Source organism: Methanosphaera sp. BMS (assembly GCF_003268005.1).
Taxonomy (GTDB): Archaea; Methanobacteriota; Methanobacteria; order Methanobacteriales; family Methanobacteriaceae; genus Methanosphaera.
Genome location: NZ_CP014213.1, coordinates 1,441,782 through 1,499,452 on the forward strand (window position 1 = coordinate 1,441,782; position 57,671 = coordinate 1,499,452).

The 57,671-nt window shown below is 33.6% G+C and carries 51 protein-coding genes and 1 pseudogene (2 of these 52 cut by a window edge); 17 read left to right on the forward strand and 35 right to left on the reverse strand.

Annotated features, from left to right (window positions below; genetic code table 11):
* On the reverse strand, positions 1–1,020 hold the start of the coding sequence (locus tag AW729_RS04960; protein WP_112124068.1) for an Ig-like domain repeat protein. Its footprint begins 4,185 nt before the window's first position; only the first 1,020 of its 5,205 coding nucleotides appear in the window; its start codon is at positions 1,018–1,020; its stop codon lies beyond the left edge, outside the window.
* Between the two features lie 377 nt (positions 1,021–1,397).
* On the reverse strand, positions 1,398–6,134 hold the full coding sequence (locus tag AW729_RS04965; RefSeq protein WP_112124069.1) for an Ig-like domain repeat protein: 4,737 nt from the start codon (positions 6,132–6,134) through the stop codon (positions 1,398–1,400).
* A 291-nt stretch (positions 6,135–6,425) separates the two neighbouring features.
* Here AW729_RS04965 and AW729_RS04970 point away from each other — a divergent pair, with 291 nt between their 5' ends.
* On the forward strand, positions 6,426–8,111 hold the full coding sequence (locus tag AW729_RS04970; RefSeq protein ID WP_112124070.1) for an ATP-binding cassette domain-containing protein: 1,686 nt from the start codon (positions 6,426–6,428) through the stop codon (positions 8,109–8,111).
* 5 nt (positions 8,112–8,116) lie between these two features.
* Positions 8,117–8,506: a universal stress protein gene (locus tag AW729_RS04975; RefSeq protein WP_112124071.1), complete on the forward strand. Its 390-nt coding sequence runs from the start codon at positions 8,117–8,119 to the stop codon at positions 8,504–8,506.
* 11 nt (positions 8,507–8,517) lie between these two features.
* Here the strand turns inward: AW729_RS04975 and AW729_RS04980 are convergent, their stop codons facing one another.
* Positions 8,518–9,579, reverse strand: a complete 1,062-nt coding sequence (locus tag AW729_RS04980; protein ID WP_112124072.1) for an adenosylcobinamide amidohydrolase — start codon at positions 9,577–9,579, stop codon at positions 8,518–8,520.
* 370 nt (positions 9,580–9,949) lie between these two features.
* Here AW729_RS04980 and AW729_RS04985 point away from each other — a divergent pair, with 370 nt between their 5' ends.
* The 3 genes from AW729_RS04985 to AW729_RS04995 are packed head-to-tail and all read left to right on the forward strand — an operon-like array spanning position 9,950 to position 11,922.
* Positions 9,950–10,489, forward strand: a complete 540-nt coding sequence (locus AW729_RS04985; protein WP_112124073.1) for a nicotinamide-nucleotide adenylyltransferase — start codon at positions 9,950–9,952, stop codon at positions 10,487–10,489.
* Between the two features lie 12 nt (positions 10,490–10,501).
* A complete protein-coding gene (locus AW729_RS04990) occupies positions 10,502–11,683 on the forward strand; it encodes an HD domain-containing protein (RefSeq protein ID WP_112124074.1) in 1,182 nt (393 codons plus the stop codon).
* Positions 11,680–11,922: a pseudomurein-binding protein gene (locus AW729_RS04995; RefSeq protein WP_112124075.1), complete on the forward strand. Its 243-nt coding sequence runs from the start codon at positions 11,680–11,682 to the stop codon at positions 11,920–11,922. Before AW729_RS04990 ends, AW729_RS04995 begins: the two co-directional genes overlap by 4 nt.
* A gap of 435 nt (positions 11,923–12,357) precedes the next feature.
* Here the strand turns inward: AW729_RS04995 and guaB are convergent, their stop codons facing one another.
* From guaB to speB, 7 genes are all read right to left on the reverse strand, one after another.
* On the reverse strand, positions 12,358–13,851 hold the full coding sequence (guaB, locus tag AW729_RS05000) for an IMP dehydrogenase (RefSeq protein ID WP_112124076.1): 1,494 nt from the start codon (positions 13,849–13,851) through the stop codon (positions 12,358–12,360).
* 75 nt (positions 13,852–13,926) lie between these two features.
* A complete protein-coding gene (locus tag AW729_RS05005; protein WP_112124077.1) occupies positions 13,927–14,631 on the reverse strand; it encodes a (5-formylfuran-3-yl)methyl phosphate synthase in 705 nt (234 codons plus the stop codon).
* 111 nt (positions 14,632–14,742) lie between these two features.
* A complete protein-coding gene (locus tag AW729_RS11410) occupies positions 14,743–14,892 on the reverse strand; it encodes a hypothetical protein (protein ID WP_204355169.1) in 150 nt (49 codons plus the stop codon).
* Positions 14,893–14,908: 16 nt separating this feature from the next.
* A complete protein-coding gene (locus tag AW729_RS05010; RefSeq protein WP_112124078.1) occupies positions 14,909–16,462 on the reverse strand; it encodes a phenylalanine--tRNA ligase subunit alpha in 1,554 nt (517 codons plus the stop codon).
* Between the two features lie 29 nt (positions 16,463–16,491).
* A complete protein-coding gene (locus tag AW729_RS05015) occupies positions 16,492–17,421 on the reverse strand; it encodes a triphosphoribosyl-dephospho-CoA synthase (RefSeq protein WP_162685803.1) in 930 nt (309 codons plus the stop codon).
* 272 nt (positions 17,422–17,693) lie between these two features.
* Positions 17,694–18,659, reverse strand: a complete 966-nt coding sequence (gene hemB, locus AW729_RS05020) for a porphobilinogen synthase (protein WP_112124080.1) — start codon at positions 18,657–18,659, stop codon at positions 17,694–17,696.
* A gap of 50 nt (positions 18,660–18,709) precedes the next feature.
* On the reverse strand, positions 18,710–19,594 hold the full coding sequence (gene speB, locus AW729_RS05025; protein WP_112124081.1) for an agmatinase: 885 nt from the start codon (positions 19,592–19,594) through the stop codon (positions 18,710–18,712).
* Positions 19,595–19,952: 358 nt separating this feature from the next.
* Here speB and AW729_RS11510 point away from each other — a divergent pair, with 358 nt between their 5' ends.
* Positions 19,953–20,585, forward strand: coding sequence for a transposase (locus tag AW729_RS11510; protein ID WP_236951199.1), 633 nt, complete (start codon positions 19,953–19,955; stop codon positions 20,583–20,585).
* Between the two features lie 15 nt (positions 20,586–20,600).
* Entirely contained in the window at positions 20,601–21,449 is an 849-nt protein-coding gene (locus AW729_RS11515) for a transposase (protein ID WP_236951200.1), read from the forward strand.
* A 164-nt stretch (positions 21,450–21,613) separates the two neighbouring features.
* Here AW729_RS11515 and AW729_RS05035 read toward each other — a convergent pair whose 3' ends face one another.
* The 5 genes from AW729_RS05035 to rnz form a co-directional block, all read right to left on the reverse strand.
* Positions 21,614–26,212, reverse strand: coding sequence for a right-handed parallel beta-helix repeat-containing protein (locus AW729_RS05035; protein WP_112124082.1), 4,599 nt, complete (start codon positions 26,210–26,212; stop codon positions 21,614–21,616).
* Positions 26,213–26,458: 246 nt separating this feature from the next.
* Positions 26,459–28,069: a replication factor C large subunit gene (locus AW729_RS05040; protein ID WP_112124083.1), complete on the reverse strand. Its 1,611-nt coding sequence runs from the start codon at positions 28,067–28,069 to the stop codon at positions 26,459–26,461.
* A 15-nt stretch (positions 28,070–28,084) separates the two neighbouring features.
* Positions 28,085–29,044 carry a replication factor C small subunit gene (locus tag AW729_RS05045; protein ID WP_112124084.1) on the reverse strand — a complete coding sequence of 320 codons (960 nt, stop codon included), beginning with the start codon at positions 29,042–29,044 and terminating at the stop codon, positions 28,085–28,087.
* A 21-nt stretch (positions 29,045–29,065) separates the two neighbouring features.
* Entirely contained in the window at positions 29,066–29,689 is a 624-nt protein-coding gene (locus AW729_RS11520; RefSeq protein WP_112124085.1) for an SHOCT domain-containing protein, read from the reverse strand.
* 19 nt (positions 29,690–29,708) lie between these two features.
* Positions 29,709–30,644 (reverse strand): ribonuclease Z, encoded by a 936-nt coding sequence (rnz, locus tag AW729_RS05055; RefSeq protein ID WP_112124086.1) that lies wholly within the window; start codon positions 30,642–30,644, stop codon positions 29,709–29,711.
* Positions 30,645–30,877: 233 nt separating this feature from the next.
* Here rnz and nadC point away from each other — a divergent pair, with 233 nt between their 5' ends.
* From nadC to AW729_RS05070, 3 genes are all read left to right on the forward strand, one after another.
* Positions 30,878–31,720 carry a carboxylating nicotinate-nucleotide diphosphorylase gene (gene nadC, locus AW729_RS05060; RefSeq protein ID WP_112124087.1) on the forward strand — a complete coding sequence of 281 codons (843 nt, stop codon included), beginning with the start codon at positions 30,878–30,880 and terminating at the stop codon, positions 31,718–31,720.
* A 360-nt stretch (positions 31,721–32,080) separates the two neighbouring features.
* Entirely contained in the window at positions 32,081–32,509 is a 429-nt protein-coding gene (locus tag AW729_RS05065) for a hypothetical protein (protein WP_112125238.1), read from the forward strand.
* Between the two features lie 594 nt (positions 32,510–33,103).
* Positions 33,104–34,039, forward strand: a complete 936-nt coding sequence (locus AW729_RS05070) for a TDT family transporter (protein ID WP_112124088.1) — start codon at positions 33,104–33,106, stop codon at positions 34,037–34,039.
* Positions 34,040–34,069: 30 nt separating this feature from the next.
* On the opposite strand, the gene AW729_RS05075 is transcribed toward AW729_RS05070, so the two are convergent.
* From AW729_RS05075 to AW729_RS05125, 11 genes are all read right to left on the reverse strand, one after another.
* Positions 34,070–34,576, reverse strand: a complete 507-nt coding sequence (locus tag AW729_RS05075) for a nitroreductase family protein (protein WP_112124089.1) — start codon at positions 34,574–34,576, stop codon at positions 34,070–34,072.
* Position 34,577: 1 nt separating this feature from the next.
* The gene (locus AW729_RS05080; protein WP_112124090.1) at positions 34,578–35,186 is read right to left on the reverse strand and encodes a ZPR1 zinc finger domain-containing protein; all 609 of its coding nucleotides are present in this window, start codon (positions 35,184–35,186) and stop codon (positions 34,578–34,580) included.
* Positions 35,186–36,157 carry a 3H domain-containing protein gene (locus AW729_RS05085; RefSeq protein WP_112124091.1) on the reverse strand — a complete coding sequence of 324 codons (972 nt, stop codon included), beginning with the start codon at positions 36,155–36,157 and terminating at the stop codon, positions 35,186–35,188. The genes AW729_RS05080 and AW729_RS05085 overlap by 1 nt, the downstream gene beginning before the upstream one ends.
* 173 nt (positions 36,158–36,330) lie before the next feature.
* Positions 36,331–37,008 (reverse strand): Hsp20/alpha crystallin family protein, encoded by a 678-nt coding sequence (locus AW729_RS05090; RefSeq protein ID WP_112124092.1) that lies wholly within the window; start codon positions 37,006–37,008, stop codon positions 36,331–36,333.
* A 396-nt stretch (positions 37,009–37,404) separates the two neighbouring features.
* Positions 37,405–38,445, reverse strand: a complete 1,041-nt coding sequence (locus tag AW729_RS05095) for a GTPase (protein WP_112124093.1) — start codon at positions 38,443–38,445, stop codon at positions 37,405–37,407.
* A 35-nt stretch (positions 38,446–38,480) separates the two neighbouring features.
* Positions 38,481–39,050 (reverse strand): TIGR00296 family protein, encoded by a 570-nt coding sequence (locus AW729_RS05100; RefSeq protein WP_112124094.1) that lies wholly within the window; start codon positions 39,048–39,050, stop codon positions 38,481–38,483.
* Position 39,051: 1 nt separating this feature from the next.
* Positions 39,052–40,425 carry a TldD/PmbA family protein gene (locus tag AW729_RS05105; RefSeq protein ID WP_112124095.1) on the reverse strand — a complete coding sequence of 458 codons (1,374 nt, stop codon included), beginning with the start codon at positions 40,423–40,425 and terminating at the stop codon, positions 39,052–39,054.
* Positions 40,426–40,697: 272 nt separating this feature from the next.
* Positions 40,698–41,534, reverse strand: a complete 837-nt coding sequence (locus tag AW729_RS05110; protein ID WP_112124096.1) for an ATP-binding cassette domain-containing protein — start codon at positions 41,532–41,534, stop codon at positions 40,698–40,700.
* A 52-nt stretch (positions 41,535–41,586) separates the two neighbouring features.
* Positions 41,587–42,384: a cobalt ECF transporter T component CbiQ gene (cbiQ, locus tag AW729_RS05115; protein ID WP_112124097.1), complete on the reverse strand. Its 798-nt coding sequence runs from the start codon at positions 42,382–42,384 to the stop codon at positions 41,587–41,589.
* 40 nt (positions 42,385–42,424) lie between these two features.
* Positions 42,425–42,721, reverse strand: a complete 297-nt coding sequence (locus AW729_RS05120) for an energy-coupling factor ABC transporter substrate-binding protein (protein WP_394339554.1) — start codon at positions 42,719–42,721, stop codon at positions 42,425–42,427.
* 1 nt (position 42,722) lies between these two features.
* A complete protein-coding gene (locus AW729_RS05125; protein ID WP_112124098.1) occupies positions 42,723–43,397 on the reverse strand; it encodes an energy-coupling factor ABC transporter permease in 675 nt (224 codons plus the stop codon).
* A gap of 567 nt (positions 43,398–43,964) precedes the next feature.
* Between AW729_RS05125 and pyrF the strand changes: the two genes are divergently transcribed.
* Complete coding sequence (gene pyrF, locus AW729_RS05130) at positions 43,965–44,615, forward strand: orotidine-5'-phosphate decarboxylase (RefSeq protein WP_112124099.1); 651 nt, start codon at positions 43,965–43,967, stop codon at positions 44,613–44,615.
* On the opposite strand, the gene AW729_RS11250 is transcribed toward pyrF, so the two are convergent.
* From AW729_RS11250 to AW729_RS11710, 4 genes and pseudogenes are all read right to left on the reverse strand, one after another.
* On the reverse strand, positions 44,583–45,131 hold the full coding sequence (locus AW729_RS11250; RefSeq protein WP_162685804.1) for a hypothetical protein: 549 nt from the start codon (positions 45,129–45,131) through the stop codon (positions 44,583–44,585). The two genes, pyrF and AW729_RS11250, sit on opposite strands and share 33 nt — an antisense overlap.
* 83 nt (positions 45,132–45,214) lie before the next feature.
* Entirely contained in the window at positions 45,215–46,135 is a 921-nt protein-coding gene (locus AW729_RS05140) for a deoxyhypusine synthase (RefSeq protein WP_112124101.1), read from the reverse strand.
* A gap of 88 nt (positions 46,136–46,223) precedes the next feature.
* Positions 46,224–46,901, reverse strand: a complete 678-nt coding sequence (locus AW729_RS05145; protein WP_335645342.1) for a CBS domain-containing protein — start codon at positions 46,899–46,901, stop codon at positions 46,224–46,226.
* 27 nt (positions 46,902–46,928) lie between these two features.
* Positions 46,929–47,146: pseudogene (locus AW729_RS11710) on the reverse strand (hypothetical protein); the annotation flags it as partial.
* A 271-nt stretch (positions 47,147–47,417) separates the two neighbouring features.
* On the opposite strand from AW729_RS11710, the gene atwA reads away from it, so the two are divergent.
* Positions 47,418–49,019 (forward strand): methyl coenzyme M reductase system, component A2, encoded by a 1,602-nt coding sequence (atwA, locus tag AW729_RS05150; protein ID WP_112124102.1) that lies wholly within the window; start codon positions 47,418–47,420, stop codon positions 49,017–49,019.
* A gap of 251 nt (positions 49,020–49,270) precedes the next feature.
* Here the strand turns inward: atwA and AW729_RS05155 are convergent, their stop codons facing one another.
* From AW729_RS05155 to hisA, 5 genes are all read right to left on the reverse strand, one after another.
* Positions 49,271–49,519 carry a hypothetical protein gene (locus AW729_RS05155; RefSeq protein WP_112124103.1) on the reverse strand — a complete coding sequence of 83 codons (249 nt, stop codon included), beginning with the start codon at positions 49,517–49,519 and terminating at the stop codon, positions 49,271–49,273.
* A 258-nt stretch (positions 49,520–49,777) separates the two neighbouring features.
* Positions 49,778–50,827 carry a 5-amino-6-(D-ribitylamino)uracil--L-tyrosine 4-hydroxyphenyl transferase CofH gene (cofH, locus tag AW729_RS05160; protein WP_112124104.1) on the reverse strand — a complete coding sequence of 350 codons (1,050 nt, stop codon included), beginning with the start codon at positions 50,825–50,827 and terminating at the stop codon, positions 49,778–49,780.
* A gap of 163 nt (positions 50,828–50,990) precedes the next feature.
* Entirely contained in the window at positions 50,991–51,263 is a 273-nt protein-coding gene (locus AW729_RS05165; protein ID WP_204355170.1) for a hypothetical protein, read from the reverse strand.
* Between the two features lie 121 nt (positions 51,264–51,384).
* The gene (locus tag AW729_RS05170) at positions 51,385–51,831 is read right to left on the reverse strand and encodes an adenylyltransferase/cytidyltransferase family protein (RefSeq protein ID WP_112124105.1); all 447 of its coding nucleotides are present in this window, start codon (positions 51,829–51,831) and stop codon (positions 51,385–51,387) included.
* Positions 51,832–51,899: 68 nt separating this feature from the next.
* Positions 51,900–52,613 (reverse strand): 1-(5-phosphoribosyl)-5-[(5-phosphoribosylamino)methylideneamino]imidazole-4-carboxamide isomerase, encoded by a 714-nt coding sequence (gene hisA / locus AW729_RS05175; protein ID WP_112124106.1) that lies wholly within the window; start codon positions 52,611–52,613, stop codon positions 51,900–51,902.
* A 149-nt stretch (positions 52,614–52,762) separates the two neighbouring features.
* Here hisA and truA point away from each other — a divergent pair, with 149 nt between their 5' ends.
* From truA to AW729_RS05200, 5 genes are all read left to right on the forward strand, one after another.
* Positions 52,763–53,584 carry a tRNA pseudouridine(38-40) synthase TruA gene (truA, locus tag AW729_RS05180; RefSeq protein WP_162685805.1) on the forward strand — a complete coding sequence of 274 codons (822 nt, stop codon included), beginning with the start codon at positions 52,763–52,765 and terminating at the stop codon, positions 53,582–53,584.
* A 1-nt stretch (position 53,585) separates the two neighbouring features.
* The gene (gene wecB / locus AW729_RS05185; protein WP_112124108.1) at positions 53,586–54,899 is read left to right on the forward strand and encodes a non-hydrolyzing UDP-N-acetylglucosamine 2-epimerase; all 1,314 of its coding nucleotides are present in this window, start codon (positions 53,586–53,588) and stop codon (positions 54,897–54,899) included.
* Between the two features lie 127 nt (positions 54,900–55,026).
* The gene (locus tag AW729_RS05190; protein ID WP_112124109.1) at positions 55,027–56,319 is read left to right on the forward strand and encodes a nucleotide sugar dehydrogenase; all 1,293 of its coding nucleotides are present in this window, start codon (positions 55,027–55,029) and stop codon (positions 56,317–56,319) included.
* 21 nt (positions 56,320–56,340) lie between these two features.
* Positions 56,341–57,333 carry an ATP-grasp domain-containing protein gene (locus AW729_RS05195; protein WP_112124110.1) on the forward strand — a complete coding sequence of 331 codons (993 nt, stop codon included), beginning with the start codon at positions 56,341–56,343 and terminating at the stop codon, positions 57,331–57,333.
* Positions 57,323–57,671 carry the beginning of a hydantoinase/oxoprolinase family protein gene (locus tag AW729_RS05200; protein WP_112124111.1) on the forward strand. It continues 710 nt past the right edge of the window, so the window shows 349 of its 1,059 coding nt (coding positions 1–349); it begins with the start codon at positions 57,323–57,325; its stop codon lies off the right edge, out of view. The genes AW729_RS05195 and AW729_RS05200 overlap by 11 nt, the downstream gene beginning before the upstream one ends.

The window sequence follows — 57,671 nt, forward strand, 5'->3', positions numbered from 1 at the left end:
TTGTGTAATACCTGTACCGTTGTAGTAGATCTTATTGTTTGATACAATATTCTCCTTACCACAGATTACAATTCCCCAACGAATGGAAGATGGGTTTGCTGGTCCATATATTGTATTGTTGTCTATTAAATTGTGGGAATTTAATGTATTTGATGAGGTTATATTTTCATTTACACCCTCAACGTTATATGTTGTCAGATATATTAAATTACCCACCTCTCCAATACCTCTTACAATATTGTTTCGGATAGTACAGTGACTTGCCCATGCCAATACAAAGGTACTACTTCCACCATTGTTTTCGGTTGTGAACGTGGAGTTTTCAATGATGATATAGGATGAGTTGTCCCTGATTGAAGTTTGACCCACACCACTACCTACTCTCTGATTTTGTACTTGTGTAGAAATATTGTTTATTGTAACATGATTGGCATTTTTAACATAAAGCTGTGTATTATAAAGGAATATACCGCTGATATTTGAGTATGATCCCCCTTTAGTAACCATGAAACATGGAATCTCATCATCACCAAACATGGATTGAGCGGTTGTATTTAAATAAATACGGCTGTTAGCTTTGGAAGCTGTTATATTTACCGGTTTATCAATTACAAGGGTTTTACCAGGCCTGTCAATATTGCCCTGGAAATCCAATGTATCACCGGCAGAAACACTGCTTTTTAAACCAAGACTGTCTTCACTGTAATCGAAATAGCTGTCAATTGTACTATTAGTAATTACTATTGTTTTCGGAGCAGTTTTAATGTTCTGCCCATCTTTTACTATTTTATCATTTGCATTGACATCATTTTCAAAATTATCAGACACACTTGCTGTTTTCAAATTGGATTCTTCTTTAACAATCGTTTGAATGTTAACAGAATCTCCCCCAGCATTTTGTGAAATATCCGAAGATGATGTTACATCATCAACGGATGCACCTGCAGCTGATACTGCAGATACGCCGATAATCAAGAAAATAATAGCCATTACAAATAAGAATGCTTTCTTATTTGACATTTTATTATTAACTCCATTTTGATTATATTATAATATATTCAATAAATAACGAATGAAATAATTATTTCTTGAATGATAATATTTATATCAAAAATAGAATATATAATTTACACATTACAAATAATAATAATTAATATTAAAATCAGAAGTTAAAGTACAAATGATTAATCAAATAAAGGTTATTTTAAAAATAATAGCATCAAACTTTATAAAAAATAACTATTTTTACAATATTTATCGATGATTTTAAAGAATTTATGTATTTGCTTGAAATAAATCATTTACCAGGAAATTATCCCCTAATCAGAAGAGAACCTGAAAAAAATAAGGACCAATTCCTTTTGAAAAAAAAGTAATTAAGGAGGTAATTAACCATTTTAGTTAATTACTGTTAATGTTGTATTTGTCTGAGCTTTATCAAAGGTTGGTGAAGTAAATACTGCCTGCAATTGATATGTATTAGCTTTTAATGAGCCTAAATCATAGTTTTCGATTGTAGCTATGCCATTAATTACTTTGGCATAAATCACTTTGCCGTTTTCATCTTTTAATGTTTTACCGTTGAGTTTAAATACAACTTTACCTCCATTTACTGGGTTGTTGTCGCTATCCACAATGTTTGCCTTGATTGTGACGGTTGATCCTACTGTTACTTCAGGTATGTCATCAATAGTCATTGTAACTTGTTTTTTACCCACGGATACTTCTTCGTCTACAGTAACCTTATCATAGTTAGAACTACCCATGTATTGAGCTGTTATAGTAACGTTCTTATCTGCCAGAGCATTATCAACCAAATAATCTACACTAGCAACACCATCAACTACTTTAGCATATATTACTTTGCCGTTTTCATCTTTGACTGTTTTACCGTTTACTTTAAAGACAACTTTTCCGACATTCAGGTTGTTTCCTTCATTATCAACCAGTCTGGCTGTAAGTGTGGTTGTTTTTCCCGGTGTGAGTGTCACTTCATCCAAGGTAAGGGTTACTTCTTTTTTAGCAAAGGTTATGTTAAATAGACATTCACTATTAGTGAAGTATTTATTGTTTGTGAAGCTTGCCGTTACTTCCAGGTCCGTTGGCTTATTGTATTTTACATCAAAGCTTGCCTGTCCATCGACAACATCCACCGTTGCCAATGTATTACCGGCACTATCTGTAAATGTTACTGTTCCACGAGGAATGCTGTTGTTTTTGGCATCCGTTACAAATGCAGTTACTGTAACTGTTTGACCAATTGTAGCTGTTACATCATCCACGATTATACTGGATTGTACTGGTGCGGTTGCATTTGGTGAGTTTTTAGTATTTGTACCTTTTGTACTTACAGCATCATTTCCTGCAACGTCATAGGCCAATATGTAGTTGTTTTGTACGGATGTTGTTGCATTTGAGTATACTACAGGTACTTCCCCATTTTCTGCATTGACGATTATATTATTGTTTTGTACGTTTGCACCTTTAGAACCGATTATGCTTATGGCATTTATTGGGTTTGAACTTGTTAAAGTCATATTGTTGTCACTGATATAAGCTGATGTGGTATCGTTTTTGAAGTATTCTAATACACTAACTGTATCTCCTTCGGATATAATATTGTTGTATCTGAAGTTATAGCTTGATATTGTACAATTGTCATATCTTGCCGTTATTGACTCAGCAGCCTTTTGAGTTATGCTATTATTATAAAGACGTGCACTTGCTTTGGATGCGTTTACTATTATTGCAGTGTCTAATGCTGAAACATCTATAGTATTTCCATTAATGTTTAAAGATTGAGTTCTGTTTAATCCATTGAAATTTACTACAATCACATTATTTCCAGTCATTGTAATATCGGAAGCAGCTATTTCAAGGGATATAGGTGTAGCGTTGCTTGAACTGAAAGCTACTATATCACTGCCAGTTACATTGATTGTGGAATTTGCGAATTTGACTGTTCTTTTGGTTTTGTCAGCCAGTTTATCATCAAATACCATTTTATCAGTATTGTTGAAGTTTACTCCGATTACGTTTATAGTAGTCTGTATTGTGGAAGGAGTTTCCGGATTTAAATCAGATAATTTGATTGTACCCTCATATATCGTGTAATCACCAGTATTTGTAAGGTTTACTGATACGGTTTTATCAAATGTTAAGTCCTTGTTATGTAAATCTCCTGCCAAACCTAAAACTGTTGCATCAGAGATGTAGTTTCCATTTTCATCAAACAATGTGGAATATGTATCATCCGTAAGTAATGCTATAGTTGGCGTGTTGTTTTCAATTACTGCTTCAAGATTAGATGTTACTGCTGCATTTCCACCAACAACGTTGTTTGCATTTATGTAATTTCCAACTACTGTTGCATCCGTTACATCTGTTAGGCTTATTCCTTTACCTGCTTGTGATGTCATGTTTGAGTTTGTTATTGTTACATTGCTTGAATTTGAAATGGTCATGAATTCTGATGCTTCATCTTCATTGATTACTGATATTTTTAATGCGTTGATAAATATATTTTCAGGAGTGTTTCCCAGATAATCGCTATGAATGTCAACTGCCTTTACAACTCCACCGGTAAGGGTGTATGTTGCATTTGCTAATTCCACGCCACTTGCTCCATCAACATATATTCCGAATACTTCCGGTGCATTGGTATCCTGAATGTATAACTTGGAGAAGTTGGTATTGGTTGTTTTACCGGTTGCCATTGCTGTTATGTAAGCCCCATATGCTTGATTATCAGCGTATGAAGTGACATATCCTGCCATTTGATTGTCTTGACCGTCCCCTATTTGAAGTGCGTATGCACAGTTGGTTGAATTTACAATGTAATATGTCAGTGTACTATATGTATCTTTAGCACGTGCCATGTTTAATCCATAGACGTAACTTCCACCGGTTACATTGATTCTGGTATTTCTTAATTCATTACCGACAACATATTCACCTACTGCTTTAGACTGGATATCCACTCCATCAACGGTAGGACTAAATGCACCTTCTGCAACTTTTGATCCGTAAACGAATATTTTGGAGTTGTTTATGAAGTTATCTGATGATCTTATGAATACTGCTACTGTTGGAACATAACCCATGGCATAATTTTCATACCATTCAACGTCACCTGCTGCTGCGGTCATGTTTATTGTACAGTTAGTTATCGTGTTTAAGTCTTTTTCGATTTTGATTGCCTGCAATTCCTTATCAGTATCTACTGTTATTGAGGTATTTTTTAGTATGTTATCCTCACTATCCAATAATATTACGTATCCTTTGTCATTTTTGGTATTGTTGATTTTAATATTTTGCAGGTAGATAACTGCGTCATTTTGACTTGTGATTGTAGCGTTGATTAATTTGGAGTTGGCCTCTGATGTTAACAGTACATGTATATTGTCAAATACAAAGTCCTTATTAATCAAGTCACCGGAAAATACTATTTTAGTACCGTTAGCTACAACATCACTTTTTAGAACTGCATTTTCATCGAAGTATTCATTGTAGTTTTCATCGGTTATGGTTAATGAAGAGACTATTGGAAGGTTTCCTTGAAGTGTTGTTGCTGTTGTTGCCCCGGTAACAGAATTGTCACCATATACCGCTCCGGCATATAAGGTGTTGTTTATGATTTTTGCATTACGTGCAGCGGTATTGAGTATTGCAATTGTCGTGTCACTTCTACTTGAAATTGTATTGTCTATAACTGTAGCGTTTGCACCGTTTATTCTTAGAACATTGTTCATCGTATTGTTTCTTACAATTGTATTGTTTGTTATGTATAATGCATATCCATATTTTTTATTAGGTACGTCGATAGTATTATTTTCAATTATAATACTATAGTTTCCAACTGAGTGTATTCCAAATGCAGGTTTTGTTGTTGAGGTCATTGATGTAAACAGTGTTGATTCTTGAATGTCTATAAATTGATTGTTGGTATAGTTTTGAGATATGATTGATCCACGAGTACCATTTACTATGTAAATACCAGTACTATGATTGAAAGTACAATTATTCACGGAAATATTTGCTTTTCCAACGTTTATATCACATTGCTGGTTATTTATAAAGTTACAGTTTTCCACTTCAGTTAGTGATCCCTCTGAATCGTACTGATTGTATATATCGGCAGTACCAGTATTTACATATATCGTTGGACCGTTTTTATAAGTACTTGTACCATCATATCCTATTCCACCTTCAAATGTTGAATTAGACAGATATAATATCTTATCATTAGTTACGGCACCCCATCTAGCATAATTGTTTAATACATAGATGTTGTTTATGTATGCCGTACCGTTGTTATAAACTGCTGATCCAAAGTTACCCGTACTTACTGATTTTGTCTGATTTTCAAAGGTACAGTTTTCCACATACAATACTCCAGTAGGTTGATTTCTTATACCTGCACCAATACCTGCATGATTCTGATAGAAGTAAATGTTTGAAGCGTTTAATGTACCATGGTTGCTTATTGTAGCACCAACACATTTTTGCATTGAATCTCCACCGCCTGTATCATTAACCCATGCATTTTGTACTTTGAAATCCTTAATTGTGATAAGTCCATTACCTTCGGTAATGTTCATTATCATATTACCGCTTCCTATCCAGAAAGACCAGATATCACTACTTCCCCAATGATATGGTTCGGTATTGATAACGTATTCTGCTTCACCGTCAATGATGGTTTTATCTACCCCATCACCGATGAGGTTTATGAAGTACTGACCATTGACTGTTAGGTTTGTGTTTCCTTCTCCTTTGTAAGTTCCTTCAAGGATATGTATATTATATACGTTTTCAGAGTCAGCTTTTGATATTGCGGTATTTATTGTTTTAAATGGACTTGTCTGTGATCCATCATTTTCGTCATTACCGTTTGAATCTGAAACATAATAATCCACACTTGTTTCAGGAGCTTGTTTTAAATTCTTTTTGATTTCCATGTTCTTATTATTATCAATCGATATATCATCCATTTGATTATCTTCAACCTGGATTGAAGATGATGCATCACTAACGGTATCATCATTGATATCATCAGCAGATACTGCGGTGATACCCAACAATAATATCATTAATGTAGCAAATAAGAACATTCTTTTAACATTCATATTCATTTTATTTTCTCCGACATAATTTTCAAATTAATATAGTATTAACTTAAACAATATACAATCATTATAAAGCAATATTTATATTATATAAAGTAAAGTTAATATGAGTATATTTGTAAAAATAAATATATATTTTTTAATATAATAAAAAAATTCAATAATAATACTAAAAAGAATCTTTGATGAAAAATACTTTTTTAAAGTTATTTGCTCATCATCAGAAACAGTAATTAAAAATAATTAGAATCATATACAAATAATATAATAGCGAATAATAAACAAACAGGTTATAAAATGATTAAAGTTGAAAATCTAACGAAAATTTACAAATTAAAAAACAACAACAAAATCAAGGCATTGGATAATGTTTCATTTGAAATAAAAGATAATGAACGATTTGGAATCATGGGAATCAGTGGTTCCGGTAAATCAACGCTCATGAGAATATTAAGAGGGGTTGAAGACTTTGATGAAGGAAAAATCATAATTGATGATATGGAAATAACACCTAAGAACTATTCATCATACAAAAATGATTTAAGGGAAAAAACATCAATTCACCTTCAAAGATCATTCGGATTATGGTCAAAAACAGCACTGGAAAATGTTATTCACAAATTGCATGGACTGAAAATAGGTGATGAATCCAATGTAATAATAGATGAGGTAAAGGAAGAATACATGGATGAGGCACTGGACATATTGGATACTGTTGGCCTTAAAGAGAAGGCAAACCATTTTGCACCGGTTCTTAGTGGTGGAGAAAAACAAAGACTTGTACTTGCAAGACAATTAGCAAAAAAACCTGAAATACTACTGTTAGATGAACCAGCTACAATGAGCAGCCCTAAGAAAAAATTCGAAGTACTTGATACGATTAAAAAAATCAATGAAAAATACGGTACAACTGTCATAATGGTAAGTCATCAACCTGAAATACAAGAATATGTCTCAGAACGCATAATGCTTATATATAACGGTAAGGTAGAAAAGATTGACACCCCTGAAAAAATAATAGAGGAATTTACCAAAAATGAGGAAGAGATATATCCAATTGCTGATATGGATCGCAGCCAACCAATCATAAAAGTGACGGATTTACATAAAGACTTCTACCTTTATAAGGGAGGACATGTACTTACAATAGATAATGTATCATTCAGTGTAAATAAGGGAGAAATATTATCAATCATAGGCCCTACCGGCAGTGGAAAGACTGAAATATTAAAGATGATTGCAGGATTTGAATTAGAGGATAGCGGCTCAATTGAAATATTGACCAATGACCAATGGATTAACATGGCCGATTATGGTGAAAACCGTATGCAGATTAGAAAAAATATGGGATTTATGCACCAGGAATTTGCCCTTACCCCTCATACACCTATACTCGAACAGATAGGAACACACCTTTCACCCAAAACAGACAAAACCTATGAAAATGCCATTGCCAAGGCCAAAGAAATTGGGTTATCCGATGAATCATTGGATGTAATATATCAATTGACTGATTTATCAAGAACAGAGGCAATCACCAAGCTTGAAAAGGTTAACCTTGGACCGGAAATACTGAACATACTCTTCCCACCACTTAATAATGATGATGTGATTGACTATACAATACCAGTATTTGAAGCATTGGATCTGCCACTTCCACTTCTTAACAGACAGTTTATCGAATTGTCCGGTGGTCAGAAAGTGAGAGTAGCCATTGCAACAGTATTGGCCTCAAAACCTGATATACTGATACTGGATGAACCGTTTGGTGACCTTGATCCGATAACGTTGAGAATTGTTGCAAATTCGCTTAAAAAGATTAATGAACAATTCAATACGACAATCATCTTGGTAAGTCATACCATGGACTTTGTCAAAGAGGTATCCACAAGATCCATTTATATCAACAAGGGAAAACTAGTGGCAGATGGAGATGTTGATGAAGTTGTCGATAAGTTTATAGAAGATGAAAATAAAGAGTGATTAGAATGTATGAAAGAATATTGGTATTGACCGATGGGTCTGATAATGCAAAAAATGCTGGAATTGAAGCTGTTAAACTGGCAAAAAAACTCGATGCAAGTGTTGTGATAACATATATCTTTGATCAGAGATTAGCAACAATTGCCAATCAGGAAGAGGAGGGACAAAAATTCATAAATGCGATTAAGGATTACGCGATAGAAGAAAATATTGGTGCCGAGGACTTGCTGATATATGGCAGCCGTAAGAATGATGTGATGATTATTGCAAGAAAAAGTGATGTTGATTTAATTGTCATGGCAAGACACGGCAATACAAAAAATAAAAGTACCTTGATGGGTGAATTTACTGAATTTGTAGTTAAAAACATCCCACTACCAGTATTACTCATATAAAATAAATCGGATTAATCATCCAACAGATATTCATTTACAGAATCTATCACATAATCAATTATTTGATTGATGGATTCAAACTCCACTATTTTTTTATCAAGACTTAAAAATGAATTTGTCAATACGATTATGGATTTACTGATATCTTTTAAGGTCAATAACCCCGTCTGGTATTCATCCACCAAATTGAGCATGCAGCTTATCCATGAAACATAATATTCATCCTTGTTAAATTGGTAGAATAAACTTGCATATTCAACTAAACTGACACAATTTAATTTATCATAAAAGTCGTCAAATGTTATGTTGAATCTTGAAAGTCTGCTTAGTACTGTTTTTTGATAATCAGGACACATCCCCGTTTGCAGGTATAATGCCTCAAGGACCGCTTCTCTTACAGATTTGCCAATTAGTTCTCCAAGCTTGGAATGTTTACCTGCATTTTCAAGGTGATTGTCGCTTGAGGTGTTTGATATTACACATACCCCATCTGTACCTGTTCCTGTAGCGATATGTGTGGAAAAATTACTTTGAATTTTTAAGTCCTCTAGAACACTGGTTTTTGCCTCTGTTATGGTTATGAGTGCTGTTGTTAAAGTACCTGCCTCCATATTAGCATCGATGAATGTTATTATGTTTATTGTACCTGTAATTGGCTGGTATTTGTTATTGTATTCATAGAATGATGCATTATCTCCTGCTTTTACGGCATTTTTATCTGCCCCGGCTGTTACTATGGTAGTTACGCTTAATTCTTTATAGTTTTTAGTAATTATTGAATAGAAATCCATGTTTGCGGATGTTATGAGTCCGGTTGATTTGTCAGGATCTAATCCCAGCTCATTAAATCGTTTTATTTGAAAGTTTTTACTGGTTAATTCTTCAATAATCGGATAATCGCTTTGTGTTAATGATTGATTAACTACATTCTGCATGTTTTCCTGATAACCAGCATTATGCCATGATGAAATTAATAGATTATTGTCAACATTCAATTTTAATACGATTGCATTATCTATAAGAGATATATTGAACTTTTCATTATTATACAATCTTCTAGAATAATTTGACATAATAAACACCAGGTAAAAATAAAAAAAATAGAGTATAATAGTCCTTAGCGGAGTCGAACCGCTGTCACAAGATCCAGAGTCTCGTAGGATTGCCACTACCCTAAAGGACTATGTTAATCGATATATATAATACTATGATAATCATAATATTTATACTTAATCCATGTTATTGGGACCATAATAGAAAATGAATGGAAAATTATCCAACTGGGAATTTAACTATCATTTAGTTAATCATTATTAAGAATTGTTTTAATTTAAAGACATCATAAAGGATATATGAAAAAAAATGATTAAAACTATAAATACTACTAAATACAATATCTAACAATTAATTAAGAAAAGATTTAATTGCAAATGTGAAAAAAAGATGAATATCAAAAGAGGCTTATTAATTGGGCGGATACAACCATTACATAATGGTCATATGAGTGTTATTCAGGACACTTTAAATGAGGTGGATGAGCTAATAATAGGAATCGGCAGTGCAGATCAAAGCCATACCAACTCTAATCCATTTACCAGTGGAGAAAGGGTTTTAATGCTCTCCAAAGCACTAAGAGAATATAAAGTGGACCCTTCTAGATATTATATTATACCACTTGAGGATATTGCATGCAACTCCTTATGGGTAGGTCATGTAAAGATGCTAACACCACCTTTTGAAAAAGTCTATTCGGGTAACAGTCTAGTCAAACAATTATTTAGAGAAAACAAAATTGAAGTAGTTCAACCACCATTATTCAATAGGGAAGAATACTCCGGAACGGAGGTAAGAAAAAGAATTTTGAATAATGAAAACTGGGAAGATCTTGTTCCCCAATCCGTCATAGAAGTAATCAATGAGATTGATGGTGTTGAACGTATGCAAAACTTAAATAAAAAGGAAGTTAGTGAACTAATAAAATAAGGGATGTTTAAAATGGGATTTATCAGAGATTCTATCCATGGGGATCTGCATTTAACCGATTTTGAGTTGAAGTTAGTAGATACAGTGGAGATGCAACGGTTAAGACGAATAAAACAATTGGGTTTTACCAGCCTAGTATATCCAGGTGCAAACCATACTAGATTTGAACATTCAATAGGTACTTTATCCTTGGCAGACAAGCTAGCCACCAGACTAGAGTTAGAGGAAGATGTGGTGGAATTACTAAGGGTATGTGCATTACTCCATGATATCGGACATGCACCCTTTTCACATGTATCCGAAAGAGCATTGAGTCATAAGCATGAGACGATTACCAAGGAAATAATTAAAAATTCACCAATAACTGACATTATCACCGAAAGATTCAACGCCAATTACATCACAAAAATCATTGATGGACAGACAAAATACGGTAAGATTATCTCAGGCGACCTTGACGTGGATCGTATGGATTACCTGGCCAGAGATTCCTATTATACAGGTGTTGCATATGGAGTTATAGATACGGAACGTTTATTATACAGCCTGAAATATGATGATAATGATGATTTGATAATCACACAGAAAGGTGTTCAAGCAGCCGAATCAACCCTCCTTGCAAGATACTTCATGTATCCTACAGTGTATCAGCACCATACAACCAGAATCGTCAATAGCATGTTTAGAGTATGCCTGAAACGTATGTTGGAAGACAATGTTGTCCAAGAAAGAGAGCTGAGATATCTTGATGATGGAGATTTAATAAACATTGCCAGAAACACCAAAGGACTTCCTGAAAAAACCATGAAAAACCTTGATACGAGACATTTGTACAAAAAAACAGACACCATTAATCTGGCAGACATAGATGATCCTGAAAAAATATTCCAGATGGATAAAAAAGTCTTGAAAGATGCTGAAGAGGATATTGCATACAAATTAGACATTAACACGGATGAAGTAATAATTGATTTACCTGAATCATTATCATATAAGGAAATGTGTATCCAAGTAGAAACAGACAGCGGACTTAAATCACTGACAGAAGTATCAACAGTGATAAATTCACTTAAAAAAGCCCAGTACAACTATGCTGACTTAGCATTATACTTATCCAAGGAAAACAAGGAAAAAGCATTACGTAATAATATTAAGATAGAAGATTATTTGAGCATCCCAAGTGATAAAAAATGAAACGAGTGATTAAAAAAGAACTTACAGAAAAGGAATATTCCAAGTTTATTAAAGAATTATTGGCCATTAATGAAAAAAAGGGCCATCTACCAGAATACATTGAATTTGATGATTGCAGGATTTTTAAGATTGAATATATTGAAACCATTGAAAATGTTAATAAGTTCATACTGGAAAACGGCAGACATCCTGAAAACATCATCATATACCAGCAAAAACATAACAGGCACATTTCATGATTGTTCCTCTTTAAAAATTAAATGACACTACTTTAATTTTGAAAAAAGCATCCCCTATTTTTCCATCCATATCACCTTTTAAATTTATGATAATTTTTTGAATAATGAAAGCCAATGCACCCCGTTAAATATATTTTTAATTAATTTTTTCCAATTTTACTTCCAAAACACAACAAATACATGTAATCATAGCATTTATGATTTATGGTTAAATTTAACCACTTTTTTCAAGGCAATCGTTAATTTTTAGTATCGGAATTAATGACTGCATATTTATTCCAACATGGAAAAATAAGCTTGAAAATACTGTTTTAAAAAGTTTTCTTCAAATATACCATAAAAAAGAGTAAAAATATTAATTTAAAATTAATAAACAGTAAAAAACAGGAAGACAATATAATATTTATAGATAAAAAAGAGGGGATTTAAAGAAGTTTAACTTCTTGGATGGTAGTTAGGGCTTTCATTGGTAATTGTTATGTCATGAGGATGACTTTCACTCATACCATTTGGTGTTATGTGTACCAATTCAGCTTTTTCATGCATTTCTTTAATGGATTTTGCTCCCACATAACCCATGGATGATTTTAAACCACCCATTAATTGGAATACTATTTGTTCTGCCGGTCCTTTGTATGGGACTACTCCTTCTATTCCTTCAGGTACCAGTTTTGTAGAGTTCATGTTGCTTCCGGATGTTTGGAAATACCTATCCTTACCTGCACCGACTCCACCGGTCATTGCACCTAATGATCCCATTCCACGGTATTGTTTGTATTTACGGCCGTTTCTAATGGTCATTTCACCGGGAGATTCTGTTGTACCTGCTAGTATACTTCCCACCATTACCGCATTTGCACCTACTGCCAATGCTTTTGCAACATCACCAGAGTATCTTAAACCACCGTCAGCTATTACCGGTACACCATAGTCTTCTGCTACATCTGCAACACTTGAAACTGCACTTAGTTGAGGTACTCCTACACCTGCTACAATTCTGGTAGTACATATTGAACCTGGACCAATACCTACTTTAATTCCATCAATTTCCGCTTTTAATATATCTTCTGCAGCTTTTCTTGTAGCGATGTTACCTAATAATAGATCTGATTCTATGTTTTTGTTCATTTCTTTGGCAGATTTTATTATATCTGTTTTATGTCCATGAGCACTGTCTATTGCTATAATATCCACACCCGCATCACTTAATGCCATTGCCCTATCTGTGTCGAATGGTCCACATGCCGCTGCAACTATGTATCGTCCGTTTTTATCCCTTACTGCATTTGGATATTTTTTTCTTTCAAGAATGTCCTTCATTGTGACTATGCCCACTAACTTTTTATCGTCACTGACAACAGGCAATCTTTCAACCTTATTTTCATAAGCCAAATCCAGTGCTGTTTCAGTATCGGTGTCCTCGGAGATTGTTACAACATTATGTGTCATGGCCTCGGATACTTTTTTATCTGCGGCTTTTCCCCTGAGTGGTTTTATGTCCCTACGACTGATTATACCAACAACTATATCTTCATCAGTAACGACAGGAAGCCCACTGACTCCTTCTATATCCATTATTTCCTGTGCTTGTGCTACTGTTTCATCAGGAGATATTGTAATTACTTCCTTAACTGTTAATTCATTTGCATATTTTACTTTACGTACTTCCTGTACTTCCTGTTCGATGGTCATGTTTCTGTGGATTACACCTAATCCACCCTGTCGTGCTAATGCCACAGCCATTTGTGATTCTGTTACAGTATCCATTGCTGAGCTTACAACTGGTATGTTTAAATTGTAATTTGTTGATACTTTTGTACCTAATGTCACATCTTTAGGTTCTATACTTGATAAACCAGGTTTTATTAAAAAATCATCAAATGTAAAAGTATCTTCTGCTTTAGTTAATTTATCTGTATATTTACTCATTATTTCCCCTCCATTTGAATATCAAATTATTCTATGAATTAAATATATTATTATTATTTTTATTAAAACAAATAATTAAATGTTATCTTTTAATTGTTTTACTAATTGACTATCAATATGACCTGTATTTCTATCCCCACCGGAACATACGCATCCACGTACACCCATTATGTCACAATCCAATTGTTTAAGTAAATTTATATGGTCTTGATTCACACTTCCGGCTAGTGCTACCTTAAGGTCATAGTCATGGGCTTTATCCACAAAACTCGTTAGTTCATCCGTGGACTGATAATCAGTTAATGTATTACCGTTTTTATTGTATGTGTCAAGCATTGCCACGTCACAATTTGAATCTCTTGCTACTTCTATAATTTCTTGTGAGGATACTGAGTTTATATTATAGTAATCGGCATATCCACAGGCCACCACTGTTATGCTGTTATCATATTCTTTAACGCTTTTTACTACTGCATCCATTACTTCTTTTGCTTGATTGTAATTATGGGTCCCATATAATCCTACCTTTATATAATCCGAACCTGAAACTGCACATCCTAAGGCAGCCAAAGATACCGTTCCTGGTTTGTAATCAACATCACCTACTGTTGTACTGATTACTTTGGATTTGTTAACGTATTGACTGATTTGTCTAATAACCCATGGAAAATTTGCACCTAATGAACCTTCCTTTGGATTTTTTATATCAAGTATGTCAGCATCACCCATTAAAGCTTCTTTGGCTTCATTTAAATTAATTGCACTAACCAATAATTCCATTTAATCACCTTGAAAATAAATAATAATAATCATCCATCATTAAAAAAAAATAAATCTTAAGTTTAAAAAAATAAAATAGAATAAAAAAAAATGGTATTAATTAGAAATAAATCATAATACCTTCAATTCTTTAAGCAATATATCTCTTTCTTTTTTTAGGCTTTCTATTTTCTCTTTGTTTTCATCCTTATTTTCTTTTTCAAGTATACTTATTGTATTTGTTATTGCTTCTAAATTTAATTCTAATGAATTTATAACCATCATAATCTCCTCCAGTTTAGAATGATTTGATATTTTTTGTTACAGGTAACTTTCTTAACCATCCAATATCACTCTGGTATAACATACGTATATCCTCGATACCATAACGCATCATTGCTAATCTTTCTATTCCAAGACCAAAAGCGGCTACTTGTGTTTTGATTCCGAGAGGTTCCAATACTTCCGGCCTGAACATTCCAGATCCTCCAAGTTCCATCCAGCTTTTCTTTTCAGGAACATATATCTCTGATTCTATTGACAGATAAGTGTATGGGAAGTATGCTGGTCTGAAACGTACCTTAAATCCTAATTTTCTATAGAATTCCTTGAGGATTCCAAGTAAGTTTTTAAAGCTCATATCATCTCCGGCAACTATTCCTTCTACCTGATGGAATTCAGGCAAGTGTTTATAATTTATGGTTTCACGTCTAAATACTCTTCCCACGGAGAACATCTTGAGCGGAGGCTGATTTTCTGACAGATATCTTACAGACAAACCGGTTGTATGAGTTCTTAATACCATTTGTCTAGCCACATCTTCATTCCATTTGTATTTCCAACCATCAGAACCAGTATTTCCACCATGTTCATGTTCAGCCCTTGTTTTATCAACCAATTCCTGTGATGGTAATGTGGCTGTTTTAGGGTTTGAAACGTAGAATGTATCCTGCATTTCGCGTGCCGCATGATCTTGTGGCTGGAACAACATGTCAAAGTTCCAGAATGCTGACTCCAGGATGTTACCTTTTGCTTCGTCAAATCCCATGTCGATGAATATATCCCTGATTTCTTCAATGGTTTGCTGTAGTGGGTGTATTTTTCCAGGATAATTGTTCGGAGTGGATGTGTTAATATCATAACCACGATAGTGGAGATTTTTCCATTCACCTGTTTTCAGTTGTTGATGTGTAAGCTGTGTTGCTTCATTTTGAAAGGTAAACCCTTTTTCAAGTATTTTTTTACCTGTATCAGCTAATTTAAACTTGAATTCCTGTTCTGTTTTAATATTAAATAATTCTTTTCTTCGTTGAAATTGTTTTTTTGCATTATCGAAGCTTTTTGGAATGTTTTCACTGAGAACTTCTTTTTTATCATGAAGGAATTTTAAGAACTTGACTTGATCTAATTCATCAATATTGACATTTTTTCCTTCATCAGTTATGATTAATTTACCATTATTCATTCTTGCCCATTTATTACGCATTAAGGTACCTATTGAAAACTTCATCTGAGCTTGACTGACACCGGCTTTTTGAATAACCTCATCCATTGTTGCCTCATCTTTTCCTTCCTTAGAAAACTCCTGTAATGCTCTGAGAATTCTATGTTCCGGCAATCCATTTACGGCATAGTCCTCACCTTCTTCAGATAATCCAATCGTGTCAATGGATTTTTTAGCCACGGTAATAATACCCTTACTTTCAAGCATACCTGCAGCACTAGTTACTGCCTTTACCGGCATGTCCTCTGTTTCAGCTATTTCTTCCGGACTTGAATCATCCTTTTTTTCAATACCGTCTAGAAATTTCTTTTCATACAAATGTAATTCGTTAATTATTTTATCTATCATTAATCTATTTTCCCCCTTAATATCATTATTTATAAACCGCTTTGTGAATATTTATCAACCAAACTTACAAATATGGAAGCTGCCGTAAAATCCGCAGTTGTTCCAGGATTATATTTATTTTCATGCAAGTATTCATCGAATTTATTTAATGCATCCAGTCTTTGGCTTGTTTGAATATCTGTAGATTCAAGTATTTCCTGAGCCTTTTGTGATATATCCTCAGCTATTTCATCACCGTATTTTCTTGAAATCAAGGTATCCTTTGTGGTTGATAATATCCTCAAATAGCATTCTATTGCAGAATCATTTAATGGATATTCACAGGATAATTCCGAATATAATGGAAAGCCTATGTTGAATATGACCGGTAATTTATTTGTTAATTCATAGGATATCATATCATATTTAGATGACATTTGAAGCAAATCATAGAGATTGATGTTATTATTTATCAGTTCATCTATAGTATTTGAATTATTGACATCATACTTTGATGTTTTATTTTCCATGCCCCCCGCCTTTGATAATACTATTGCCTTAACGAATGCTATTGCATCATCCACTACGGTATTTCTCATTATAAGATCCACAGTGCCGGGCAGGTATTTTATTGAAGCATCATCATCCATAGTAGCACATGCAGCTGCTATAGGCATAAACAATAAGGATATTCCAAGATTAGTATTGGTACTAACCAACCTGTTTGTATCTTCTATTGCTCCCAAAATATTGTCTCCAACTTTTATATTACTTAATAAGTTAGGATAATAGTTGATTGCCTTGGCGGCTACTTGTTCCAAGTGTCCTCTTATGCATACGCTACTTACCAAGAAGTCCTCATAGGACATGTTATCAAAGTCATGTGTCCTGTGAACGTTACCCGGTTTCGGATAAGCACTAACTTCAAACAATGTTGCCATTTCACCTAATTTTCCTATGTCCTGAGAATTCAGATTCATACAATTATCATATCCTCCACGCATATTTTAAAGTTTAAAAAAATATGTAATTAACCATAATTTATTATAATATAATTTATGTAATTAATAGATTATTAATATTGGGTTATTTTTTGATGAAAAATAATGAAAAGGATATTCAGTTTATCGACTAAAAAAACAAATTGAATCATGGAAAATAATTGCTAAAAAAAGCGATTGAATCAAATAGTTAAAGTGATTTAAAATGATTTTGAATAAAAATAAGAAATGAAAAAAATGGGAAAAATTAATTATTCAATCCCCATTAATTGTGGAACGAAATAACTGATAATCATATCTGCTCCGGCTCTTTTTATTGAAAGCAGTGTTTCATCAAGCAAATCCTCTGTGATATATCCTTTTTCAATACCGGCCGTTATCATCGAATACTCACCGCTTACCTGATAAGCAATTGTCGGCATTTTAAATTGCTGTTTTACTTCACGTAAAACATCAAGATATGCAAGTGCAGGTTTTACGATGATTGCATCGGCTCCTTCATCAATATCCATAGCAACTTCAAGTATTGCCTCATTGAAGTTGGCAGGATCCATCTGATATGAACGTCTGTCACCAAAACTAGGAGCAGAATCAGCAGCTTCCCTGAATGGTGCATAGTAAGTTGATGCATACTTGGCAGCATAGGAGAATATCGGAACGTTCAAATAATCATTAGCATCCAATCCATCACGAATAGCCATCACACGACCATCCATCATGTCACTAGGTGCTACTACATCCACACCGGCATCGGCATAGCTTACTGCTATTTTTGATAGATAATCCAGTGTTTCATCATTTTGAACATATTCATCGCGTATGATACCACAGTGTCCATGACTTGTGTATTCACACATACATACATCCCCCATGACTACAAGGTTTGTCTGTTGTTTTAATGCCCTTATTGTTTGTTGGATGATTCCATCCTTATCATATGCACTGCTTGCTACTTCATCCTTATGTGCAGGTATTCCAAATAGCAGCACACTTGTCAATCCATTGTCTTCAAGTAATCCTGCAAAATCCACCGCATCATCAACGGAGTACCGGTACTGGCCAGGCATGGTACTTATTTCTTCAGGATTACCGTTTTCTGCCTCTTCCTTGATATATAACGGATATATTAAATCACTCATATCAACACTTGTTTCTTGAAACATTGCCCTTATTCTTGCGTCGGTTCTCATTCTTCTCATTCTTCTTATTGGAAACATACTTACCACCATATAAATTTTAGATTATTGTAAATTGAATTAATTAATATTTATTTTTGTAATGATAAAAAGTCATATATTACCTTAGCCGCATTTACGCTTGTCACATCACCTATTTCATTAGATGCAACCTCAACCACGTCCAATCCACGAACATCCTTATTTGATAAGGCATAAATTATATCCTCCAGCATCATAGGCGTTAACCCACATGGTGCAGGTGTGCCAACTGATGGGGCATAGGCAGGATCCAATACGTCAATATCAACTGTAATATAAACAGGCGAGTTTATATCCTTTAATTTATCAAACAAGCCTTTTGGGTCTTGACGTAATTGATGACTGCTAAAGTAAGTGATATTATCATGTGCTTTTACATATTCATATTCTTCATATTCTGCAGATCTTATACCGATTTGTATTATTTCCTTAGGATTTAATTCATGTACACGACGGAGTACACTTGCATGGGAGTATTTTTCACCAAGATACTCATCCCTCATGTCAAAATGTGCATCCAAATGAACAACCACCATGTTACTGAAAGCTTCCGGGTCATTATCATGTAATGATTTTAAAATACTGTAAGTTACTGTATGTTCTCCACCAATGGTTATGGGAGTTAAGTTCTTATCGAGCAATTCATTAACCGTATCATATATCATATTTCCGGTTTCCTGATAATTTCCTGGAATTACCTGAACATCCCCTATATCATAACTGACAGTTGTAACGGATGTATCAAAACGTAGATTATATTGTTCAAAATTATATGAAGCTTCCCTTACTGCTTTTGGACCGTAACGAGCACCTGATTTGTAGCTGGTTGTACTGTCAAATCCCACGCCCATTATTGAGTATCCTTTTTCGTATTCTTCATCGTTAAATTCTTCGGAAAAAGCAAATTTCATCATATTATCTGCATAAAAAAACATAATAAAATACCACTTGAATATTTTCTTGATAATTATATTTATATCATTATTCATTAAAAAGATTGTTTGAGAAATGGTACATAGTAATTATTTATATTATTACAATTAAGGGGAATTCGCCAAAATTAATTTTACACTGGAAGTGGTACAACTTCAAATTTTTTAAATTCAATTATTTTTAGAATTACATTATTTTTAAGAGTTATATCTATATGTAAAGATATACTTTTAATCATTTTTCATATGGAGATTATTTTTATTCTTATTTTTGTTAATAATCATTAATTAATTAGTAAAGTTTATATAGTAGATTATACATAATTATTATTATAAATTGAATTAAATGGATTGTTTATTTATGGTTATGAAAAATATGGATAAGAAACAAACTAAAATGATTATTAGAACTAATGATTACAATGTTCCAAGTGATCATATTTCTCGTTTTGTTGTTGATTTTATTGAAGATGCTTATGAAAAATTAGACATTAAAGTAAATGAAAATAATAAAGGTAGACCCTCTTATAACCTTTGTTCAATGATTAAATTACTTATTTGGGCTAAATTAGAACATATGGATAGTGCTAGAATTATTGAAGAGATGGCAAAGTACCATGATATATTTAAGTTTGTTTGTGATGGAAGTACTCCTTCAGAACGAACAATACAAAGATATCGGGATGAATACGGAGAATATTATGAGTTATTTCTACAAATGACACTGAAAAAAGCATCAGAAGAAAAATATACAGAATTTAATCACGTTGCTATCGATGGAACCGTGAAAAAAGCATGTAATTCCAACCATAACACAATCTCAAAAAAAGAAACCCAAATATTACTTCAATATTATAAAGGAGTTCAAATTGATGAAAATAAACTGGAAAACCTTCATAAACCTGCTAAAAAATTATATGAAAATCCAAATCTAAATAATGAAGAAAAATTAGAAATATTATACGACATAGAAACAGAATTCACACTCACCTGACAAGATAAAATACCAATGAACGATAAACAAGCACGTAAAATGAAAGGAAAAAAAGGAAACTTCTTAATAGCATATAATATACAATCAGCAGTTGATTATGATACAAAATTAATTTGTGCAATAAATGTCACACAAAGTCCAACAGACCATTACCAACTACCAGCAATAGCCGATAAAGCAATAAAAAATATAAAAAAAATACCAGAACATATGAGTGCAGATACCATCTATTTAAATCCCACAAGCTTATCATACTTTAAAAATAAGAATATTGATGGACTAATACCAACAAGAAAACAATCCAAAGAAATAATAGGAAAATTAAACAAAAACCCATTTCATAAAGATCATTTCGAATATATCGGAGAAAAAGATGTATTTAAATGTCCAGCAGGACACTATTTAACATTTTACAATCAATACACAATACCAGACAAAGATCCAGAAAAACCAGCAAAAATAAAACGATTATACAACAATTACACAGCATGCAAAAACTGCAAATATCAAAAAGACTGCATATCACAAAAACAAACACACAGAACCATCACAGAAAACGGCAATAGATTACAAATAGAAATGTACTTCAAAATGGAAAAAGAAGAATATCAAGAAGAATACAGTAAAAGACCATGTGTAGAAGGACCATTCGGAACATTCAAAGAATTCTATCACATAGAACAAGAAGTTGTAATAGGAAAAACAAAAACAGAAGAAAGAATCTACTTGGATGCATTAGCATATAACATAAAAAGATTATACAACTTAAAATACAATAAAAACAATCAAAAAGAAGATATAATGAATTTTTGTGAAAATATATCCGTTAAACACCAATTAACACTTGATGTAAATATATTTTAAAAGAAATCAAAAAATCATTTTTGGCGGACCCCCTTAAGAAGTATAAAAATTTCTACCATGATAGATAAAAAAAGGATATTGATAAAAATTTTTTTCCATATGAATAAAAAAAGAGAAAACAGGGGGAAGTTAATGAAAATTATGTTATCCATACGCTTCCAATATCAGTTAACAGTCAAGACTTTGGTATCTTCAAGTCTACCATAGTCGGAAGATATGTATGTAGCCGTGATGTTATATGTACCAGCTTTCATATTTTCAGGTAGCGTATATTCTACACTTACCTGTCCATTTACCACTTTGGCATAGATTACTTTACCGTTTGAGTCTTTTACTGTTTTACCATTTACCTTGAATACGACTTTACCAGTATTTACAGGTACTGCAGCATTTATTGTAGCAGTTAATGTAACTGTTTGGTTAACTGTTGTTGTTACATCCTCGGTAGTTATTGTTGGTTCGGCTGATTCTGTTGTTACCGTGATTTTTTCTTTGTCACTTGATAACTTGCCTACATCAGCTGAACCTGAGTATACTGCCTGTATGCTTGAGTTTTCTTTTAACCAACTTTCCGGTACTTCATAATCTTCAATTGTAGCTACACCATTTACGACTTTTGCATAGATGATTTTACCTTGGCCGTTTTTAAGTGTTTTGCCGTTTACCTTGAAGTATACTTTTCCATTGGATAGGCTGCTTGCCACTTCGTCACCATAGTATATGCTTGCCCGAATGGTTGCAGAACTTCCTACTGTAAATTCGGTCGTGTCCACTTTTATGGTGTATTCCTTGGCCGGCACTTCATCTGGTATGTTGTTTTCTATTACGTTTGTATCGTCATTTGAGTATACTGCATCATTTCCTGCAGCGGTTTTCGTTAGGAGGTAGTTGTCAGTTACTATGTTGTTTTTGCTTCCGGTTATGTTTATGGTATTAGTTAGATCTGATGGGTTGTCCACTGTTATGTTGTTGTATGTGATTGTGTTTGAATCGGAGTTACCCGTTAATTTTATACCTGTTGTTTCTGCCAGGATATTGTCCAGTTCTACTGGCATACCATCCATTTTTCCTGTTAATGTCATGTTGTTGTATGAGATGATGTTGTTTTTGCTTATGTATGTTCCTATTGCCATTACATAATTGTTGTTGGCGTTGAAGTTATTGTATGTTATTTCATTGTTTTGCGTACTCCATAATTCAATTAGGTATACGCTGCTTGAATCTGCTGTTATGTTATTGTATTTTATTACATTGCCTGTTACTTCTGCCATGTAGTTTGTTGATACATATATACCATAGGTTACATCTTCTGCTTTTACATAGATGTTGTTGTTTGTCACATTGTTTCTTCTTGCTCCCTGGATTAATTCCACTGCATTTGCATAGTATGTACCGTAGGATGTTATGTTGTTTGAGTCTATGAGGTTGTCGTTTGCATTATCTGATACTGCTATAGCGTATGTGTACATTTTAGCTTCTGTTATAATGTTGTTGTTTAATATCCGGTTATTGTCACATGGATTGTTATCACTACCGCTTATCTGTATGGATTCAATTGTACCATAGGCTGATGATGTTCCAGTAGCATTTGTTGTGATGTTGTTATCCTGTACCAATACGTTTTCTGACTCTTTTATGACAATTGATGATGTTATAACACCTTTATCGCCGTAGAAGTCTATATCGGAACATGGACCGATTGTTGTAATGTCACTTGATAATATGTTAACATCATGTGAGTTTACAACTTTTATTGCATGTGTTGAATCCTCGGTATTGAATTGTGATAATGTGATGTTTTCTATCGTTATGTTAAATGTGTCCACTACCTTTATGATTGACTCGGATGTTTGGTTGTTGTTCATTATGACATTTGTTAATTTTGAGTTGTCACTGTTTTGTGCAAATTCAATTGTACAGTTTTCAAATACTGCCTGATTGGTATATGTTGTAAGAGTTACAGGCATATTGATGAAAATGTCACGGTTTTTGAATACAGAGTCAAATTTAAGTACAGAATTTGGCGTGATGAAGTCCTTAAGCATTCCTTCATCATCGAAGTACTCGGTGTAGTTTCCATCATTCAATATGATTTCCATAGCTTCAGGCATAGCTGCCGTAGCGGTTATTGTATTTACCGCTTCATTTTGAATTACATTAATTGTGAATTCTTCGGATTTTACTGTATAAGTGTTTATTGCTTGTCCATCAACCACTTCTACAACATCATCTGCAAATTTACCTTTTTGGGATTCGTATTCAACAGTAAATCCACCTGGTAGTGTGTTTGCATAGTCGCTTATTACTCCTTGAGTGTTGTTTAGTTTGTTGAATGTTGTCGTTAGTTCTATGAGGTCATTGTAGTTTATGTTTGTCAGATCACCTGTCGTAGTAGTCATTATAATCCAATTGTCAACTATTACTTCTGCCGCCGTTTCTTTGTATACATCATCATAATCATCCCATGCCCAGTACTGTCCGGATGCCACGAATTTTTTCGGGTTATCGTTTGTTGCCCAGTAATTGTTGTTGGCGGTAATTGTTTTTCCATATTCATTTGTGTTGAATAATGCACTGATTCCTTCCTGACATATGAATACTGAATTTTCCACATTTGTAGTTCCATAGTAGTTATCTATTATGGATCCGTTGGCTGTTGCCGTGTTATTTATGAATATGCATGACTGTATGTTTAATTGTTCACCGTTATTATAGAATACTCCTCCTTCACGTCCCTGTGAGTTTGTCACCTTGTTTTCTATGAAGGTACAGTTGTTTACTGTTGTGTTCTTTCTGCTTTCCATTACTCCTCCTCGACCAATGGATGCAGTGTTGTTTATGAATGTTGAGTTTTCAAGTAATGCGGGATATTTCTGTCCCATACTGTATATACCGGCAAGTTGTGCTTCATTGTTTTCCATTAATGAATTGGTTATTGTCAATCCACCGTTTAGGATAATCCATCCCTGACTGTCTGTTGAACCAAAAACCTTTTTGGTATTTCTTATCGTGGAGTTGTCTATTGTTAGATTTGATGCCGTTCTTACGATTGCTCCCGTGTTGTTTTCTATTAATGAATTCTTAATGGTTAATGTTGAGTTTTGATTGATATCCATTAATATTCCAATCACGTTTCCTCCAAGGTTATATGCATTGTGATTGAATAAGGTTACATTGTCAAAGGTTACGTTTGAATTTGTGGCATTGACCACTGTTGCTACTATGCCGTATGAATTGTTTATGCTTAGATTTTTAATTACGACATTTGCATTAATTATATTGAATACACGTCCTTTGTTAGCATTCAAGTTCATTCCATTTCCATCTATGATGATATCCTTATTGATGGTTATCAGTTCTTCTGATGAAGCTCGTTTTATACCATTGTTTAAGGTCAATTCCCCATCGCTTTCGGCTATGTAACTTTCAACCGTAGCATAGTTATCCAATGTTGTAGGAGTAATATTGATGTTACCTGAAACAATATTCTGTTTTTCAGTTGTTGTGTTATATATTGTTGCATTTACGGAGTAATTTCCGGATGCTACCGGATCTGTTACAAGGTATGTTCCTATTCCGTCTTGGATATATATCTTGTATTCATAAGTATCTATGATTACATTTACATAACAACCGGATACTGTGTTGCCGTTATCATCATGGACATTTACGCTAATGGTAAATTCCTCATCTTCAACTGCGACAAGATCTGTTACTTCTGTAGTCAGTACCGATGCGTTACCTGATCTTATGAATATATCCGAACCGTTGAATGCGGTATTTCCGGTCATGGTATTGTTTATCAAGCACACATTGTTTGTATCGATTGATATTGCTCCACCCTGTTGTTGGAATGATGGATTTTCACGTTCAACCTTGTTGGATACAAATTGATTGTTCATGATTGTTGCATTTCCGGAACGAAGTGCTATTGCACCACCACGAACCTCTGCAGTATTGTTTTCAAAGTAGGAATTGTTTACAATCAGGTATCCCTGTGAATTTATCGCTCCACCATATAACGTTGCATAGTTGTTTAAGAATCTACAGTTATCCACTGTGACACTTTTTTGACTCCATAATCTAACAACTGCATTATTTGCCCTACAATTGGTAAAGTTGGAATCTTGAATTACGTTAGTTCCACTACCCCTAAGTTCAATTATTCCTGATACGCATGTGGAGTTATCCACTGATGAATTTATCATAGTAAATGATGAACTTGACTGGGTAGATACCACTGATGCATTATAATTTGTATGAACATTTTCAAAATTCACGTTTATCAATGTTAACTTTCCATAGTTAACTATTGCAGAGTATTCCCCAAATGTATTCTTAATTGTTAAGTTTTTGATTGTTACATCTGCATCGCTTCCTATAACAAATAGGCCACTGTTTGAATTTGCATCAATTACATGATTGTTTCCATCAATACTGATTGTCTTATTGATTGTTATAGGATTTCCTTCTTCCGTTTTTATATAGTTATCCTCTAATGTGAGGTCATCCGATTCTTCAATAATTTGACTTAACTGTGAAAAGTCCTTATCAGCCGTGTCTTTTTTTATTGAGGAACCACTTATTGTATCACCATTTGAATTAGTTATTTCATTATTATCAATATTATCGTATTCAACCGTTTGTGCTGCATCTGAGCCAGAATTGATTGAATCGTCAACGTCGGTGGCAAAGCCTACTCCGATCAATGCTATGAATATTATTGAAAATAACAAAAACAATTTCATTTTATTTTTCAACATAATCTTTCAACTGTCCAAATTTTATCATATTAATGAAATTCCAATAGTATCAATGATTATCATCAGACAATCATTTTCGAAATTTTCAAGCCATTGGAATTAAGCAGTAATATGTGATTATATTTATTGTTTTTAAAATATTAATAAATTTTTATTAGCTATTTTTCCAGTAAAAATGAATTTAAAATAATAGGAAAAACGATACAAATTTAGAAATAATAAGTTAAAAAAATAGAAGAAGGGAGTTTAAAAGTCAAATAAGGTGGTTTGTTTACTTTTAGGTTTCTTATCCTCTTTTTCAGTATTTTTACCACCCTCACTTGATTCAATATCGTTTATATCATCTTCAATAACAACATCTTGTTTTTTAGTGGATTTTTCTAAGCTTTTAACAGCTTTTGTTTTCTTAGCGGTTGAATCATTATCTTCGGACAAGGTCTTCTTGGAAGTTTTGGACTTTTTGGATGTTTCTTCAACATCTGTTTTTTTGTCACTTCCTGCAACATCCGCTACAGCATCAAGAACATCTTGATTTGCAGATTCCTTTTGTTTTTTGAGAGCCTCTTTTTTGGCTTTTTGAATGGCCTTTTCCTCTTCTTTCTGTTGTTTTTGAAGTTCCTTTATCCTTTTTTTCTCTACGGATGCAGGTATTTTACGTGATCTGAAGAGCTTTACATCCTCATCTTCCAACTTGAAGTATTCCTTGAAGTCATATGCCCTTTCATTATCTTCAAACATTACAGTATAGAAGGGTATCTGTTTTTCCAACTCCAATGGTGAGGTGTGCAGTCTCTTGGACATCTTTGCAGTAACATCGGCTATGAGATTTTTGTTTTTGCGGCTTTTGGATAACTTGGCATAGACCGTGGAATTTGTATATCTTGCAAACTTCTTATATGTTTTAGCCTTAGCCGCTGCAACTCCCCTGCCCATGAAGAAGAATGCATACTTCCAGTATGTGTAATCCTGTGTCCTGAATGCCCTTGCAAGGTTTAAGTCGGCAAGTGCAATCATTTCATATGCCTTTGCTATTTCATCAACACGTTCATATTCGCGTGGTATGTTTTCTGCCATTAACTCTATGAGAAATTGTGGCTGAGTATCCACCCTCATCGCATCAATTACATGTGCGGGAGTTTTGCTTTTAAGTACCGTACGTACCGTGTCAAATACGTTCTGTTCCCCATCCTTCTGTGAGATAACTGCTAAACTGTCGGCCGTGATGGTCTTGGAGCTATCCACTATGGCCTCAAGGCTAGTGATAGCTGAACGCAAATCCCCGTTTGACTGTTTGCTTAACTGTTTTAATACCTCCGAGTCATATTTGATATTCTCTGCATCACATATTTTCTTAAGCTGTGCGTTTATAGTGTTTGTATGTATTTTGGTAAACTTTATTGCCTGACATTTACCCTTTATGGATGTCAATCTCTTGCTGTAGGGATCATTTGCCATCATTATCAAGGGCTGTTTGGTATTCTTTATTGTCTCGTTTATTGCACGTACTCCACCTGAATCATCACGTCCGCTTATTCCATCCACTTCATCCATTATCAACAGTTTATATCCTGAATTAAACAGGCTTCGTGTTTGGGCTGCTTCACCGATTGTTCTTTTCAATATGTCATAGGATCTTTTGTCACTTGCATTTACCTCGATTGTTTCAGAAAAATATTCCTTTCCTACAAGATGTGCCATGGTTGTTTTACCTATACCTGGAGATCCCATGAGTAATAATGGTTTTTGCGGATTACCACCAGCCCATTTCTTAGCCCATACTTCGATTTCTGCCTTTGCCTTGGCATTTCCAAGTACTTCACCCAATGATTTGGGTGCATATTTTTCTACCCATTTCAATTTAATGCATCCTATCTATGTGTTAACTAGTAAAAATTTACTTAATAAAGCTTCCAGTTGAAGTCTTGCATTTGCTCCTTCACGGATTCTGTAGTCACATTCACTCATATATTCCATTAGTTTAACGAATTTCTCCTCGGATATTAATCCTTCGGCAGTCATTTGACTTACTTCCTGATAGATTTGAGTAATCAAATCATCACCACTTATTCCATCAACAATCATGATATCCCTTAGCAGATCTCTTGCGGCCATGAAATCCTTGTCGATTGCCTTGTTGATAATTTTACGTACATCCTTCGGTTTTGCACGGCTTATTACGTCAAATACTGTTTCGTCTGTTACCTTGTTATCGGTTGTTGTTGACGCCTGCAATATATTTATTGAGCGTCTCATATCCCCTTGTGTGAAGTACACTATGTTTTCAAGAGCGGACAGGTCTGCCTCAATATTTTCCTGTTCGGCTATGTATTGCAGTCTTTTGATTATTTGTGCAGATTTTATCGGTGCAAATCTGAATATTGCACATCTTGATTGTATCGGATCTATGATTTTTGAGGAATAGTTACATGACAATATGAATGATGATGTTTTTGTATACATTTCCATTTCTCTTCTTAATGCCTGTTGAGCATCCTTTGTCATGTTGTCCACTTCATCCAAGAATATTATCCTAAATGGTGCCCCTACCGCTTTTAGTTTACAGAAACTTTTTATCTCATTTCTTACAGTGTCTATTCCCCTTGCATCCGAAGCGTTGAGTTCCAGGAAGTTTTGTTGCCAGTACTCGCCGAGTAATGCCTTTGCAAGTGCCAGTGCACATGTTGTTTTTCCAACACCGGCTGAACCTGTAAACATTATGTTCGGCATTGAATTTTCTTCAACGTATCTTTTTAATCTTCCAACTATTTGTTCTTGTCCTACAACATCATCCAATGTTTGCGGCCTGTATTTTTCTACCCATGGTACATTCATATTTATCATCCAACTTATGTTCTAGTTTAAATCCAATAATTGTTTTTTCTTTTGTTCAAATTCTTCTTCGGTTATTATTCCATCCTCTTTTAACTCATAGTATCTTCTAATCTCATCGACAGGATCAAATTCTGCTTGTTGAGTCGTCATATCCTCATTTGTTTGATTTATCACATCAGGTACGGGATTGTTTGGATTGGTTACTTCCCTGAAGTTGTTTTCAGTATTTATTAATTTATTAGGGTTTGTAACGTTTTTGTTTGGATGTGGCATCCCATCATTTCTTTTTTGATTGGTTAGGAGTTTTTCCTGTTTCTGTCTTAAATCCAGCAACGTTTGATAGAATGCGTTCAATTCATCATCATTGTTATCCACACCCGCCAGTACAAACTGTGAACCTATTGCACCTACTGATAGTTTTGGCTCATTGATAAAGTTTCCCTTATCATATTGTATTAGATTAATCTCTGACAGCGGTATTACAACTTTACTACTGCCTTCATATGGTGTTAGAACCAGTTTATTATTGTCTATTATGGCTGAGCATTTTCCCATGTTGTTTACCTTTACTATTCCTACACCATGTGCTTTTTGGATATATGGAATTACTTCCGGTTTTATTTGTGTGCTACTAAAAAATGACATCTTTATCACCAATATTATTTTATTCTTTGTTTATTATCCTTACAGCTTTTTTGTTTTCTATTATGACCGTCATGAAATCATGTGCATATACGGTATTTTCAAATACCGCCTTTGCTTCCTCCAATAATTCATCTGAATTTGTGTATCTGTTGGAGATGTGTGTTAATATTAACTGTTCAACATTTGCATTTTTTGCTATTAATGCAGCATCTTCAGCTATGCTATGACCGTTTTCAAGTGCTTTGTCAGCATATTTTTTTGAAAATGTGGCTTCATGTATCAATAAATCCACATCACGTGCAAACTCCACCATAGATTCCTGTGGAACTGTATCTCCACTGAATACCATCTTAACACCTTTGCGTGGTGGACCCAGTACCTGTTCCGGTTTTATTATAACACCATCCAAGTTGATTTCCTGTCCTGCCTGAAGTTGTCCGAATAATGGTCCTGGAGGAATATTTAATTCCAATGCCTTTGACTTTAGAAATTTCGGTTGTCTTATTTCCTCTATCATATAGGCATAATCTATTACTGTGTGTTGCATTTTTCTTGCCTTTACAACAAAGTCTTCCTGCTTATAGATTGTTGATTCATCACCGGTTACTGTGTGTGTTATTATCTCATAGTTTATTGAAGAAAAGCCTAATTTCTTTATATGCTCCAGCAATTCATCTATTCCTTCAGGTCCATAGATATTTAATGGTCTTGTTCTTCCCCTGAATGCCAGTGACTGTATAATTCCGGGAAGGCCCAATATGTGATCACCGTGCAGATGTGTGATGTAAATATCATCAATTTTCATTGGACTAATCTGTGCATACATCATCTGTTTTTGTGTTGCTTCTCCACAATCAAATAAAAGCATACGATTTGATACTTTGATTACTATTGATGTATGATTTCTACTTCTTGTAGGAATTGCCGATGCAGTGCCTAAAAATGTTAATTCTATAATATATACAACCCCACATTATTTAGTTATTTAATTTATTAAACTATATTATATATCTTTATATCATTAGTTATTTAATTTTTAAGAAAATTTTTCTTTGTAAAAAAATTACTATTTCAGTTAAGTCTCATGAATCTTTAAAATATTTATTCAAATCAATCTTCAAAATAGTAAATAATTACTAAGGGGAATTGACAAATATATAATATAACAGTTTATTAGGGGAATTATAATTGACGATTTTTAGTGACAATAGAATTATTGAAAATGTTTATGACGATATCGGATTTGAAGATATTACAACCAACAGTCTGGTAGGTGAAGAAAAATGGGCACAGGCAGAAATATTGGCCAAAGAGGATGGTATTTTAGCGGGTATGGATGTGGCCCATTATATTATTGACAACTTTGGATTGAATATTTCATCCAGCTTTCTTGATGGGGACTTTATCAATAAGGGAGATATCATTCTTGAATTTGAGGGCAGTGCCAGGGATATTCTGATGGTTGAACGCAGTATCTTGAATTATTTGATGCATCTTAGCGGTATTGCCACCTGTGTATACGATACTTGTCAGAGGGTTCATGAAGTAAACCCCAGCGTTCGCGTTGCATGTACCAGAAAAACTACTCCAGGACTTCAGAAGCTTGAGAAGAAGGCTGTGGAAATTGGTGGTGGAGATACGCATAGGTTTAAATTGGATGACTGCGTCTTAATAAAGGATAATCATATCCAGGTTGTTGGCGGGGTCATTGATGCCATTGAGATTGCCAAGTCCAAGGTCAGCTTTACTAAAAAAATAGAGATTGAGGTAGAGGATTTGGATAATGCCATTAGAGCTGCAATGTTTGGTGCCGATATCGTTATGTTGGATAATATGAATCCTGCCCAAATAGAAGAGGTGTTGAACGCTTTAAAAAGTCGTAGATTGCGTGATGACGTTATTATCGAGGTTAGTGGAGGTATCAGACCGGACAATATTCTTGAATATGCCCGGTTGGATGTTGATGTTATCTCCAGCGGATTCATTACAAACAGTACCAAATCGTTGGACTTGAGTTTGAATATATTATAATTTTTTTTAAACCCCTACTATTTTTTTATGGACCCCTTATGAATTATCAAAGCATGTCAATAAATTAAAAATATTGCCCGCATTCATCTATCTGTCGTGAGCATATTATTTATTTTTATAAGAATACTATCAACCATATACAATATAGAATTGATAATAATATGATATCCCCTTATAACATATAAAATAATTAACGATAAAAGTAAAAATATGAAAACATTTATTAAGTAATAAAAGCATATATTATTATATGAATTAAATAGTATATTCTAAAAATCAATAAGATATAACTAATTGATTCAACTTTAAAATTATCGAGGTAAAAATATGGCAGATAATGAAGAAAACTTTAATGAAGAAATGGAAGTAGAAAGTACTGAAGAAAGTTTTGAAAACGAAGAAAACTTCGAAGATGAAGAATATACTGATGAAGATGAAAAATTACCATTTGCTAAGGCAGAAGTAGTACGTTTAATGAAAGAACACTTAGACGATGACAAAATGATCAGAGAACGTGTAAAAGTAGAAATGAACAAGTTCCTTGGAGAAGTATTGGCAAATGTCTGTAAACAATTAAACCAATATCCATATTCAACAGTTGAATATGAAATGTTAAAAGAATCAATATATCCATACACAAACATTGAAAGAATCAATGAAGAAAAAATCAGAATATTAAAACACCTGGATGCAATTAAAGCAGACTGTGATGCATTAAGTATGGATGTACGAGCTACATTAAAACTAAACGATAAAATAGATACAGAAGAAGAAGATGATCTATTCTAATATCAATTTAACCTCCACAACAATATTTTTTTTTAGAAAAACATCCCGAATAATGTTTAATATGTTATTAATCTTTAAATTTATATAATATTGATTATAAAAAGTAATTACAGTAGGAGAAAATTTTAGTAACATGCAGAGATTATTGTGTGATGTTGGCTCTGCATGCATATTTAATTTGTATAATAACAGTAATTATTTTATCTTCTTAGTATTTATTGAGCCAGAATCTGGGTGAAATCCCCAGTTTTGTTAATGAGAATATATAACGATATTTCTCCTACTACTTTTAATTTCAATTTTTTTATCTGTTTTTTTTAAACCGCGCTAACCTACAAGAATTCCGTTTCATGGCTAGTTTTATTATTTAACAATACCCCATCCATATTTCAATAATTAATCTTGTTATTTTGTTTAGAATATATGGTTAAACTACATCCAATCGACTTGGTAAAACAATTGTCACATACCCTTTAGTAACATTTCAACCAATCACCCAACAGCCAAAAATTCTATGTTTTCACTTTTTTAGTTACAAATTATTTTTAATTCCCATTTACATATAATATAATATAATCTTTTAAGGTAAGACAAATGAAAGAGTATATAGAACGAGTACCTATTTCCATTGGAGGGGTTATTCTTGGTATTACTGCCATGGGCAATTTATTGTACGATTATATAAGTTATAGCCGCGAGATATGTGGAACGATTGCAGTACTGCTTGGTATCCTGGTTGTATTAAAATTAATTTACTACCCCAAATACTTCAAAAAAGACCTGAACAACCCCATTCTTGCAAGCGTTATTGCAACGTTTTCCATGGCTTTGATGCTAATAGCAAATTACATAGCACCATATATAGGATTAAAAACGGCCTACTTTATATGGATTTTTGCAATAGTATTACACCTGTTCTTTTTAGCAAATTACATCCAGAAATATGTACTTCACTTCAAACTGGAAAACTACACTGCGGGAAGTTTTGTTGTATTTGCGGGCGTACAAATGATAGCCATTACGGCACCCGTATTTAAGCAGGAATTTATCGGAAGCGTTGCTTTCTGGTTTAGTTTCATATGTGTTGTATGCGTATTTATCATCGTATGTTACAGATATTTGAAAATACCAGTAGCAGGACCGGTAAAACCAATAATAGGAGTATACGGTGCACCATTTAGTCTATGTGCAGTGGGATACCTATCATCGCTTAGTCCAATCAACACATACTTTGCTGTTTCAATGTATGTAATTACAAAAGTACTCTACATTATGATAATATACAAGTTCATAACATACATCAAATATCCCATGTATCCGACATATGCAGCATACACATTTCCAGTAGTGATAAATGCCGTTACAACAATGAAACTGATGAAGTACCTGACAGGTTTGGGGATTAATGCCTCCTTGATGGAAGTGGAGTTGATTATAGAAATAGCAATATCAATAGTATTGGTGGTTCACGTATTAAGATATTTCCTGATTGTCATATTTGAAATAAAAAGTAGAGAAATGATATTATAACAAATCTCCACAGTATTTTTTTTCTTTTTTTTATATGAATTCAACAAGTTCATCTATGCTTTTACGGGTTGTGCCTCTAGGTTCTGCATTAGGATAACCAAGAGGTGTTAGAAGAACCGTTCTTTGATTATCATCCAATTGTAGGAATTCATTCATCACGTCTTCATGAAATGCAGCTATGTAACATGTTCCAAGACCCAACTCTGTTGCCTCAAGGATGATATGATCCATCACGATTGTAGCGTCAATATCGGCTATGTTTTTTCCGTCCCACTTTCTTGTCCATGCAGCATCGTAGTTTGCCACGACCGCTATGATAAGTGGTGCTTCAAAAAACCAATCCCATCCTGCGACTTGTCTTAGTTTTTCTTCATGTTTTTTTGTGTCAATAACGTAAATCTTAAATGCCTGTGCATTGACTCCTGTTGGAGCTATTTGAGCTGCCTTCAGGATTTTATCAAGTTTTTCCTTTTCAACTTCCTTATCAAGGTATCCTCTTACGCTGTATCTTTTTTCCATAGTTTCCAGTACATTCATTTTAATTGTCCTCCTGATCGATTGTCGTAAACCCGGTCTTTAAAAGTGAAGCTTCCTCCGGTGTTAATATTTCTCGAGTAGCATCTTCATCATCAATTACACTATTGCCGAATGGATCTTCAAGTATCATCACTGTTTCCAAGTCTCCCATCTTGATGTTGGTGATTAACTCTATTATATTCAATGCATTTTCTTGAACATCCACGTCAATATTATCACCTTCAAGTTTAATGGCTCGGATTACGGCCTCTTCAAATCGGGATAGTATTCCCTCTACATTTGACACGTATCCCTGTGATTTTGGTCCCGGTTCTACCTTTATACCCAACTCAGGTATTGTTATTGTAGCCGTCTGACTTTTAGCAACACGTGTACTTAATTTATCGCTGCTTATAGTCAAGGTGTAACGTGAGGGGTCATTCTGTTCCAGTGAGATGTTATCTGATTCCTGGTATCCGCAGTTTGTACAGTATACTGACGTTTCCAGTATGTCCCCGAAGTAGGGTATGTTTTCGGTTATGTTCTTTACTTCCAGTGTTTTTTTGGCACCACATACCGGACAATCAGACAACATTACCTCCGGTTCTTTAAGATTATTTTCATCAAACATTATCTTTCCTCCATGTCCATTATCAATTTTTTATCATACAACAATCCATGTTCCTTAAACTCATCTATTATCCTGTTTAGTTTATCCTCATCGGGAGCACAGATGGTATGACTATGCACATTATTTGATAGTTCATATAACGTTTCTAGAGATTGTTTATCCTTAATGTCATTGTGTATTTGATATAGGAATTTCTTTGTATTTTCATCATCATCATAATTTGATATTACTCTTTTCAATGGTTCCTTGAATTCAGGTATATAATATGATATATCAGTAACTCTTCCACCATATTTTGTAATAATCTGTCTTTCCAACTCTATTTGATCAACCGTATGTTTTAGAAATACCTCTTTTTTAACTTCATGAATATACTGCATTATCTTGTTTACTGCATTGTTCATATCCTGATTGTCTATTACAGGAATATTCAATTTATTGGCTTTTCTTATTAAATCATCGTTTATTACTCTGTTTTCTTCAAAGTAATCGAGTTGTTTTCCACCACGTTTAATCTCGATTGCCCGTTTTATGAATCGTTTCTGATGCTCTTCACGGTCAATGGTCAGTATGAAAAAGAATACCTTTGCATTATCGGCAAACTGTTCTATGTCAATTAATCCGGGAACAAGATGAACTCCCTCTATCACAATAGAATCATTATCCTTTATGGACCTTTTTATCACATTTTCTATTGCGGGTATTACAAAGGAGGCGTGTTCTTCAAATCCTGCCTCTATTAGCTTATCCCTACTTTCATAATTGGATTTATCCCGTAGTGTTGAATATGCATTGTATGATGAGCTGTGTAGTGTTGGTGCATAGTCACTACCAATTATTCCCCTTACGATTTCCCTGATAAAATCGGATTCTATCAAATATTTTATCTGAAGTTTGTTCGATATTTCCGAGGCTATTGTTGACTTTCCAATACCTGATGCAGAACCTATTAAAATTACATATGGCTTCATAAAATCACATCAATACTTATAATGATATTTTTAAAGTAACTATAATTAATATTTTTTTATTTCATTGTTGTGAAAAAATAGAAAAAACATTTTCAATAAATAGGGATAAAAGCAAGCGAATTGGATTAAATGAGGAGATTATATTTAAAAAAATGGTGGGATGTGAAATAATATTATACTATTTCCACATCTACTTTTTTACCTTTGATTTTTGGTAGTGTGATTGTTAAAACATAATCATCGAATGATGCCTTAACTTCCTGAATATCAACTTCTACCGGTAAAAGTATTATGTTTTTGGTTTTACCAGAGCATCTTTCCCTTCTTAATATTTTAACATTTTCCTCTGATTCATATTCATCTGGGAAGTCTACTTCTATTTCAATTGATTCATTGGACATTTTCACATTTATTGCATCTTTTGTTACTCTTGGTAAGTCGACTTTAACCACTAAGTCATCTTCATAGTCCAACATATCAACTGATGGTTTTTTAGTTTTGTATTCATCGAGTATTTGATTCCAATCACTTTGTTTGCTTTTTAATGTTGCTACAACATCGTTTAACATTTTTTCTGCCATGTTTTTGGTTTCTTCTACTGTTTCTTTGCCGTAAACTTTGTAGTCAAAATTTTTTTTATCTTCTGTGGTGTCTTCTTCAGATTCACATTCACAATCCTCTTCAGTTTTAGCACCACATTCACATTCTTCTTCGGATTCCTCTTCACATTCACATTCTTCTTCTGTTTCAGCCCCACATTCACATGTTGTTGTTTCTTCTTCATCGATAGCTTCTTCAACTACTTTTTCTTCTTTGTGATCTTCTTTTGAATCTACATATACGTTTGACATTATAATCAGTCCTTTATCAAATTAATTTTTAAAGTATTATTTTTAATATAATTTTTTATTATATATTTAATAATTAGTAACTTCATATAATAAAGCTTTCTAAATTTATCCAAACATAAAAGTATTTAAAAAATAGCAAATAATAAATTATTTCTTAAAATAAGAACAAACAAAGGATAATTACGACAATAAAATTATTATACCCCCATATTCATCAAAAACTATTCATCAGAATACCGATTTGAATTATAAATTCGAATCAAAATAGTATTAATTTTTTGGAGGATGATTAAATAAACAATATCCATATAACACGAAAAGAAATAATTGGGAAAAATAGAAAATAAAAATATTAAGGAAATATCTGAAAAAAAAGAAAAATCATATTTTACATAATTACTTGTTTTCCAGTTCGGCAAGATATCTTTCAAATTCATCATCCACATCGGTGGATTCCTTGGCTATATCTTCTATTACATTTTTGATTTCTTGTATCTGTGAATAGTTGCTGATACTTGTCTTGAATATAGGATCATCTATTTTTTGTGAATATTCATCTATCACATCTTCATTTTCAAGCAGGTCCGTCTTGTTGAATAGACATATCATTGGAGTTTCGAATACCTTTTTAATCTCCTCATATAATAGGAATTGATTTTCCATTAAAAATCCTGATGTTTCTGATGGATCGAATATGTATATGATTATATTACCCAGATGTTCCAATGCAGCTATAGCATTCAATTCTATCTCGTTCATGTCATTTATTGAACGATCAAGTAATCCAGGCGTATCTATAATCTGATATTGTCTCCAGTTCATTTCATAGTTTCCTATCTGTAAACCCTGCGTTGTGAATGGATAGTTTGCCACCTTAGGACTTGCATCGGTGATGTTGTTTAATAAAGTGGATTTTCCCACATTTGGAAATCCTGCTATGACAACCCTTACAGCATCAAAGTTGATGTTGGGCATGTTTTTTAGTTCCCGTTTTGCAAAGTCCAAAAAGTCGAGTTCATCCTCTATCCTGTTTACTACTGATGCTATTCTACCGAATGCTTCCTTACGTATAGGTATTGCACTTAATGAATCCGATTTTCTAATTTTTGTAGTGTATTGTGCTTCTATCTGTTTAAGTACACCAAGTGCCCAGTAAACCGCTCCCAGTGAATGCTTATACTGATCTACCCCTACAACTATGTCAATATAATCCTGATAAAACTCAGGTAACTCCTCAATTATAGGCGTTTCAGTTATAATCCTATTTAATGTAGCGTTTATCGTTTCACATGCTGTTTGAACACGTACCTCCTCTATACGCATTCCCTTTACACGTCCATGTAACTTTGTACTTCTTACTTTAGAAGCCGCCTTACTTGCCCTGTTAAATCCCTTATCTATCAATTCATCAGGAGTTGGTATTTGCGGTAATTTCATATTATCTCCTCCTATCGTTTTTATCTTTAAATAAATTATTCATTGATTATTTGTGCCTGGAAATTATATAATACGCAATCATCATCCATCCATGAATCAGATGGCAGTCCTGCCTTATAGCAAAGGTTTGTCAAATATTCCTCAATATTCCAGTTTTGTTCTGTTGCAACTTGTGGTAGAAACAAACCCCTGTTATATCCTTTTTCTATTATCAGTCCATCAACGCCCAATTCTATCTTTGAAAGGTACTCTTCATAGTTATCCACAATTATTCTTTGTGGCTTGGTTAGTACACTTATCTCCACTTCAATATCAGGGTATTCGTCTTTTGTTAATGGGTTGAATCTTGGGTCATCAAATGCCGCCGCCAATGATACGTCAAGCAGTGCATCTATCAATTTTTCATACGGTTCAGGATAACCTATACATCCACGTAGTGAATTGTTCTTGTTTAAGGTTACGAAAACTCCCAATTTTTCATTGAATACATCTGGTAATACATATTCACAGTTGTATGTCTCATCATTCAAAATGGATAGAATATTTTCCCTGACAATTTTTAGAGCCAACTTTCCTTCATCGGCTGTCAGTACATCTTTTTTCATTCTACTGTGCTCCACCGACTGTTGCTTTACTTACTCTTATGTGTGGTCCACCGTCACCTACAGGTACTGTTTGACCGTCTTTTCCACAGAATCCTACATTCAACTTGAAGTCAGACCCTACTGCATCCACGTTGTTTAATATGTCCAATGTACTTCCTGAAAGTGATACGTCACGTAGATGTGTTGATAATTCACCATTTTCTATTTTATATGCTTCCACTGCATTGAATTGGAAGATTCCTTTACCTGTATCCACCTGTCCGCCACGTGAACCTTTAAGATATATTCCTTCATCCATATCCTCTATCATTTCATCAAATGATGAATCACCTGGTTTTATGTATGTGTTACTCATACGTACCAGAGGCTGGTTTTTTATACTGCTTCTTGCATTTCCACTTGATTCCAATCCTAATTTCTTTGCACTTTCCCTGGAGCTTAATACTGTTTTTAAGACCCCATTTTCAACCAGTACGTTCTTGTTTGAATTTGATCCTTCAACATCATATGCAAAATGTCCAAATCCATCTTTTCTTGTAGCGTCATCCACAACGGTAATTAATTCAGAACCTATCTTTTGACCGATTTTATCCTTCAGTATTGAATCGTTTCTAAGTATGATATCCGCTTCGGATGCATGCCCTAATGCTTCATGGATAAATACTCCAGTTAGTTCCGGATCGAATATTACGGGAAAATCCCCTGATGGTGCCTGTTTTGCATCAAGCAAACTTAATGCCTTTTCGGATATTCTTCTTCCGAAACTTTCCAGGTCTGAGTTTTCTATCAGTTCAAATCCCTGTACTCCACCTATACTTTCATGTCCGAATTGCATTACCTGTCCATTGTCCGCTACAGAATTCATGGATAGTACTATTCTGTTATTTTCTGATTGGATATTGGTTCCGTCAGTACTTAAGAGTATTGAGTTGGATTGTGATTCAGAAAAGGAGATGTTTGTACTAACTATTCCGTCAAGTTTTGCTGCATCATCGGCTTCTTTTATTAGGTTTATTTTATCCTCGATTGTTAAATCCTCAATCTGTATTTTTGCATTTGTTTTTACACGATCTTCATTGGCTTTGGTTTGGGATAGTTCCACATCACTTGATAATTGATTAGCAAGCATTGTTGCCTTATCGGCCGCTTCTTGAACTTTATTGATATCTGTTGTATATGCAAATCCCCAAGCACCGTTTTGCAATACTCTTATTCCTATTGAAAAATCGTTTCCAGTATCTACATTGTCAATCTTACTATCTTTCATGACTATTGAATTGTTTATTGATTCACCTGCCCTGATATCAGCATAATCCACCGTATTTTCCAGTTTTTTCAGGACACTATGAAAGATATCTTCATCTAATTGAGTCATATTACTTGCTCCCTTTTATTGTGTTAGTTAATGATTAATGAGAATTAGTAAAATCATAATTTTACATTATTATACTGTATATAATATTTACTTTTTATAGTATATTATCTTTGTGGAAAAAGAGAATCAAGTTAAAATAAGACTTTAATCATCAGAGAGAATTATTAAAATTATCCAAATGGTTACTTTGTATTTGTCAAGTTTTAAAAAGAGTCGAATTGTAATAATTTATGAAAAGATTTAAAAGAAAAATGTGAAAGAAAGATAGAAAATCATAATTTATCTTTCAAAGCAGTGTATGCTTGTCCCACAGTTAATGGATAACCATTAGAGAGGGTTAATATATCATTATCATCGAATTTTTCAAATAATTGCCCAATCCAAGGTAATCTTAAATCTGCTTTGTCGATAACTTCAGTATCCGTAAATACTTCACGACAATTACCTTGTTTTATTATTTCACCAAATCTTAATACACTTATGTTATCAGAGTACATTGGTACTAAATCAACATCATGTGTTGAGATAATGATTGTCATACCATCATCATTCAAATCATATAATAATTGCATTATATCTGATGCTCCGTTAGGATCAAGTCCACTTGTAGGTTCATCCAATACCATTATTTTTGGTTGCATTGACAATATACCTGCAATTGCTACACGTTTCTTTTGTCCTCCACTAAGATGGTGTGGTGCTTTTTGTGCATAATCAGACATACCCACTACTTCCAATGCATGTTGTGTACGTCTTTTTACTTCTTCTTCATCCAATCCCATATTCATAGGACCAAATGCAACATCTTCAAATACTGTTGGTGCAAATAATTGATCATCAGGGTTTTGGAATACTACTCCAACTTTTGTCCTTGCTTCGAGTAAACTTTTTTTGTCATATTCTAAAGTTTTTCCTTCAATTTCAATCGTTCCGCTTGTAGGTTGAATTATACCATTGAAGTGTAAAAAGAAAGTACTTTTTCCTGCACCGTTAGGACCAAGAATTGAAATCATTTGTCCTTCTTCTACTTTGAAATTTATTCCCCTAATAGCATGGGTTCCATCCGGGTAATCATAAACTAAATCCTTAGCTTCTAAAATAACTGTCATAATATCCTCCATATAATTTTTTTTTATTTTAACAAATAATCATCAATATAAGTTATACTGGAAATATATTTGTTGAACCTGTTATAATAATTCCACATATTACTAATCCAAAGAAGATTAACAATAATATCCAATTTTTTATTGGAACATTCCTGATTGAATCTCCACTTTGAACCATATTTAAACGTCCATTATATCCTCTTGAAGCTAAAGCGTTATAGGAAACTTCTCCTTGTTCCCATGTTCTGATGAAAACCATACCTGCAAGAGATGCTAGACAATTCATCCAACTCATATAGTTGTGATAACCTAATCTGGTCTTTTGTGAATTATACATTGTTGCTGTTACATCTAAGAATAAAAATATGTATCTGTACATCAATATTGCCAAATCTGTTACTACCTGCGGTACATGCAAATCATGGAACAATGCAAATATCCTGTTCATAGGTGTTGTCAATATCAGTACTGCTAATGCTGATACTCCACCCAATACTCTGAATAATATCAATATTCCTTGATTGGCTCCTTGTGCAGATATACCCAATCCTAAAAATCCAAAATCAATTACTTTATCTCCAGCACCCAATAATGCCAGCAAGATTACAGACAATATAGCAAATCCTGATGGTATTGCCATGAAGGTCAAATAGAATGTCGCTGATATTTTTGCCTTATATAATATGACAATAGTACAAAATATGAATATCAGGAAAGGTACTATTGGAGATTGTGTTAGTAAATTTAAGATTAGTGTCACTATTGCAAAAATAGATTTATAGTAAATATTTGTATCAGTCAATGCGTTATGCATTGTATAATGATCTAAAGTATCTTCAAAAATTGACATAATATCTCCCTAAAAAAAATAAAAAAAAGAATAAACTAAATTATTCTTTTTTAGCTTTGTTTCCTCCATGCCAGAATCCAAAGATATAACCAATGATTATACCACCGATTGCTGCTTGGAGACAGAATAAAAGACTTTCGATTTCGCCACTAGGTGGTTCCCATGGAGAGGAAGCCCAAATTTCATAGTCTGGGTTGTTTTCTTCAATAATTTCTCCACCTTGATCGTCGGTTCCACCGAAGTAACCGTCGTCTTCACCGTGACCATTATAAATAACCAAAGGAGCGATTATCAAAATAGCCACTATAATTAGTAGTACTATGTTTTTCATATCCATTTTAATTAGCTCCTACTTCATTTTCTGAAATTATACCCATTTTAACAAGAAGATCTGGTCTTGCATTTTGGATGTAATTATATATAACAGTTGAGAGTAAACCTTCAGCTATTGCTAATGGTATTTGAGTTACAGCAAATACACCTAAGAAAGTTGTAAGTGTTGCCATAGCGTTAGCACCAGGGAATGCTAAAGTTAATTCAACTGCGGTTGTTACATAAGTTAATAAATCTGCAACGAATGCTGTAAAGAACATTGAAATTCCTGCAGATACGTTCATACTTCTAAGTGCTTTCCAAACTGCATATCCACATACAGGACCAACTATACCCATTGAGAAAATGTTTGCTCCAATGGTTGTTAATCCACCGTGTGCTAATAATATAGCTTGGAATAATAATACTATTACAGATAATACTGCGGTTACTGCTGGACCAAAGAATACTGTACCGAATCCGTTACCACATGGGTGTGAACAACTTCCACTTACTGATGGCATTTTAAGGGATGATAATATAAACATAAATGCCCCAGATAATGCAAGTAATGGTAATGCTTCATCGCTTTCTGCTGTAATTTTCTTAATTTGCATAATACCGTAAATTACGACAATTAAAGAGATTACGATCCATATGATACACCATTCTAATGGTAAGTAACCTTCCATTATGTGCATGTTAAATTTCCTCCATTAAATAAATCGTGTGATAATATTATTATCATAAAATATACTTTGATAATAAAAGTATAATTGTATATATATAAAACATATTATTTAAAGATATAGCCCCTTAATTAAAGTAAAATTTATTTTTTATTTGAATAAAGAGTCCTAAAAATATTTAGGCTTACGTAAATCCATATTTTTCAAAGCAAAAACTATATATATTAAAATACAATTTTCAAAATTAATAGAAAATCGTGAAATAAGAAAGTTAATAATAACGACTTAATTAACTATAAAAAAAAGAGATACGAGAAAAAATAATCAAAAAAGAAAAAAATCATAATAAAAAAATAAATAAATAAAAAAAATGGTTAAAATATAATTTAGTAAAAACAAAGAGGATTTAAAAATATATTAAAAAAGATTTTTCGAGAAATTAAAAAAAGACTTAAAATAGATTAAAATAAAATTTACTTTAAAAAAAAGAATAAGCAGAACAACTCATAAATCATAAATATAAATAAAATTTTTAAAACTTTAGAAAATATTTAACCCAAAAAAGATATAAAAGATAATATGAAATTCAAAAATAGTATAATTCTTGCATTAGATGTAGAAGATAAAAAAAATGCTTATAACATTATAGACAACATCATTGACTATCTGGATTGCATAAAAATAGGATATCCATTAACATTAGCTGAAGGACCTGATATAATAAAATCAATCAAAGAAGATTATGATGTAAACATAATAGCCGACTTTAAGGTTGCAGACATTGACGCTACAAATGAAAAGATAGTGAGCACCACACTTAACTGGGGAGCCGATGCAATAATAGTACATGGCTTTACAGGAGAAGATAGCGTGTTGGCATGTAAAAATGCTGCAGAAAAATTAGACAAGGAAATATTCCTATTAACCGAAATGTCACATCCGGGAGCTGACAAGTTTCTCAAACCAGTGTCATTGGATATAGCACAAATGGGTGTTGAACTGGGAATAACCAATTATGTAGCACCTGCCACCAAACTAGATAGGCTTAAAAAAATAAGAGAAATAGTGGGAAAAGATGCAAGCATAATATCTCCAGGAGTAGGTTTCCAGGGAGGAAATGCTAAAGATACCCTGAAATACGCTGATGGAGCCATAGTGGGAAGAAGCATATACAATGCAGCCAATCCTAAAGAAAGCCTAGAAGAAATCATAGCATCTATCAAAGATTAAACTGACAGATTCATACGACAAGTCAAAGCCATAGAAATATATTATGGTCAACGGACTAAAACAGTATACATTAACTAAAAAACCACCATACAACATCTTAAATAATCCAATCAATGACAGCACAAATACCGTGATTTTAAGAGCGTATCTATATTTGAAAAACTTATATGAAAATCCCTTATCTGATGAAGATCCGAGTGATTCCATTTCATCAGATTTATCATTACCCTTTTCATCGATGAATGCTGCGATTGTACATAATATCAATGCATACCATGAAAAAGCCGGAAAACCCACTAAGAATAATAAAGCTGCAAATAGGATAGCGGACAATATATGATTTATTGAATCGACCTTGCTGGCCAGTGCAGTGCCTATAAGGATACTTAAAAAAATACATGCCGCCTCCGAACTAATTCTACAAACCAATAATGTAAATACCACACATAGTAATCCTGTTACAACGGCTAGTAACAGATTGTTCTTTTCATCCATGAACTCATCGGAAAGTTTCATAAAAAAGCCGCTTAAAGAGTAAGATATGAATTCAAAAAGCATCACATCACCCTCTAATAGTATTCAATGTAGCACTCATTTTATCACTCATTTACCTTATCCAATGCACCGGCAACAATCAATGGAAACATTACTGTTGCATCTCCAACAACCGTTACCAAGTTGGAGCCACACTTTGCTTTAGCCCATGACTTAGCCTCTTCCAATGGTGCACCGCTAAGACTTCCACCTTCACTTCTATCTAATGTAATTTGTATCCCCGCATCTATTCCTCCGGTTAAAATATTTGATGCCAACGTGTAATGCTTAGGAAGTCCACCACCCAGCATACATGCAGTAACCTTTTTGGAATTGTATACAAAATCAGATAAATCGGGCATATCTGCTACTGCACTGAGGGTGAAATCATTTTCTTGACAGTATATCCATAACTGTAATCCTATCATGCAGTCAATTAATCCAGGTGCAAATATAGGTACATTGTTTTTGCTGGCCGTGTGTATGATTGACTGTTCATCTTCAACCAATAATCCTATTTCGTAGATAAAATCCTTGATGGAGATTACCTTATGTTTCTGATTTATCTTTGAAAATATCTTATGAATTTCTTCCTCAAACACTTCAAAGTCATCTGATTTTGTGAGTATATCCCCGATTCTACCCATGCCACTTTCATATAACTGTTCATCATCCTGCTGTATTCCCCTGTAATGTGCTCCTCCGAATGATTCTACCAAGTCATGAGTAAGGTTTGCACCGCTTGATACTATTAGATCAACATAACCCCTGTCTATCAAATCACGTACAATCTTTCTTAATCCTCCAGGTACCATAGGTCCGGCTAGACTTAAAAAAACTTTAGTATCTTCATCCTTAAAAGATTGTGCAAGTAGATTTGTTGCTTGGGACACTCTTTTTGCACCCAATACTCCAGAGTTATCCAATTGATTTATAAAATCAGATATTTTCATGTTTTCATTAATTTCTAACTGTTTAACTTTCATAAAATCACCCTATGAATAAATATAAAAAAATACCAAATTCGAAAAATAATTATAAAAAAAGAAACATCATTTAAAAAAAAAGATAAGATTAAGAGATTACTAATCGTTCTAGAATATCCTTAAATGATATTACACCTGACATTTTATCATTTTTATCAAGAAGTACCATTAATGGTAAGTTGTTATGGTACATTATATCCATTGCTCTCATTAATGATATGTCATCTTTTGATGTTACTACATGAGAGTCCATGAAACTTTTTGCACGAATATCAAATACACGCTCTGATATCATTTTAACAATGTCATCAAACATTATTATTCCAAGTATTTCATCACCATCAACTACCGGTGCTCCACGAATATTATTGGAAACCAATAATTCTGCAACGTCAGAAATATTTAATTCAGGATCTATCGTTATAATATCTTTTGTTGCTATATCTTTTACCAGTATGTTGGGTACACTTTGTATATTATCTGTTTTTAACAACAATGCGTTGTCCACATCATCTCTTCCGACGATTGTTCCGTTGACGGTTAGATTATTAACTGGCGTAGGACCGATTTTTATTTCATCATCCAAATCCAATTGCTTAATATCCCCTACAACGAATATGGTGGCTTCACAGTCACCCGGTTTTAATATACTATTAAATTCTATTTTATTTACTGCTATATCTGATACTGCAAAACCATTAACATAGATTGGTATGTGGATTTCACACGGATCATCCTGTATGTTTAACGTGTGGTATGCCTCCAAGGTAGGTTTATATCCACCTCTTGGCCCAGGAACACCTTTACAAGCCCCAAACTACGTAATGATTGCATTTGGTTTCGTATTGTTCCGGAGTTTCTTCCCATTAATTTTGCTATATTTTCGCATTTAACAGAGGTACACTTGGATTTTCTGTATAGATTTATTAATGTCTGCAATATTTCTTTTTGTACTGATGTTAACATTGAATAATACCTCCCTGATTCAAGTAAAATGAATTCAAAGAACATTTTACTCAAAAAATAATTACACTTTTATTTATATCTATTATTTATTATTATCATATAATAAATATTTTATGATAAATGATTACAAATTAAAGTATAAAAAATAATCAATAATCTCTATTTGAATATGAGTTAAACATTAGTTGCATCTGGAAAAATACACGAACTACATTTAAATATATAATCAAGAAGGGACATATGTATAAATAATAAAAAAGTTTGAATGTAATAAAACTAATTAAATTTATATATAATTAAAAAACTGGTGTAAAATATGAGTTTTATAGAAGTAAAAAATGTTACAAAAAAATTCGATAACGAAGCAGTTCTCGATAACATTTCCTTTAATATTGAAGAAGGAGAAGTACTGGGTGTTCTAGGTAGAAGTGGTTCTGGAAAATCTGTACTATTAAACATGCTTCGTGGAATACCAGAATATGAACCGGATGAAGGCGAAGTATTCTACAATGTATCTGTATGTCCCCACTGTAAAAGAGTAGATGTTCCATCAAAAGTAGGAGAAACATGTAGCTGTAAAAAAGCAAAACTAGAAGAAAAAAATATAAACCTCTGGAAAAGTTCAAGAAGAGACTTCTCCGAAGTCAAAAAACGAATATCAATTATGTTACAGCGAACTTTCGCATTATACGAAGAGGATACGGTAATAGAAAACATAATGAAATCCTTTGAAAATCAAAGAGATGAAGACAACATAAACAAGGCAATTTCATTATTAAAAATGACCAGAATGGAACATAGAATCACACACATAGCCAGGGACTTAAGTGGTGGAGAAAAACAGAGAATCGTACTGGCAAGACAACTGGCAAAAAACCCTATGCTATTCCTGGCCGATGAACCAACAGGTACACTTGACCCTAAAACAGCAAAACTCCTACACGATGCACTCTTAAGCGGAGTTAAAGATAAAAACATTACAATGATTATAAACTCACACTGGCCAGAAGTAATTGAAGATCTATCAGACAGAGTTATATGGTTAGAAAATGGACAAATCAAAGAAGAAGGAGACCCTTCAAGCATAGTTACTGAATTCGTAAAAGAAATACCACTTCCTAAAAAACATGAAGAATTCACAACAGGTGGTCCACTAATTGAAATGAAAGACCTTAAAAAATACTACTTCTCAGTTTCTCGTGGAGTAGTCAAGTCAGTAGACGGTGTAACCCTAACAATCAATGAAGGAGAAATCGCAAGTATCGTGGGATTAAGTGGTGCGGGAAAAACCACACTATCCAAACTAATCGCAGGTATAATCGAGCCAAGTGACGGTGAAATAAAAATTAAACTGGGAGAAGAATGGATAGACATGGGTAAAAAGGGACCACAACATAGAGGTCGTGTAACACCACACATTGGATTACTACACCAAGACTTCAGTCTTTACCCATACAAAACAATTCTTGGAAACCTGACTGATGCAATAAGTCTGGACTTACCATCAGAATTTGCAAAAATGAAATCATTACACGTTTTAACAGCTGTGGGATTTAAAGAAGAAGAAGCATCCAAATTACTGACAAAATATCCTGATCAGATGAGTGGAGGAGAAAGACACCGTGTTGCTATAGCACAGGTATTAATCAAAGAACCACGTATTGTCATATTGGATGAACCTACAGGAACAATGGACCCTATCACTAGAAGAAACGTTGCAGAATCAATACTTAATGCACGTGAAGAATTAGATCAAACATTCGTAATTATTTCACACGACATGGACTTTGTATTGGAATGCTGTGATACAGCTGCATTGATGCGTGACGGTAAATTGTTAGACAACGGAAAACCAGAAGAGATAGTCAAACAATTAACATCACAAGAACGTACAAAAATGTTAAACAAACAATTATAACCCCCTTCTATTTATTTTATATTATTATATAACTCAATAATCAAAAAATCAGAAAAGATAGGAAGTTAATTAATTATCAAAAACACAAAATTAACTATTTTTAAAACAAATATGTTTCTACCAATACTTGAATAAATAATATTATTATAAAATCGTATTCCTTTTATAAAAAATGAAATCAAATAATTTAAAAAAAACAGTGCAAATAGAAGGAAACTTTGTATAAAAAATTAATAAAATGAAAAAAAAGGTTATATAGGTTTGTTGTTTATTCTCATTTGCATTCGAGCCTTTCTTCGACGACAACATCCGCCTCTTTGATGTCCTTGTCCATGTCCTTCATTTTTATTGCAGTTTCCCTGGCCGTGACCTTCCTTATTCTTACAGCACTCCTTGTCCTCATGCCCTGCTTTATCTTTACAGCATTCCCCTTTTTCATGTTTTTCATCACAGTCATGATTTTCTTTATTTTTACAACATTTTTCTTCTTCTGAATTCATATTCTTCACCATTTAGTATAGATTTAAGTAATTAAATAATAGTTACTTTCATAATTTTCTTTCTTTTTGTTATTTTATTATTTTCTATTTAATAACATGAATATTTAAAGATAGTCCAAACGGTAAAAAAAATAATTTTCAAAAATTTTGAAAAAAAAGTACAGAATAAACCCCACAGATAAACTAAAAAAAAAAACAGATTCATAAAAATTAACATCAACTAAAAAAAATAGGAATAAAAAGAAAATCACGGGAAAACTACAAATACTCATAAGTAGTGGTTCTTTCCTGTGGTATTCTTCCGATATCTGTTATTAATTCCTTCATCTTTTCAACGGACAGATATCCACCAAAACCACCGCCGGCAGCAGTGGATATCTTGTCTTCAATCATTGTACCGCCTATATCATTTGCTCCACAGTCAAGTGCCACCTGAGTCATTCTAAGACCTAACTTTACCCAGGATACCTGAATATTAGGCAGTGTCCGACCAAATATTATACGTGATATTGCATGCATCTTCAAATCTTCTATTCCGGTAGCCCCATGACAAGTTTTTCCCAACTCATTATTTTCACCAAGAAATGTCATCGGGACAAACTCTGTGAATCCACCGGTATCCTCTTGTATCTGTTTTATTAAAAATAGATGTTCGATTCTATCGGCCCAACTTTCAATACTTCCATACATAATCGTTGAGGTTGTTGGAATATCCAAATTATGGGCCTCCTTAACTATTCTTACCCACTCATCTGTTGAGAGTTTTCTTGGACAGATTTCAGATCGGACGGAATCAACAAGTATCTCCGCAGATGCACCCGTCATTGTATCCATACCAGCTTCCTTCAGTCTTTTCAATACATCAACCGTTTCCATATTAGAGTTTAATGCTGTTTGATATATTTCTGCTGGTGACAATGCATGTAAACAGATATCATGATTATCCTTTATTGTTTTAATAAGATTGACGTAATATTCAACATCCATCTTCTCATTTATTCCACCAAACAAACATATTTCAGTAGCACCAACTGATTTTGCCTGTGAAATACTATCGACTATCTCATCAACAGTCATGAAATAATTTTCATGATTTCTGAATGAACAGAACTTACATCCAATGATACATTCATCCGTAATATCTATGGCCTTATTTACCACGTAAGTTACTGTATCTCCAATTATATCCTGACGTAACTTATCTGCTGTGTCAAATAATTCGAACTGATTGGTATTGGATACCAAGTCCAATGCATCACTTGGCGTTAATTCATCATTCAATGACTTTTCATATATTTTATCTATCATAGAATTCACATTAAACTGTATAATTATCTATTTGGATAAAGAAATATTTAATAATTTAGAAATTAGAAATAGTCAACCAATTAATCAATGTTTAATAGGCATTTATAAAAAAGGAGTTTCAAAAAAATATTAAAATAATTTTTATAAAAAAAGTGAAGAATGATTATTCATCAAAGGTTAATTTCCATAAATAATATAGTTCTTCTATTTTATCTTGTTTTTTAGATCGTTTTTTAGATTTCTTTTTGAGAGTGGATTCTTCTCCGGACCAATTACCTACATTATCATCCAAATATTTAGCAATTTCTTCATCATAGTAACGGGTACCTATTGTATAACAATCAGGTTCATTACGTATATAGATAATTCCTCCACCTTTTTCTTCCATTACATCAGTGATTTTTAATAATATATCATAGTATTGTTTTGCCACCATAATTTTATACCTCCTCTGATTTATCTAAAAAAATTATACTATTATTAATTATATTCAAAATAGTATATTAATTTTGTCAATGGATGAGATATTGTAAAAAGTCATAACTTGCAGATTATTCTCACTCACATTCATCAAATACTTTTTTTGAAAAATGAGTATTCTTGATTTTTTTTATAATCTTACAACTGCTGTCCAATTCAAATTTTTTATAATCAGTTATCTTAACAACCTTGCTGTTTAAGCCCATGCCATTTAACTTTTTCTGTAAACTGTCTATGTTAAAGTCCTGATCAGGTCCTATTGCTATTATATCAGGGGATTTTTCTCGGACAATCTTAAATGGATCATCTTCAGAGCCAATATATGCCTCATCCACGGGTTTTAATAGTTGAATCATTTCTAATCTCTGTTCTTGACACATTATAGGTACTCGTTTATGTTGTTCTACCGTTTTATCTGTTGCAATAACCACCATCAGAACTGCATCATCGCCGCCTAGCTTTTTTGCCTTTTCCAGGTAAAATCCATGACCCGGATGTATTATGTCAAATGTACCTGTTGCCATTACTTTAATACTTATTCCCCCCAATATTTTAATCTAAATGCAAATTTTTTCATAGCTGTTATCTATAGCTAATCCTGGTATTCCAACAAATCTTCAAATTCAATTAATCCCTTGTATAATGCGGATCCTATTACGACATATTCGGTATTTATCTGTTTGAGACTTTTAATATCATCAATGGACGTTATTCCACCAGAATATATTACAGGTATGTCTATATTTGATATTAAGTTTTCTGCTATATCCAAGTTAATACCATTAAGCAATCCTTCAACGTCAACATTCGTAAATAGGATGGATCCTGCACCTTTATCCTGGAATATTCTGGCATACTCCAATGGCGTTTTGTCCGTGAATTTTGTCCATCCGTGCGTGACTACCCTGTTATCCTTACTGTCCAATGATACGCAGATTCTATCCTTACCGTACTCATTGGATAACTCTTCTATGATATCTGGATTTTCTATTGCCATAGTGCCTATGATAACAGTATCTATGCCTACATCCAGCAATTTACGGGCATCATCCATAGTACGTATTCCACCACCCATCTGTGTTGGAACTGTTGATTTTTCAACTATTTCCTTTACTATGTTGATGTTTTGACCGCTTCCCAATGCACCATCCAAGTCTACAATATGTAGTCTTTTTGCTCCCTTGTTAATCCATTTTACAGCTACATCAGCAGGATTATCTATTATAACCTGTTCAGTTCCCGGTTCTCCTTGAACTAACTGTACACATTTGGAATTTTTAATATCAACAGCCGGTATTATTATCATATTATCAAACCTTTTTTTAGTAAATATAACATACTATTAGTTATTACGGTTATCTTTTAAGTTTTTAACTATATCACTTAGGATAATCTTAAAAATAATATCTACCTAAAAACATATATAAATGTAAATAATGAAAGGTTTGTATTAAATTGAGAAGAGTAGCATTAAAAATTGCATACATCGGTACTGATTTTCATGGATACCAGAGACAACCAAACTATAGGACTGTCGAGGGAGAAATCATCAAAGCCCTTAAGGAGTGTGAACTGATAGAAGACACCTGGACGGCACATTATTCTGTAGCCGGAAGAACTGATAAGGGTGTTCACTCTACGGGAAATGTAATTTCATTCATAACAGACGGTGACATCTACATAAATAAGATTAACGGACTGTTGCCCGATGACATAAAGATTATTGGTGAAGCTCGTGTTCCCTATGGATTCAAGGTACGTTTTCCGGAATACAGGACATACACCTATGTTCAGCCAATAGATTCATTTGATAATATTGACCTTGAACGGATAGAAAAGACAATTCCATTGTTTATCGGAGAACATAACTTCAGAAACTTCTCCAAAAAGAATGAAAAAAATCCAAACCGTGAAATATATGACATGTCCTTTAAAAAGGAGGGAAATGTCCTGATTTTTACCGTTGTCGGTAAGAGTTTCCTATGGAATATGGTACGTAAGATGATTACTGCAATTCTTAAGATTGCCCGCAGGGAATTTGAGATAAGCGTCATTGACGAGTTGTTCAAACCGGTAGAGCAAAGACAATACATCCGTCTGACACCGGCTCCTGCCAAGGGATTAATCTTAAGCGATATGCAATATAGGAACATAAAGTTTAAGGAATATGATTATGCCAAAGAGAAGCTAGTTAAAGTATTATACAAACAATGCCTTTCATATGAACATTATATACAAGCGGATAATGTTCTTATCAAATTATTGGATGGGAATTAAGATGAAGATAGCAGTAATTCTTGGAACCAGGCCAGAGATTATTAAGATGGCACCGGTTATTGATGAGATTGAAAAGAATGATTCAGAGTGTGTATTGATACATACCGGTCAACATTATGACATTGAAATGTCAAAGCAATTCTTTATAGATTTAAAGCTCAAATTGCCCGACTACAATATTGGAATAGGATCAAATACTGCATTAAAGCAAATCAGCATCATAATATCCGAACTTGAAGAGATTTTGACTAAGGAAAAAGTTGATGTGGTACTGGTTCAAGGAGATACAAATGCTGCGCTTGCAGGTAGTTTAGCCGCCAATAAATTAAAAATACCAGTAGGACATGTGGAAGCCGGGCTTAGGTCATTTGATAAGAATATGCCTGAAGAAACAAATAGGATTCTTGCAGACAATTGTACCAAGTTGTTCTTTGTACCGACAGAAACAACGGCATTGAACCTTCAAAATGAGGGGTTCAACCATAACGATATCCACATAACGGGCAATACCATTGTAGATGCATGTTTTAGACATAAGGATATTGCCGAGGAGAAGTCAAAAATCAAGGACAAAATCATATTTGATGAATACATAGCCTTAACCATGCATAGAGCTGAAAATGTGGATAATCCAGATAGACTAAGAAGTATTGTCGATGCTTTGATAAACATTGATGAAAACATTGTATTTCCGGTACATCCCCATACCAAAAAATCTTTGAGGGACCTTGACTTATATGATAAGCTGGCAAATTGTGAGAATATTCAGATTACAAAACCTTTGGGTTATCTTGACTTCCTGTACATGATATCCCACAGCAAACTGATATTGACTGATTCTGGAGGATTGCAGGAGGAGGCAATAACCTTAAGCATTCCTTGTATAACATTACGATACAACACGGAAAGACCCGAAACGATTAGTGCCGGAGGCAATATATTGGCCGGGACTACAAGCAATCAGATTAGCAAAAACATCAACATGATTTTAGAGGACAGGGAAGTCTATGAGAGGATGAGCAATGCCGTTAACCCCTATGGTGATGGAACTTCCTCGAAAAGAATATATGACATTATCAGGAGCTATTACGATAAAAATTCATTAGACGTCACGTCTTTTGATGAGATAACCGACTTCAAGGGTTATTATATGAGGCATGTGACTGAGGAGGTGACTGTTGAATCTTATGAATCGTTACATGAGGGACATATTATTGAAGAGATATTCGAGGATGGCACTCCAGTTTATATCGACAATAATCTGAACTTGAAAAACAAGGATATAGTAGTCAAAGAATTTTCCAAAGTTGAGTAAATCTCGGCAATAAGAACTATCGGTTAATCAAAAAATAAATAATAGTTACAACCAAACTGTTATATAGATAAATGTTACTCTTGATTGAAAAGAAATGATATCTTCTACATAAAAGGAGCAAATTACAATGAATTTAAATAATAAAAAAATAGCCATTTATGGTTTAGGCCATATCGGTCTTCCAACAGCGGCAATACTGGCAAGTAATGACTTGGAAGTCATTGGTGCAGATGTCAATCCAACGACTGTTAATAATATCAATGAAGGTATTTGTTCATTTAAGGAACCTGGACTTGACGAATTAGTTAAAAGGGTTGTCAATAAGGATAAGCTTAAAGCTACAACGGATTTGGAAGAAGCCGCCAGGCTTGCAGATATACTCATTGTAATTGTACCCACACCCATTGATAAAGACAACAACGCGGACTTGTCATATGTCATATCCGCATGCAAAAGTATATCCAAGGGACTTGAAAGGGGTAATCTTGTCATTATCGAAAGTACCGTTCCCCCTGAGACAGGAATCAACGTCGTCAAGGGCGTACTTGAGGAGTCCCAACTGAAATGTGGAAATGACTTCTATCTTGCATACAGTCCAGAAAGGGCATTGCCGAATAATACCATCTATGAGATGACACACAATACCCGTATTGTGGGAGGATTCAATAAGGAAAGTGCCGATATGGCAAGCAAACTTTACTCCTATATTACAGAAGGGGACATAATAACAGTTAAGAACATGACCAGTGCCGAGATGGTTAAGCTTATGGAAAATACATACCGTGACGTGAATATTGCACTTGCAAATGAGTTTGCATTGCTGTGTGAAAAAATCAACGTTGACGTTAATGAGGTGATTGACTCGGCCAACTATCATCCAAGGGTAAACATTCATACTCCAGGTCCTGGTGTCGGAGGTCATTGCATACCTGTAGATCCATACTTCTTGATAGAACTTGGCAAGAAGTATGATGTCAAGACAAGACTCCTTGACGCTTCACGTTATGTGAACAATTACATGCCTGAACATGTTCTTGAAATGATATTGAAGTATAAAAAAGATAAAGACAACTACAGCATTGCAATTTTGGGAATGGCATATAAGGGCAATGTTGATGACATACGAGAGACACCTACCATTAAGTTAATCGAGTTACTTGAAGAACTTGACTTTGATGTTTATGTAAACGATCCGTATGTGGATGATGAGATTATTGAGAACTATGGGGTTAAGGCAGTAGAATATGAAGATGCTCTTGGGTGTGACTGTGTTGTTTTGATGACAGACCATGATTTGTATAAAGATTTGAATGCGGATATGCTGGTAAACAAGTTTATCATATCCACAAGGCCAATTTTGGATGCGGATGAATTTAGAAATAAGGGCATAAATTTCCAAGCTATTGGAAATATATGCTAATTACTTTTTTTGTGTATTATTATGAAGATTTTAATTTTTGAGTATTCAACATGCATGGGTATTGATAACTTAATTTCAGAGGGTTTTGAAATATTAAAAAGCATATTGAATGACCTTGAGGATATCCAAGAGTATGATGTGGACTATCTGTTGATGGATGGTTTAAGTATTCCTCATATTCACAATCATGAAATTATTTTGAAGGATGATTTGCTTAGTTGGCTTGCCGAAAACTCATTCAAATATGATTACTGTCTATTTGTTGCCCCTGAAGATGATTTAATTCAATATAGGCTTGCCAAGATTCTTGAAGACAATAATGTCCGACTGCTGACATCAAACAGTACTGCTTCATATACATGTTGTAGTAAAATTTTAACTTACCAGAATACACCTTCGGACATATTGAAAATACCATCAATGATTGTTGATATAAAAGATTATGACATTGATTTAATTAAGAGTAAACTCAAGTATAATGATATCATTTGTAAGCCGGATAATTACACCTCAAGCAATTACATATTCCACACAACAAAAGACAACCTTGAAAAAATAATTAACACCTACAAGAAAAACAACATCCGAAAGATGATGATACAGAAATATATAACTGGAAATCCAATCAGCATAAGTGCCATTGTAAACGACAAAGACATCAATATCCTAAGCATAAATTCACAAGTCATAACAGAAGACTATGAGAAAATAACATACTCCGGTTGTGTCAGCCCAATAAATCATCCCCTGGAAAAACGAATCAAATATGATTCCGTGAAAATAATACAATCCATCCATGGATTAAAGGGTTTTATTGGAATAGACTATATCATAGACGAAGATGACAACATATACTTTGTGGAATTAAACTCCAGAATAACCACCCCCTACATTGTATTGAGTAAAATATCAGAGGAGAACCTGACAAAATACCTGATAGACAACATCATCAGCAGCAAGAAAATGAATAAAATAGAATTTAACAAGAAAGGAGACTTTTATAATGGAACATGAATTGACGATAATGGGATTGGACATCGGCGGGGCAAATACAGACTGCTGCATCTGTCAAATTAATGGGAACAACATGAAACTTTTGACATCAAAAAAGCAATACCTTCCGATGTGGCAGAAAAAGGACAACCTGGCTGATTGCTTAAACAACTTCAAAGAGGATTATCATATAGATGTTGTGGTGGCAACGACTACGGCCGAATTATCCGACGGTTATGAATCAAAAAAAGAGGGTATCCTTGACATTACACGTAAAATTATAGATGTATTCGATGATGCAATCGTTAAATTCGTTACATTCAATGGTCTGAAGGATTATGAGTATGTTATAAATAATC

What these genes read in the sequence shown, in the direction of transcription:
- AW729_RS05090 (WP_112124092.1), bottom strand. Translation starts at nt 37,008, where the DNA reads ATGTCAAACGTATATGTAGATTCAAAAGAAGATCACAAAGAAGAAAAA.
- atwA (WP_112124102.1), top strand. Translation starts at nt 47,418, where the DNA reads ATGAGTTTTATAGAAGTAAAAAATGTTACAAAAAAATTCGATAACGAA.
- wecB (WP_112124108.1), top strand. Translation starts at nt 53,586, where the DNA reads ATGAAGATAGCAGTAATTCTTGGAACCAGGCCAGAGATTATTAAGATG.
- guaB (WP_112124076.1), bottom strand. Translation starts at nt 13,851, where the DNA reads ATGAGTAAATATACAGATAAATTAACTAAAGCAGAAGATACTTTTACA.
- AW729_RS04995 (WP_112124075.1), top strand. Translation starts at nt 11,680, where the DNA reads ATGAAACGAGTGATTAAAAAAGAACTTACAGAAAAGGAATATTCCAAG.
- AW729_RS05100 (WP_112124094.1), bottom strand. Translation starts at nt 39,050, where the DNA reads ATGAAAAAAGATGTACTGACAGCCGATGAAGGAAAGTTGGCTCTAAAA.
- AW729_RS05195 (WP_112124110.1), top strand. Translation starts at nt 56,341, where the DNA reads ATGAAGATTTTAATTTTTGAGTATTCAACATGCATGGGTATTGATAAC.
- AW729_RS05070 (WP_112124088.1), top strand. Translation starts at nt 33,104, where the DNA reads ATGAAAGAGTATATAGAACGAGTACCTATTTCCATTGGAGGGGTTATT.
- AW729_RS05010 (WP_112124078.1), bottom strand. Translation starts at nt 16,462, where the DNA reads ATGATAGATAAAATAATTAACGAATTACATTTGTATGAAAAGAAATTT.
- AW729_RS05075 (WP_112124089.1), bottom strand. Translation starts at nt 34,576, where the DNA reads ATGAATGTACTGGAAACTATGGAAAAAAGATACAGCGTAAGAGGATAC.
- AW729_RS05035 (WP_112124082.1), bottom strand. Translation starts at nt 26,212, where the DNA reads ATGTTGAAAAATAAAATGAAATTGTTTTTGTTATTTTCAATAATATTC.
- AW729_RS05045 (WP_112124084.1), bottom strand. Translation starts at nt 29,044, where the DNA reads ATGAATGTACCATGGGTAGAAAAATACAGGCCGCAAACATTGGATGAT.
- AW729_RS05080 (WP_112124090.1), bottom strand. Translation starts at nt 35,186, where the DNA reads ATGTTTGATGAAAATAATCTTAAAGAACCGGAGGTAATGTTGTCTGAT.
- pyrF (WP_112124099.1), top strand. Translation starts at nt 43,965, where the DNA reads ATGAAATTCAAAAATAGTATAATTCTTGCATTAGATGTAGAAGATAAA.
- AW729_RS04990 (WP_112124074.1), top strand. Translation starts at nt 10,502, where the DNA reads ATGGGATTTATCAGAGATTCTATCCATGGGGATCTGCATTTAACCGAT.
- cbiQ (WP_112124097.1), bottom strand. Translation starts at nt 42,384, where the DNA reads ATGTCAATTTTTGAAGATACTTTAGATCATTATACAATGCATAACGCA.
- AW729_RS05120 (WP_394339554.1), bottom strand. Translation starts at nt 42,721, where the DNA reads ATGGATATGAAAAACATAGTACTACTAATTATAGTGGCTATTTTGATA.
- AW729_RS05125 (WP_112124098.1), bottom strand. Translation starts at nt 43,397, where the DNA reads ATGCACATAATGGAAGGTTACTTACCATTAGAATGGTGTATCATATGG.
- AW729_RS11510 (WP_236951199.1), top strand. Translation starts at nt 19,953, where the DNA reads ATGGTTATGAAAAATATGGATAAGAAACAAACTAAAATGATTATTAGA.
- AW729_RS05105 (WP_112124095.1), bottom strand. Translation starts at nt 40,425, where the DNA reads ATGACTCAATTAGATGAAGATATCTTTCATAGTGTCCTGAAAAAACTG.
- AW729_RS04970 (WP_112124070.1), top strand. Translation starts at nt 6,426, where the DNA reads ATGATTAAAGTTGAAAATCTAACGAAAATTTACAAATTAAAAAACAAC.
- speB (WP_112124081.1), bottom strand. Translation starts at nt 19,594, where the DNA reads ATGTTTTTTTATGCAGATAATATGATGAAATTTGCTTTTTCCGAAGAA.
- AW729_RS05165 (WP_204355170.1), bottom strand. Translation starts at nt 51,263, where the DNA reads ATGGTGGCAAAACAATACTATGATATATTATTAAAAATCACTGATGTA.
- cofH (WP_112124104.1), bottom strand. Translation starts at nt 50,827, where the DNA reads ATGATAGATAAAATATATGAAAAGTCATTGAATGATGAATTAACGCCA.
- AW729_RS05005 (WP_112124077.1), bottom strand. Translation starts at nt 14,631, where the DNA reads ATGGAATTATTGGTTAGTGCAATTAATTTAAATGAAGCCAAAGAAGCT.
- AW729_RS05190 (WP_112124109.1), top strand. Translation starts at nt 55,027, where the DNA reads ATGAATTTAAATAATAAAAAAATAGCCATTTATGGTTTAGGCCATATC.
- AW729_RS05140 (WP_112124101.1), bottom strand. Translation starts at nt 46,135, where the DNA reads ATGAAAGTTAAACAGTTAGAAATTAATGAAAACATGAAAATATCTGAT.
- AW729_RS05095 (WP_112124093.1), bottom strand. Translation starts at nt 38,445, where the DNA reads ATGAAATTACCGCAAATACCAACTCCTGATGAATTGATAGATAAGGGA.
- AW729_RS11520 (WP_112124085.1), bottom strand. Translation starts at nt 29,689, where the DNA reads ATGTCATTTTTTAGTAGCACACAAATAAAACCGGAAGTAATTCCATAT.
- AW729_RS11250 (WP_162685804.1), bottom strand. Translation starts at nt 45,131, where the DNA reads ATGAAACTTTCCGATGAGTTCATGGATGAAAAGAACAATCTGTTACTA.
- AW729_RS05085 (WP_112124091.1), bottom strand. Translation starts at nt 36,157, where the DNA reads ATGAAGCCATATGTAATTTTAATAGGTTCTGCATCAGGTATTGGAAAG.
- AW729_RS04965 (WP_112124069.1), bottom strand. Translation starts at nt 6,134, where the DNA reads ATGAATATGAATGTTAAAAGAATGTTCTTATTTGCTACATTAATGATA.
- AW729_RS04975 (WP_112124071.1), top strand. Translation starts at nt 8,117, where the DNA reads ATGTATGAAAGAATATTGGTATTGACCGATGGGTCTGATAATGCAAAA.
- hisA (WP_112124106.1), bottom strand. Translation starts at nt 52,613, where the DNA reads ATGATAATAATACCGGCTGTTGATATTAAAAATTCCAAATGTGTACAG.
- hemB (WP_112124080.1), bottom strand. Translation starts at nt 18,659, where the DNA reads ATGTTTCCAATAAGAAGAATGAGAAGAATGAGAACCGACGCAAGAATA.
- AW729_RS05110 (WP_112124096.1), bottom strand. Translation starts at nt 41,534, where the DNA reads ATGACAGTTATTTTAGAAGCTAAGGATTTAGTTTATGATTACCCGGAT.
- AW729_RS05170 (WP_112124105.1), bottom strand. Translation starts at nt 51,831, where the DNA reads ATGGCAACAGGTACATTTGACATAATACATCCGGGTCATGGATTTTAC.
- AW729_RS11515 (WP_236951200.1), top strand. Translation starts at nt 20,601, where the DNA reads ATGAACGATAAACAAGCACGTAAAATGAAAGGAAAAAAAGGAAACTTC.
- AW729_RS05155 (WP_112124103.1), bottom strand. Translation starts at nt 49,519, where the DNA reads ATGAATTCAGAAGAAGAAAAATGTTGTAAAAATAAAGAAAATCATGAC.
- AW729_RS05065 (WP_112125238.1), top strand. Translation starts at nt 32,081, where the DNA reads ATGGAAGTAGAAAGTACTGAAGAAAGTTTTGAAAACGAAGAAAACTTC.
- AW729_RS04985 (WP_112124073.1), top strand. Translation starts at nt 9,950, where the DNA reads ATGAATATCAAAAGAGGCTTATTAATTGGGCGGATACAACCATTACAT.
- AW729_RS04980 (WP_112124072.1), bottom strand. Translation starts at nt 9,579, where the DNA reads ATGTCAAATTATTCTAGAAGATTGTATAATAATGAAAAGTTCAATATA.
- AW729_RS11410 (WP_204355169.1), bottom strand. Translation starts at nt 14,892, where the DNA reads ATGGTTATAAATTCATTAGAATTAAATTTAGAAGCAATAACAAATACA.
- AW729_RS05015 (WP_162685803.1), bottom strand. Translation starts at nt 17,421, where the DNA reads ATGAATCTGAATTCTCAGGACATAGGAAAATTAGGTGAAATGGCAACA.